Below are 46,804 nucleotides of genomic sequence, written 5' to 3' on the forward strand. Positions count from 1 at the left end.
CTAAAATAAATGCAATGTTTGGCCTAGGGCTTGCGTGTATCAACGGAAGTCCTTTTTCATGTTTTCTCATAATTATAGGATAGTGACAGAAATGTCAAAACGTTTGAGACAAATATAGTCGAACTATCCAGCCTCTTTATTTGGAGAAGTTTCAACACTTATGACTACGAAACCTACTACAACTTAACCTTCCTCTGTTACAATAAAAACCTCGATTGTCATTCTAGCATCCCCCTCATTTAAAACTATCAGTTATCAGACTATACGAGTATCGAAATATTCTTTCTTTTATTAAACAGACAAACAAGAATACATGGTACGATATTCCAGTTTTATACAATCTTTTTAAAATACCTTATTATTCGTGAACACAGCTGTTCCACAAATCCATTTTCAAATAATAAATACAAAAAGACCAGAACTCATTTTTTTAATGAGTGACTGGTCCCGAGTTAGTCTGGCAAGATTACATGTGTAGATTACAACATCATTCTGAACAAACCGTAAAAAACACTTGATCCTTAATGCTATGTACTAAAAGGAAGGTTTAGATCACAAACACCTATTTATTTCCACAACTTATTTTCAAGGTCTACAAATATACTATACATCCTCTTTCTTCTAATTCATCTATCCAACTAGGGATTCTCAATTGATGATTCCATCTTAAATCTAGACGTTCTAAACCATTAATTTCCATTAAAGATTTAGGTAATTCTAAAAGTTGATTACTTCGTAAATCTAGTTCTAATAGATTTTGTAAGCTACCAATATCTTCTGGCAATGTTTTTAATTGATTATGTCTCAAATTCAATCGTCTTAATTTTTGACATTTATATAAAAAATGCGGTATGTCTTCTAATTGATTTTCTTCTAAATCTAAAACTCGTAATAAAGCTAATTCTCCAAATTTCTCTGGAAGAGATGTAATTTGATTATTTTTCAAATGTAATTCTCTTAGATTAGTTAAACTACTTATTCTCTTTGGCAACTCTGTTAATTGATTATTCATTACTCGTAACTCTACTAGTTTGGTTAAATTCCCAATTTCCTCGGGCAATTTTTTTAAACTGTTATCACTTAAATTTAAATATCTCACTTTTGTCAGATGACCGATTTCATGTGGAATTGATTGCAATTTATTGTTATGAAAATACAAATAATCTTCCATTTTCAAAAGGTGACCGATCTCAGGAGGAATACAGTCAAGGTCATTATGCCCTGCATCTAACATTCTAAGCTCTGTTAAGTTCATAATTTTTGAAGGCATTTCGCTAATTTTATTTACAGAGATGTTCAATACCTCCATACTAGTCATCTCAAATATTTCTTCAGGTATTTTTATTAAATCATTATCAAAAAGATTTAATTCCTTTATTTCATTTTTTAGTGCTTCATCTATGTTCGGCAAAGTTTGTAAATTCTTCTTTGATAAGTTTATTTTCATGTTCTTCCTCCAACCTCAATCATTCAAACTAAAAATCTTAACTTGTTATTCTCCTTTAGAATAGAACAAGCGTTTTGGATTTGCAAGTAGTCAATGTGACAAATCAATTTCGCCTTGCCGTAAACGGTCACTGTCTGGGATGCGTCTGTTTTATTTAAAGGCTGTTTTCTCAAAGATTGTTGCTTCTCCTTTGGCTATCTTCTTCAACTTAAGCCTCCGTTTACGATAACCGCAAACTCATAGTAACTGTCCTATTGTTAAATCCCAATTTTTCATACAGTTTAATTGCTTGATTCCCTGCAAATGCACTTAGACGGATCTCTGAGTATCCATCTTGTTTTAGATGGTCAATACCTGCTATCATTAACAGTTTGGAAATCCCATTCCCTCTATATTCTTCAATAACAAATAGTTCGTAAATAAATCCATTCATCATATCAGTAAATTGGTCTTTGCTTGTCCCTATAAGAATCCAGCCCATTAATTTATCGTTTTCTACTGCTATTAAATAATAGCTTCCCTTTTCCAACAGTGGTTTAACAAGTTGTTCAATTTTTTCTTTTGTAGGTTCTACTTCACCTAAAGTGCCATCAAAAACAGCTTTTGGAGAAAGTGATAATACCTTTTTAAGTTCAAAATCGTTAGGTTTTCTAATATCCATTAATTGAATCAGTCCCTTAAATCATTTTCTTCAGTTTAGCATAATATTCCAATGCTCATCTTCTAAATGCTATGATACGAAAACAGCCTATTTAAAAGAGTGACAACAATCGTCTCTCTCGCTAGATTTCTCCATATTGCTCCTATCGTAAAATTCCTTGAACGGGAGGTTGCGTTGTAGTATATATTTAGATGTTCAATTGATTAGAGAAGCTTCAATCTATTCATAATTCACTTCAGTTACCCTTTTATTTTCTTGTAATATTTTTTGGAAATAAAAAAAGGCACCAAGAAACTCTTGATACCTTTACATACTTTTTTATCCACGACCAGCTTGGAATTCAGGATATAAAGTCATACCACCATCCGCAAATAGAGTAGTTCCTGTTACATAGCTAGCCTGTGATGACGCAAGCCATACTGCGACTGCGGCGATTTCTTCTGGCTTTCCGATATACCCCATCGGCACCATGCTTTCTACATCGGCACGTTTTGCTGGATCTGCAAATTTCTCAGCATTTATCGGTGTATTGATCGCTCCTGGTCCAATGTTATTGACACGAATTCCCTTTGGAGCATATTCTAAGGCTAATGTTTCTGTCATTAACTTAATGCCCCCTTTACTAGCGGCGTAATGCACGAATAAAGGCCAAGGAATTTTCTCATGAACACTGGACATATTGATAACAGTACCTTTAATATCGTTCTCCACGAAGTATTTGATCGCTTCTCGACTTCCTAAAAACGCACCTGTTAAATTTGTATTGATGACTCTATTCCAATCGCTTAACGGCATTTCATGAGAAGCTACTGGATTTTCTATACCTGCATTATTAATCATTACATCGAGGGTCCCAAACTCTTTTACAGCAGTTTGAACGAGATTGATGACATCCGCTTCAACTGTAACATCACATTGTACAGCAATGGCCTCCCCACCGGCTTTTTTAACCTCTTCCACTACAGCATTAACATCTGCTTCATTTGAACGATAATTAATAACTACTTTCGCTTTTTCTGCTCCGAAGCGAATGCCCATTGCTTTTCCTAGTCCCGTTGCAGCGCCTGTAATCACAACAACTTTTCCTTCTAAATCTGGATACATACAAGGCCCTCCTTTTTATCTTTTCGCAATCCCTAACATAATTCCAGCAGCAACTATAAAAACAATCCCGATAATAATTGCTATGAATTGCCGTTTTGTTTTTTTCTCACCTAATATAAAAATTCCACCTAAAGTAGCAATGACGATCCCCATTTGTGAAAGAGAAAAACTTGTTGCAACTCCTACACGTGGCTGTGATATAAATAAAAACATATTACCGGCAGCCCAGATTAAACCAGGGATAATATTACGAATCGCATATTTATTAAATGGTTTATGCTTAAATGTTAATAAAACCCCACCTATTACCATCCCGATTGCTTGTGGCAATAAAGCAGACCATCCACTTACATTAAATAAGCGTATTACCACCACATATACTAAATATCCAAAAGTTGAAACAAGTAAAATTAAAATACCTTTTTTCAAATTGCTTCCGTGTTCTTCTTTTTTCTCTTCTGGATTAGGAAGTGATGTGAGAACAATACCAATGATGATACTAATAAGTGCAAGAACACCTAATATAACCGACATTGTTGTCGACCATTCATGAAACACGATTACGCCAAATAAAGTCGTTGATACCAATTGCATCCCTGTTGAAATGGGCATTGTTTTGGAAACCCCGATTAAATCAATGCTTTTCAATTGGTTTACTTGACCTAATGCCCAAAAAAGACCTGATACAATTCCGACTCCAAACACTATAGGAGATAACTCGGGCTTTACAAAAAAGTAAATACCTATAGAGAAAATAAGTGCACCAAATGTTGTTCCAAGTACTTGACTATAAGGTCCACCACCGAGCTTGACGTTAAATAATACAATACTTCCCCAAAAGAGAGCTGGTAATAACGCTAGGATGATATCCATTTTTTAAACTTTTCACCTCTCTAAACGCTTTATTTGATTTAACAAAACATCTATAATACTTTTCTATGTTGCGTCAAGGGAAATTTTTTATACTTTTAATTAAAATCACCTTTTAAATCGCTTTAATTGGTTATGTAAAACTCCCTATTTCATCACACAAAATAGACCAAGACAGCAATTAAGCTATCTTGGTCTTATAGAAATCCCTGTTTGCATGGTGGATTTTTTACAATTAAATTTATTAATTAATTCCTAAGGCAATCCACTATACAAAAGTAGTTATCCTATCATAATAATATAGTAAGCTAATTTTTTAGCTAACACCGCATAGTAAAGCTAATTTTTTAGCTAACACCGCCTTGAATTGTTACTGAGGGTCACTTCCAAATAGTGGCCCTTTTTTTCTCAAAGTATATTTAAGAACATTTAATTTCCAAAATTCTAATTCTAAAGTGTTTTTGTTGGATAAATACCTCCACCACTTTCTATAACGATACATATTATAGATGTAGAAAGGAGGAATGCATCATGGGATGGTTCAGTGGCAATTACAACAACAATTGTTGCTACGGAGGTTATAGCTATGGAGGTGGCAATAACGGTTCAACATTTGTTCTAATTGTTGTTCTGTTCATTCTTTTAATAATTGTCGGCGCTACATTCATGTATTAATCTTTAAAAGTTATTTTGAGCTATTAGAAAATACTAGACAGTGTATGGTTTCAGCCTTACACCACTTCATTCAAGGTCACTTTCGCAGAGTGACCTTTTTCTATTTAAATCAGTATTATCCTTGCTCAATGATCCAATCTTTCTTTACTTCCACAGCTAACATCAAAAATTTTTTATCATTGCCATTAACTAGTGCTAACACTTTTTCTCTCTTTACATTTTATTCATAAGTATTGTCAGCACTAGCTAATCTTATTATTGAATAATGCCTAAAGTTATCCCTATACCTTCATAACGTTAAGGATCACTTTCCTTCAATGACCCTTTCTCTATAAAACTAAACAATAGTATGTGATTTAACTTTTTACACACTCGGTACTCCATTTGTAGCTGGTATAAAACAACTATTTAAATAAATCAGGAATGACGACTCTTCTAAAAATCTTGTCGTTTATTTTCTAGTAATAGCGTGGGTTCGGATAGTGGTGTTGTGGATGGTGGTGATGATGGTGGTGTGGATGGTGCGGATGAGTTGGATGAGTTGGGTAGTAATGCATTGGGTAGAAATGATGGGATGGATAGTGTTGGCTCGGATAAAAATGGGTTGGAGAAACCGGGTAATATGGATGTCTGCCACCTTGTTGTCCCCCATGACCACCATGCCCGTAATCGTATCGCATATTTTTTCCTCCTTTCGATATCGATATAGGTTATGCAATATAAGGATTAACAGTCTACGCAAATGCCTATATGCTCACCCAAATACGGCCTCTTCACCCTACAACCAAAAGAACAATCATTCCCTCCAATTTTTCGATGTTCCATCTAATTCGTATGAATTACACAGGACTATCTTTCAGCGCGTTATTAAATACAAAGGTTGTTTTCTGCGTCATAGATGCGCAGCTCAAATCCTTTAGCATAAGTAGCCGTTTTTGGGTAAAAATCAACCCTCTCCGCTTTTTCCATTTCTCTCCTAAACTGCACTCTATCTATGTTACAATTTCAGTGTAGAAAGAAGCACAATTGAGGAGTGAAATACATGACCAATAAAAATTGTAAGAGATGTGGAAATACCCAATTCACAGAAGCTACAGTCTATATGCCTGTAAAACCAAGTAAAGGGTCATTTAAAGGAGCTAACAAAATATATACATTTTGTTTAGATTGTGGTGAAGTTGACTCAATTCGTATAGAAAATACAACTATTTTTAAAAAGTAAGAATCTATTATCGCCTTTCTAAACCCAAAGTAATAGCCATTTAAGCATTCCTATAGGGCTTGTGTGTACGTAATTCATACATACTAGTCTTTTTATTTATGTTAAGGTAGTGAGGTTACTTCACGTTAATAAGAAAGTAATTGCATGGCTACCTTGCTTCAATATTTGTGAAGTGATGTAGTTCCTCTATTTCTACAATTTCGGATAATTTAACAAGAATGTCTGGTTTCAATTCATTCACTTGTGTTAAAGGGATCCACTTAATTATTTGATTACTAGAGTCTTGTCCGTAGTATTTCGGTTGAATTGGAATTTGAACACGGTATATAAATAAAAACTCGTGAAAATATTCCTTTTCGAGGAAAAAGTTTTCGATTACCGCGAATAATTTCGGGGTATCCAGTTGCATTCCCGTCTCTTCCAATATCTCACGCTCGATTGCCTCAATACTAGTTTCGCGTAACTGTACTCTTCCTCCTGGCAAAGATATTGTACCGTCAGGAAATTGACTTACTAATAGGTTGTCGCCGTGAACAATCCATGCCCCAACGCGAATGTTTAATTTTCCTGCATTCATTTTCACTGTTAAATCTTCAGACATCTGGGACCCTCCAATAACTTTGATTTGCATTTAATATCTCATGTTTACGGCATTTGAGGAAATAAAATCAGCCCGCTTCATTTCGCTCTTATGTATAACTTCAAAAAATCAGGCTTACGAAAAAAGCCGTAATGGTCAAACAATTTTCAAAGCAATGTCACAATGTACATTTTTATATTACTCAACTTTTTCTACAGTAAGGGTAGTAACCGCCATTGGCGCTGTAGGTTGGACTGTTCCATCATAACCGACTTTTACTTTATCACCAACCTTAAATGTTTCATTGGGATTCTTCGCTAGATTTACATAAACAATTCCTCTAACCGCATTATTTTCCGATTCAGTTACATAAACTACTGCTTTCCGATCGTTTATCATCTCTTCAATCACCCCTATAAAAGTAGCTTTTACTTCACTTTTACACATAAACAATAAACTGCAGCATATTAGAAGCGTAACGAACAAACTAATTGTCTTTTTCAAAATAGAATCCTCCTTTCGTTTACCTTTTAGATTAATAATATCTCAACTCAGGTAATTATTTCTACCTACTATTTTTTAACTCATCGCCCTAGCGATTTCCTGAGGACGTCTGAGTAGCTCAGTAGCCCTAAAGGGGTCACCTAGTAGAAAATGCTATAACAAATAGAAAAAGCCACCCATTTCTGAGTGGACTACTGTAATCATATTTAATTAAATTCACGTTTGTTTAATCCTACGTGGAATTCTAAATCCTAAAGCTATAGCTGCACCTATACAGCTAGATAGACATCCTATTATCAAATAGATCGAAAGCGGTGATTCACCAATTAGAACAGAGGCTATACCTCCAATTACCGGAAATAAAGCGACCATGTAACCACTTTTGGCAGCACCTATTCTTTCAACAAGCTTTAAATAAAATAGCCATGCTAGGAAAGATGCTATCAATGTTAAGTACAATAAAGCAGATATGTATGTTATTGATATAGGAATTATGATCTTTTGCCCCTGTAACAAGACAATAATTGACATTAAAATACTTCCTACAGTAAAACCAATCGCATTCGAATAAATAGGGTCAATCTTTACCTTGGCGTTTCTTGCAGAACTTACATCACCAATAGCTGTAAGTACTGTACCTAAAAGAGCAATCAAAATGCCTTTTAGAACAGCAAAGCTAGAAAAACTACTTAAAGAAGGATAAATGAGAACACAAACACCCAACACTCCTAGAACTCCACCAAACAAAACTCGAGGATGTAGTTGCTCTTTTAAGAAAATACGAAGAGCTAGCGGAGTCAATATCACTTTTAATGAAAAAATTAATGTTACAATTGCTGCTGAGCTTAATATGGTTGCGTAGTATAAGCATAAATAACTTAAAGCAAAGTTACATACCCCAAATACAATGATAAATGGTATATCTTTACGCGCCGGCATCCCTTTTGGCTTAAGAAACAATACTAGGACAATAAATAAGAATGCAGTAATAACTAGTCGATAAGTCAAGGATAATTCTAAGCTTACTGGCGTTCCTTGAATTTTCACTGCAATAAAATTAAGTCCCCATACTATTAAACAAAATACATACATTAGATTTGTCACGATATATACTATACCTTCTGTCGTTCTTTAATTAACGAAAAATCGAAAGAGAGTACCCAGTAGTTCTAGGAAGGAATTACCTCCCCTTGAGATTATCGCCTAATATATAGTATCATCGCATATTTTGTTTGTAAAACGGTTTTTCCGTAACCTTCCTTAACTTTGTAGATTTCTGAAAGCAATAGAATTCATTCATTTAACAAATTAAAATATGAATAAAACTTGAGTCGAACCTAGAATATGTCTTACTTGTATTTTATATTGTGCGTCTTTAGTAGAAGGACCCGTACTTTTGTAGCTTGGATTACATTTTGTGTAAGGAGCATTTTTAAGACTACTCTCTAAAATACTAAAAGGATGTGACCTAATGCAAAAAACTCGTTTATCAAAAAAACAAAGAGTATTATTAATACTTTTTTTATATTCAATGGCGAAAATTATGTTTATTCTATTTAAGAAATTAAGAATTGATATTCTAAAATAGTAGCAAATGCTACTTTTTTTTATTTTCTTATTCATTTTCCAAACTCATTTAAAATCTCTTCATTACTACAAACCTTGTTCCCTACTTTGTCGATTGCATACCCTTAACCTGTTCAAATAATGCACCAGAAAGAAAAACACTGACTTCGTTCAAATTATTGAATGGATCAGTGTTTTTTGCGTAATCGACACATCTTCTTTTTTGAAGAAATTCTTAAAGAAATCTGGTATCGAACAAAAACCTATTTACAAAATCAAGCAGTCATTGTACAGTTGGTTACACAAGTATACAACCATACAATCAACATGAGCAAAACTGAGGCAAAGAAAGGAGTGTTCTTGTTGAAACCAATATTAGATGAATCACTACCCATCTTTCAGCAAATTGCACAAATCGTAATAAACGACATTGTTGAAGGACACTTAAAAGAAGGAGAAAAAGTTCCATCTGAAAATGAACTATCAAATTTTTATAACATCAACAGGGCAACTGTAAGAAAAGGACTACAGACTTTGGTCGATGAAGAAATCATATATAAAAAACGTGGAATTGGGATGTTTGTTATGGAAGGAGCTAAAACAAAATTGTTAGACGAAAGGAAAAAACAGTATCGAAATGAATATATATTGCCACTCATAGAAGAAGCAAAGCGATTGGGAATGAGTGTTGAGACAGTGGTGAAATTAATAAAAGAGGAGGAGAAAAATTGATTCGAGTTGAGAATGTTACCTATGGATACGGTGAGGAATCAATACTTAAGGATATTTCTTTCAAAGAAAAGGAAAATGGTATTACCGCAGTATGGGGGCGAAATGGAGCTGGAAAAACGACACTAATGAAACTTCTTGCTGGGCATGACATGCCAAACAATGGAATTGTTGAGATCATGGGAACAGCCCCCTATAATCGCGCAGAGGTTGTTCAATCTGTATGTTATATGCAAGAGGATCATCCATTTAGTTCCATCTGGAATGTAAAGGATTCTTTGCGATTTGGACAGTATTATTATTCTAATTGGGATATGGATATGGCTAATCGACTCTTAAAGATCTTTAGGCTGGATGAAAAGAAGAAAATATCAAAGTTATCAAAAGGGATGAAATCTGCTTTGCAGTTTATCATTGGAATTTCTAGCAATGCGAAAATCACGATTCTGGATGAACCTAGTAATGGATTAGACGCAAATATGCGGAAGAAAATGTATAAAATTATACGAGAAAGTCAGGAACAGCATCCAAGATTGTTTTTAGTGTCTACCCATCATATTGAAGAAATCCAACAGATCTGTGATTCAATTCTTGTTATTCATGATAAAGAAGTGTTCATACATGAACCGATAGATGAAATTAGAGAGTGTGGAATCTGGTTGGTAGGTGACAAAAATAAGATTGAAAAAGTGACGGATGGACAATATGTTTTAGAAGCAAGTGAATTAGGATCTAGGTTAAAAGTGATGGTTGATGTACCTTTTAACGAAAAATGGAAAGAAGTTGCATCTTTACATGGACTATCAATCGAAAAAGTAAAATTACAAGATTATTTGTTAAATAAGACTGAGGAGGCCGAAAAAGGATGAATTCTTTATATGGAACATTTCGTTTAGTCTCAGAGGAGGCCTTATTTTATTTAGGTAAATTAATGTTTCTCTACATTACTATCCCGTTGACGGTGTTGTGGGTCCTTATTGGCTATATATTTGGACTTGGAGATGATGTAGTTGCCTCAATTTCAGGTCCCGCTTATTTCTTCTTTGCATTATTTGGAATAAATGGATATAGATCGATGTATCCAGTTGCGATTGGGATGGGAAGTACGAGGGTACAATTGCTCAAAGTCTATTATGGTGTGGGTATTTTAGCAGTTGTTATAAGCATTATATTGCTGAATGTATTGCAATATATTTTAAAAACTTTATATCTTCATTGGGAAATCGGAGCGAACATTTTACATCCTGGATTATTTTTAATAGATGGATATCATTTCTTTGCTTATTTATGGATTGATCTTATGTTCGGACTTTTTTTGTTCGGGGTGTCTTTTCTACTATATAGTATTAACTTTCGTTTAGGAATGCAGAAAAGTATCATTATTCTCATGTTGTTGTCAGTTATTTTCATGGTTTTATATTATGGTAACTATTTAAGCGTTAGTATGGCATGGTTTTCAGGATTAGATTTAGATGCTTCGGGAATGACATTGATGACTTTATTAGGCTTATGTAGTGTTGGAGCATTATTATTATCATATCCTATTATGCGAAATGCTCCGTTAAAACCAAAGTCTAGAAAGGATTAAACCGGAAATGTTAATTTCAATATTTGCTCACTTAAGAAATGATAAAAACAGCTTGCAAATCACATGATAGATGCACACTATCGATAGACTGCAAAAAGATAAGGCGAGTGACCTTTTCGATGACCTATGAAAATCACTTTGGTCTCTTTTGGTCTCTCGCCTTATTTTACAAAGCCTTGATACCCTTACTCTTGAATTGCTGCTTCTAACGCTACAACGATCATATCATTGAATGTAGTTTGACGTTCTTCTGATGTTGTTACTTCACCAGTTAGAATGTGGTCACTTACTGTTAAGATAGAAAGTGCTTTACGGCCGTGTTTTGCTGCTAATGTGTAAAGTGCTGCTGATTCCATTTCTACAGCAAGTACGCCGTATTGAGCTAATTTTTCGTTTTGATTCTCATCAGAATAGAACATATCCGCTGTAAAGATATTACCTACTTGTAAGTTTAAACCAGCTTCTTTACCTGCATTGTATGCTTTTAACAATAAATCAAAGTCAGAGATTGGTGCGAAGTCGATAGCGCCATTCCAAATGATTTGGTTCATACGTGTATCAGATGTTGCTGCTTGCGCTAAAATAACGTCACGAACTTTAACATCTTTTTGAATTGCACCACAAGTACCTACGCGGATTAATTTTTGAACATCATATTCTTGCATTAATTCTGTAGCGTAAATCGAGATTGAAGGCACACCCATACCAGTTCCTTGTACAGAAATACGTTTACCTTTATACGTACCTGTATAACCAAACATGTTACGAACTTCGTTATAACAAGTAACATCTTCTAAAAACGTCTCAGCAATGTACTTAGCGCGTAATGGATCTCCTGGAAGTAAAATTGTGTCAGCGATTTCGCCTTTTTTTGCATTAATATGAATACTCATACTGCAATCCCTCTTTTCTGTCAGTTATCACTATAAATAATACTGTGTTTCGCGTATTTTCGCAACGCTAGACGTCTAGCAACTTGAAATAAATTTTATTGTTTTAACTTATATCATGCGAGATCTACGTATAATGACCACAACTCATCAAATACTTCTATTTTTAAGTTATCTGTGGCGTAAGATTCAATATATGAAGAAAGCTCATCAAAGTCCATGCTCTGCTTCGGAAAATTATGCTCATTGAACACTTCCTCTGCAAATCGCACCTTCGCATCTGACCAATCCCCACCTCTGAATGTTAATACATACAAATAAAAGCTCTTTTTCATACTTAAATCCCCTTTTTACTCATCTGCTTTCCGCTAGTTTATCAAAAAATACCTTCTTAGTCACAAAAATATCCATTAAGTATTTTCTCCTACTATAACTAGTAGAACAAACTAATAAGATTACCGGACTTTGTTCACAGAAAAATAATATGCACTTTTTGTCTGAAAAATGAAAATTATTAGAAAAAAGGGATAGAAATACCTAGAAAAATAAGGTAAAATTTAAAACGATTATTCAAAAACAGGAAGGTGATGGCGATGAAAAACTCTCATAAATACAGGAATTTCTTAAAGAAACGTCCGTCTCTCTTTAAAAACAGCTTTTCAAAAAAGCAAAAAGATGTTTTAGAAGGCGACAGGTACAATACCCCTCCTACAAAAGAAAAACAACAACGTTTTTACCATTTAATTCGAGGCAAAGTGCTTATTATATTTTCTCTCCTTATTGTTATAAATGGCACAATGGGTTTATTATCTTATATCAATATTCAAAATCTGCAAGGCCAAATGAAGGATTTTACTGAGAAAAACGTTCAGGAACAGTTAACTGTTAACCAACTTGCGTATGAAATTGCGAGGCTCACCAATTTAGAACAAGCCTATTTAATTACCGGAAATGGGAACTTTGCTACTTCTTATAAAATGAAAATTGATTCCATCGATAAAAAAATGAAATCCTTAAAAGAGCAGTTTACAGGAAGAGAACTAGAGTTAGGTCATATACAGGCGATTGATCAATATTATAAAAATTACCTTGAATATTCGAATAAGGTCATGACTATGCGTGATGAACTTGGTCTTGAACAAGCTCGTAAACTTATGATGGACGGTGCTGGAGAATCGATGAAGGTGTATATTGATAAAAATATAGAGTCTATTAACGAGGTTATGGATGATGCAAATAATGCAAAATTAGATACGCTGAACAAGCAAGTTACATTGTCTATTACTTCTTTCTTCTTCATTTCAATACTTGGATTTATTGCCATTATTATTTTTGGTTACATGTTATTCAAATCATTAAGAAACAATACTCAGGCTATTAACCATTCCATTCTCGATATTGCACAGGCTGGTGGCGACTTGACACGACGTGTTAAAGTTCGTAATCATGACGAGTTCTCAACTATTGCCACTTCAACCAATATACTTATTGAATCGATATCTAATTTGATAAAACGTGTCAGTAATCTGGCGGACCACGTTTCCAGCAGTAGCCGAGAGCTAATGTCTTTAGCCGACGAAAATGCCCGTACTATACAGAATATCGCAGATGCTACAACTGATATTGCATGCGATAGCGAGAATACGATTTCAAGTATGACGAGCGCGCAACAAAAAATGAGTGATCTTGAGCATTCTGTGCACCATTTAAATGAGCATGCAAATGCTGTTCAGCGTGCATCATTGGCTATGCAGCAAGCGGCTAATGACGGCAGTCGCTCCGTTCAACAATCTTCTTTAGTCATACAAGCTATAGAAGAAACGATGGCCTCCACGACTACCACAGTTGAAGCGCTTGGCCGAAAATCCGCCGACATAACATCTATTATCGGCACGATTACTGCCATTTCAGAGCAAACAAATTTACTTGCCTTAAATGCTGCGATTGAGGCAGCACGCGCTGGTGAGCACGGACGTGGCTTCGCTGTTGTCGCTGATGAAGTTCGAAAGCTAGCAGTGCAATCTCAAAATGCCGCCAAAGAAGTAACATCCATTGTAACGTCCATTCAAGATGAAGTAACATCCATCATCTCTCAAAACCACGAAGGTGTATCGACCGTTATTCGTGGCGTTGAAGTAACGAATGAAACAAATCAATCATTAGCCAATATTTTGACGCATACTAAAGAAACGACGACAATTATCGCGACTATGGTAGAGAAAATTGCATTAACACTTGATTATAGCAATGCTGTAGCGAATGATTTTGTCCATGTAAATGCCTACGCTGAACAATCAGCTGCCAACACCGTCACTTCTGCCGCTGCAGCCACTCAAGGATCTGCGTCCATGCAGGAAATTAATGCCGCTGCCACAGAACTTGCACAACAAGCTGATAGTCTGCGAAATCTTGTCAGTGAATTTAAAGTTTGAAAGTCCTAGAAAGATGTTCATTATACATGAAACAAATACATGATTTAGCGCCGGAGTTTTTAATAATGGAGATCATACTATGAAAGTAGTGTCTAAAAACAATAGTTTACGATTTGGAGAGGACTATGTTAACTAACTTAAATCATTACTTAAAAGAATTAATGGTGTATATTCCTGAAGGAGAAATCCGCCTACGAGATTTTCGAAACGAGCAAAAATGGATTAGTTCAAACTATAAATTTGGAATGCCTGGTATAAGGAAAAATTTAAAGGAAGTTATTTGGAATGTTGAGATAAAGCCGTTTTATCTTGCCAAATATACTGTGACAGAAGAACTTCATGCGATTATTATGGGGGGGAAATTTTCAACAACAACATTAACAATGGATCAAAAACCCATTGTTAATGTTTCATGGATAGACGCCGTGAACTTTTGTAATTCATTGTCTGATGCCTTAGGTTATGACAAGTATTATGATTGTGATAAGAAAAATAAATCTGTTGTATGCAATCATAGTTCTAATGGTTTTCGATTACCAACAGATGCTGAATGGCAATATGCATGTAAAGCAGAATCAAAAGGATATCGGTATGGTGAAATTGATGTAATTGCTTGGTATAAAGATAATTCTAACGAACATGTACACAATGTTGGTGAAAAAGCGCCTAATGACTGGGGCTTGCACGACATGATAGGAAATGTTTGGGAGTGGTGCTGGGACTTATTCGATGAAGAGATGTTTGGTAATTACCGAATAATTCGAGGAGGAAGTTGGGCTGAAGAAGAACGAGGATGTGGAGCCACTTGTCGTCGTAAGAGTATGCCTGATTTCTTTATAGATGATATCGGATTTAGAATTGCAAGATCAATCAATTAATATTTCTAAACAATTATGACGTTCTATCCGTCGTTTAAATGGCTCTTTCCGTCACTCTCGATACAAAAATCATTTTAAAACCATAAAAAAAACTCCTAGCACGATATATCCCTGCTAGGAGTTGTTGTTATTTAAATAATGAAAGGTATTCTGCATAGCCCTCTTTTTCTAAATCCTCTTTTGGTACAAAGCGGAGTGCTGCTGAGTTAATACAATAGCGTAAGCCTCCAAGCTCACTTGGTCCATCCGGAAAGACATGTCCTAAATGGGAATCAGCTTCTTTGCTTCGAACCTCTACGCGACGCATTCCATGAGTTGTATCGAAATGCTCTGTTACTTCTTCTTTTTCAACCGGCTTTGCAAATGCAGGCCAGCCGCAGCCTGAATCGAATTTATCTAGTGAACTAAATAGTGGCTTCCCTGACACGATATCTACATAAATACCCGCTTCAAAGTGCTTGTCATATTCATTACGGAACGGTGGCTCTGTACCATTTTCCTGTGTCACGTAATATTGTAAGTCCGTTAACTGTTGTAAACGTTGTTCTTTATTCATTTTTCAGCCCCCAGTGTGTCTCTTGAAACGCTTTGCGACCAGACCCGACAGCGTAGCGCTCGTAGTGCATTGGATTTTTCTTATAATAATATTGATGGTAGCCTTCTGCTGGGTAAAACGAACTTGCCGGTAAAATTTTTACTGCAATAGGCTTATCGAATTTACTAGATGCCTGTAAATCTGCTTTTGAACGTTCAGCCAACTCACGTTGCTCATCATTGTGATAAAAAACCGCGGTTGTATAGGACTCTCCACGATCAAAAAATTGGCCTCCAGCGTCTGTTGGATCAATTAATGTCCAAAATGTCGCGAGTAATTGTTCATAAGAATATAGCTCATCATCAAACAGTATTTGCACCGCTTCTACATGCCCTGTCGTTTCGGAGCATACTTGTTCATATGTTGGATTGACAACATGTCCACCCGTATAACCGGAAATTACTAATTCAATGCCAGGTGTTTCGTCAAAGGGCTTGACCATACACCAAAAACAACCACCTGCAAATGTTGCGTATTGCTTTGCCATTTATCTCACTCCTTATTCACCGGGAACAATAATTTCTAGTAAAATTTTATCCTTTGGCAAGTCTAATTCTTTTGCTTTAATACGGGATCCTGAAGCAATGTTAATGCGCGACAAGTCAATATAGATTTCTGCCTTATTTGGATTGACTGAAATCCATGAAGGGAAATCCACCGTGTCTCGCATAATTTTCATAGTTGTCTCAGGCGGAATATTTAACAGCCCAACATTCATTCCTGTCTGTTTTAAAATAATATTCCCTTTCTCATCCACTATCGGATCGAAGTTCATAGAAATCTCGATTTCAGTATAGAAAACCTTTAATGTACTTTTCAATTGAATATCGTCACCAATCGTAAAGTCCAACGGTAATGGTGATCCCGCATCCTTTAAATACTTCTTCGATATAGATTCTAATTCCTTCCTTGTTGTTTGCACAACGAGTACATTTCCTTTTACTTCGCTTTCAGCTTTTGAACTTTCCGCTAAATTTACTCCATCTACTGGTCTAGTTGCTAAAAAAACGACGAGGAGGATTGCAAAAAGCAGTGTGCCCGCTAAAGCAAAAAATGCAATTTTCCACTTATTCATTTTGTCACTCCTCGTAGCCTATTTCCTTGTTAATCTTTTGTTCCATGTTACATTTCTCCATTGCTTTTAAAATTCGCTCATTCATTTTGTCATAGCCCTTTGCATTTGGATGGAAGAAATCCGTATGATAAACGAGCTCTTTATTTGAATCAAACAGGTCTTCCACTGATACATAGCATGCATTACTATCTTTCTTTGCTATGTCCTCAATGACTTTATTCCACTCCGTAATAATCGAATCAAATTCATTCGCTTCATTTGTCACGATCGAGAATGGATTATAAAAACCGATCAGTAATAAAGGCACTGTTGAATTTTTCTCTCGTATGCCTTCAATAATTTTACTATAGCGTTTCTTATATGACCGTAATTCCTTATCAAAAGCATTTCGTTTCAAATTAAACAGATCGTGTTTAACGATCTTCATAACATCGTTTCCACCCATTGTAAGTGAAATGAGCTGTGCTTTTTGCAACTCTTCATCATAATGCCCTTTTTCCACTAATTTTAATAGCTGATCACTACGTCTTCCTCTTTTTCCTCGATTATCAACTTCAACATCAGAAATCGAGGGCCAAGCTATTAATGAATCTGTTAATCTTCCAACATAACCGTCTTTACTATACTCATCACCCACACCGGCTGTTAAAGAATCTCCGAGTGCTAAGTAATGTAGTTGCTTTGCGTTATTATCATCAGTTTTCCGTAAATCCTCTGGTGATGGCTCAAAAAAATGTTCAAAAATTTGCGTCAATACATTCTTTGAGGTTTTTTCCTCATTTTCTGTTTGTTGCTCATCCTGTTTCATATCTTGCTCCGTCCCTGCTTGCTCCCCTTCTGGATCAGCTTGCGGATTCGGTTCATCTATTGATATTGCACAACCACTTAGTACTAAGACGGTCAAACATGACAAAACAATTATTCGCCAAATGTTCATTTGACCACCTTCCATCATTTTCTACTTCTATTATAGAATAGTTCATGCTGCAATGAAAAGTGACTATACCTAAGCATTGAGTAAAAATGTGTATTTACAACGTTTTTTCGTATAAAGAGGCATGCACTTTCCTTTTAAAAAAAGCCACTACAATTAAATATGTAGTAGCTCTTATATATTATTCTGCAAAATAAATTAAACCAATTGCACCTTCGCCAGTATGTGTCGAGATGATTGGTGAAGTAAAGGCAATTTCTACTTCATTAAAACCTGTTCCCTCGATTAATTCTTTTAATGGTCCACCCATCGTTGTTAAACCCTCGGCGTGAGAAATTCCCACTGATTTTACTGTTTTTCCAGCCGTGTCAGCTTGGAATTGTTTAAATAAGTAGTTTACAACCTGTTTATGACTACGTACTTTCGATACAGGATTGTATGCGCCACCTTCTAAGTTTGCAATTACTTTTATGTTTAGTAAAGAACCGATAAAGCCTGTACCTTTTCCAATTCGGCCGCCTTTAATTAAATTTTCAAGCGTGTCGACAATTACATACAAATACGTATTTTCTCGCACTTTCTCAAGACGCTCAATAATCTCCTCGACAGTAGCCCCTGCATCACGCATTTTAATGGCTTCTCGAATTTGAATAGCTAAACCTATGGCAATAAAACGTGAATCAATTACAGTAACATCAGAGTCCGTCATTTGCGCTGCCTGACGAGCTGAATCCACTGTTCCGCTCATACCACCTGTCATATGAATGGAAATAATTCGATCGCCGTCTTTCCCTAGCTCATCGTATAATTCTTTAAACTTCCCCGGTGCAGGCTGCGAGCTTTTCGGTAAATTTTTAGCATTTTTCATTAAACTTAAAAAAGGTTGTGGCTCTAAATCAACACCATCTATATAAGTTTTATCATCAATTTGAATTGTTAAAGGCACAATATGTATACCATGCTGCGCTACTTCTTCTTTTGTTAAATCACAAGTTGAGTCCGTTACTATATGAATTCGTCCCACTTCGACACATCCTTTTACTTCATTAAAATTTATTATATAGACTAATGAATCATTATGTAAACATGACATTTGTCATTAGGTTTTGCTCGTTTTAGTCCATTTTGTATCCGCTACCTTGGATACTATAGCGCTTTGTTGAGCCCATGTCTAACAATGTCCCTCATGCATTACGACATTTATATGACACTTTTGATGTTGAAAACATGACAAATGTAAATACCAGGATGAAAATTATTGGGGTATAGTAAATGCAAGCACGAAAGGAGTGTTCGATATGATAGATTCTTTTGACTACAAAACATGGAAGGAAGAATTGTGGAATGCCATTACTCATGGCATTGGATTTATCGCAAGTATTCCAGCTCTAGTTGTACTTATTTTAGCAGCAGTTCAAACCGGAAGTGCGCTCCAAATTACAACGTTTACTATTTTTGGTGCCTCTGTGATCATTCTATTTTTAATGTCAACATTGCTACATAGCATGCCAGAAAAATACAAGCACTTTTTCGCTATTCTTGACCATTCCTCGATTTATATTTTAATTGCCGGAACGTATACACCTTTCCTTTTAATCGCAATTGGTGGCACGCTTGGTATTACTTTATTATGTATAATTTGGTCACTTGCGATACTAGGTGTTATTTTTAAGTGCTTTTTTATTAATCGATTTGAGAAGCTTTCTTTAATTTTTTACATCGGTATGGGCTGGCTAATTATTTTTGCCGTTAAACCTATCTATCTTTTCTTAGGTTTTCATGGTTTTGCTTTACTATTAGCAGGCGGGCTTTTCTATACGATTGGGGCTCTCTTTTACGCATGGCGTTCACTTCCCTACAATCATACAATTTGGCATCTATTTGTGTTAGCTGGATGTGGCGCGATGTATGCTTGTGTTTATTTTTACTTATAAATATTGACAATAAAAAATCGCTTCCGTAAAAAAGAAGCGATTTTTTTATATGTTATTACCTTTTAATCCTTCGTAAATGCTTTTACAGCAAGCATAACTTCTAGTTCATTTTATTCCTCGCGTGAAGTAGAGATGGTCTAATCGATTATATAGTCAATTGCACAAATTCATTAAAAGCTTCTTCTTCCTCAATAAACGGATTATGATTAGAATGTTCAAAAATCGTTAATTTTGCATTTGGAGTTAAATCGGCAATTTCGATTCCGAATTCAACCGGACATTGAGCATCATATCTACCTGCAAATATGTAGGTAGGAATATGTATTGATTTCAATCGTTCTCGAATGTCAAAGCTGTTTACTAGTACTTTTCTAAAATAATCAAGGTTCTTGCCTACTGTGCGACCACTATTAGGTCGAGTCGTTGCTAATTTTAACTTTTCCTCGGAATGATAAGACATTAAAGCCCATTCATAGCTTAACTTCTGTCGCTCTTCTCGAACGGTATCCGGATTATTCAGTAAATCCATTATTTCTACTATGCGATTGAAATGTTTATTTTCAGCGCAATAGATACTATATGGGTGATTTCCGTACTCTTTACTTGCTGCTGTTGAACCAGCTACGATTTTTATTAAAGATTCTGGTGAATCCACTGCATATTGAAGTGCCAGCATTCCACCCGTTGAATGACCTGCAAAAGCCCATTTTTCATACTTTAACGCTTCTCGAATCGCTTCTAAATCTTTCACGATTTCTTTGAAGCTTAATTGTTCATCATCTTCTATATCTGCTGAATTCCCAGCACCTCTAACATTGATTAAGTACACTTTGTAATGTTCAGCGAACGGATCTGCAAATAAATTCCCTCGTTCATCAAAGCCCATGTATAAATGAGAAATAGCTAATGGTTCCCCTTCTCCACGTACAAAGTATTCAAATCGTCCTCTGTTTGTTTCAATCAAATGTTGTTCCCACATTGACAATTACACCTCTCAAAAATAGAGTCTTAATGTCTTGAATATCCTTTTACCTGTAACCTTAAACGCAAGCGAAGCGGCTCATCGGACGCTCCCGGGATCTATCCGTCGTTCCGGGGGCTCTTTCCGTCGCTTCGAGGGCTCTTTCCGTCGCTTGATTGGTCTTTCGTCGCTTTGATGATTCTTTCCGTCGTTTCAAGGGCTCTTTCCGTCGCTTGATTGGTCTTCCTTCATTTCGATGATTCTTTCCGTCACTTCGACGTTTCTTTCCGTCGTTTCGAGGGCTCTTTCCGTCGCTTGATTGATCTTCCGTCGCTTCGATGATTCTTTCCGTCACTCCGGCGTTTCTTTCCGTCGTTTCAAGGGCTCTTTCCGTCGCTTCGTCGTTTCTTTCCGTCACTGCGATAGGTTATCGAATTTAAAAAACGTAAATCAACCCCACGTTATGCTGATGAGTCTTATAATCATTTATTCTACAATTTTTTCCAAAAACCTTTATTTAGTAACAAAAAAAGCACGGTCATTCATAACCGTGCTTCGTAGTACCTATTTTCTTTAGTTCTTACGCTCAAAAATCTGATATTGGAATGTGTAACCCTCTGGTGCAGTTTCTTGCTCCTCTGAGGATACTTCTACAAAATCCTGCTCATATTTCGGGAAGTATGTATCCCCATTAAATGAATGATTGATTTTTGTAATGTACAAGCGATCTGCGATATCCATGGATAAGCGGAAAATTTGCTCGCCGCCAATAATCATAATTTCTGGAACATCCCCAGCAAGGGCGAGGGCACCCTCTAAGCTTGTCACTACTTCAATTCCGTCCGCATGATAACTTGCGTCACGAGTAATGACAATATTGCGTCGACCCGGAAGCGGTCTACCGATGGATTCAAATGTTTTACGCCCCATAATCATTGGCTTCCCCATCGTTTTATCCTTAAAATATTTTAAATCCCCAGGCAAATGCCATGGCATGCCATTTTCATAACCAATCACATAATTATTATCATGTGCCACAATTAAAGAAATCATCTTGTCCCTCCAAATACTATCGTTCATTATATTATAAACATAATTTTACTTTACAATCAGATTATTTCTTCTTAAAAATTAAATTATTTTCTTTTTCAATATTAAATCCTAGTAATATTATAAGAATAGTTTATAATAAGATTACCAAATGTAATTAAAAGGATTGATGAAGATGACGAAGTTAAGAGATGAAGCGATCCGTTATATTCAAGCAAGTGATTCTTCAAAACAGTACTATGAATTAACACCACAAGAAGCGAGAGCTCTACGAATAGTGCCGAAATGGACTTCACCACAAAGCCCACAGCTTGCTGCAATTGACAATAGAAAAATAGCAGTTCGAGATGGCGGACAAATTAATGTGCGCATTTATAAACCTTTTTCAGACGAAAAACTTCCTGTCATTGTTTACTATCATGGAGGAGGTTGGGTATTTGGAAATATAGACTCTACCGATGCAGGCTGTCAGCTACTCGCAGAAAAAGCACAAGCAATCGTTGTCTCGGTTGATTATCGCCTAGCTCCAGAATACCCATTCCCTACACCGCTCTACGATGCCTATGACGCTTTAGTGTGGGTTAGCGAAAACATCCAAAATTTTGGTGGAGATGCTGCAAAACTTACCGTTGTTGGTGATAGCGCGGGCGGAAACTTAGCAACAGTAGCTGCCTACTTGGCTGCTACATTTAATGGACCAATGATTAAAGCGCAGGCTCTTATTTATCCTGTAGTAAATGTTGATTTTACAACGGCTTCTTACAATGCATACGGCGAACACTTCGGTTTAGACAAACAAGGAATGCAGTGGTTTGCGGGTCATTACACAGATGAACAAAACTATAGGAATCCACTTGTTTCTCCACTTCAAATTGAGGATTTAAGTGTTTTACCAAAAACGATCATTATTGCTGCGGAGGCAGATGTCCTTTACGATGAAGGCCGTGAATACGCCCAAAAACTTACAGATGCCGGAGTGACTGTTGAACATGTCAACATGACTGGTTTAATCCATAGTTACTTTAGTAAAATGAATTTTTTCGAACAAGCGACGATCGAAACAGCTGAAAAAATTGCTAATTTCGTGAAATAAGTTTGTCTATTCACGTAAAATAGTGCGATAATAGAGCAAAACGTTTTTTAAAGGATGACAACATGACACAATCTATTGCTTTACAAATTAACAAACCCTTTTCTGATCAATTAAAAAAAGGCTATCCTCTCATTTCGAAAGATGCAGTTAATGCACGTCGTCTTCCAGAAGAAGAAGGTGCACTACTGAGACTTATGGATAATCATAATCGTTTTATTGGTACAGGATACTATGGCTTACAGAACAAAGGTATTGGTTGGGTGCTGACGACCGATGCTAACGAAGAAATAGACAAAGCCTTTTTTATGAAAAAATTAAAAAAAGCCATCCAAAATCGAGAAGCATTTTTCAACAATCCTCACACAACAGCCTTCCGAATCTTTAATGGCGAAGGTGATGGCATTGGCGGTTTAACTATTGACTTCTTCGATTCTTACTATATGGTAAGCTGGTATAGCGCCGGCATTTATTCATTTAAAGAAGATGTATATGAAGCCCTTGAAGAGACTGTAAACTACAAGGCCATTTATGAGAAAAAACGTTTCGATACGAAAGGCCAGTATCTGGAACAGGACGATTTTGTAATGGGAACGCCTGGCGAATTCCCAATTATCGTATCGGAAAATAATATGAAATACGCTGTCAATTTAAATGATGGCGCCATGACAGGTATTTTCCTCGATCAGCGAGAAGTGAGACTTGCCATTCGTGAACGTTATGCAGAAGGTAAAAATATGCTCAATACGTTCTCCTATACGGGGGCATTTTCTGTCGCAGCGGCACTTGGAGGAGCAGTAAAAACAACAAGTGTAGATGTTGCAAAGCGTAGTTTAGCCAAAACAATTGAGCAATTTAGCGTCAATAGCATTGACTACGAATCACAGGATATTAAAGTCATGGATGTCTTTAACTATTTTAAATATGCTCAGCGCCACAATTTAAAATTTGACCTTGTAGTTTTGGATCCACCAAGCTTTGCACGTACGAAGGAAAGAACGTTCTCAACTGCGAAAGACTACCCTAAATTACTCGTAGATACAATCGCTATTACGGAGAAAAACGGTATCATTGTTGCCTCAACGAACAATGCAAGCTTTGGGATGAAAAAGTTCAAGAGCTTTATTGACCAAGCATTTAAAGAAACTAAAACAGCCTATAAAATTGTTGAAGAATTCAACTTACCAAAGGATTTCCGTGCAACACGTGAATATCCAGAATTCAATTACTTAAAGGTTGTTTTCATTCAAAAACTTAACTAAATGAAATCAGGACAGAATCACTTCAAAATGATTCTGTCTTTTTTTTGGCAGAAATATTAAGATAACCCCTCCTTCAACATTGTTAGAATTCTCAGAATGTTATACAATGTTATTTACAAATTATTGATATATATCCATATCAAGGAGCGATTTCTGTTCCGACTGAACGCCTACGTTTTAACCTATGTCATCCTCAACTTTAGTAGTACGAGCCGTGCAAACAAAGGAAGAAAACTAAAGAAGGAGTGAATTAGATTGGCATTTTTAAAAATGAATTCATTCTTTATGACAATGACTTCATTAACTTTTGGATTGATTTGTACAACTTATTTCATTAGTTCAACATCTAATGTTTTAGCTCTTAATATCATTTCATATTTTTGGCCTTTGTTATTTCTACTAGGATTCGTTTTCGGATTATTTATCTTAAGGAATTATAAAACAAATAGATCATTTGACAACATTATGTCCATCTTTGTTATCTGCTTATGTGTTGCATCTTTCGGTCTCTACGTATTTTTCTTATTCCTTGCTAAGTTATTGGGTTCGTAAAAATGACAAAGAGATTACTGTATATGCTCGTCTACAAATAAACAGAAAAAGGATTTTCAACTGCTTCTACCAAACAAATATCGAAAAACGGAGATGATTGAATGGGATATGTTCATGAAAAATTAATGATTACTACAGAAAGACTCGTTCTTAGATTATTTCAAACAACCGATGCAGAAACTGTTACAAAGCTTTGCAATAACTATAATATTTATAAAAGCACCATGTACCTACCTTATCCATATAGTTTAAATGATGCATTATCATGGATGGAACATCATTACGATAATTTTACTCAGGATATTTCGTACGAATTTGCAGTTACAGATAAGGCAACTGGCGAATTATATGGAGCCATTGCATTATCGAATAATAAACGTTTTAAGCAAGGTGAAATCGCCTATTGGATTGGCGAGGAGTATTGGGGAAAAGGCTATGCAACGGAGGCTGCGCAGTCGATTGTACAATTCGCTTTTGAAGAAAAGAAACTGCATAAAGTATTTGCTCGATATTTTTCAACGAACCCCGCTTCAGGAAAAGTAATGGACAAGATTGGCATGAAACAAGAAGGAGTTTTAAAAGATCACGTCATCAAAGACGATCAATACGAGGATTTAGTGTTTTATGGGATTATTAATGAAGAGCTAAAAAGTATTTCGAACATATAATTCCTTCCTCAAGTTGAATCCGATACGAAATATCGTAACGTCTACAATCATTTTAATGTTAATCGAATAAAATATTTTTAAAAAGGTGGCCTAAGAAGATTTTAACTTCTTAAGCCACCTATATTTCTCTTATAGATAGTCCACAAACCAATCTCTAATATATTCTAGTCTATTAATTCGTAACGTTGGTTTTCCGCTCCTTGAAAGTTCGTGATTGGCTTCAGGGAAGCGCACAAATTTTGTTTCTTTTTTACGGTGTTTTAAGGCGATAAACAATTGCTCTGCTTGCTCAATCGGGCAGCGATAGTCTTTTTCACTGTGTAAAATTAACAATGGCGTCTCCACATTGTCCACATACTTAAGTGGTGAATGTTGCCATAGCTTCTCTATATCGTTTAGTCCCGCCTGGATTTGCCAGTCTGTAAAGTAATAGCCGATATCACTTACGCCATAAAAGCTTATCCAGTTAGAAATGCAACGTTGCGTAACTGCTGCTTTAAAGCGTTTTGTCTGTCCGACAATCCAGTTTGTCATGAAGCCCCCATAGCTTCCACCTGTAACACCGAGACGGTTTTGGTCAATGAAATCATATTGCTCCAAGGCATAATCAACAGCAGCCATTAGGTCATTATAATCATTGCCGCCGTAATCGCCACGGACTGCATCCACAAATTTTTGACCATATCCATGACTTCCACGAGGATTCGTATAGAGAACCGCAAAGCCTTGAGCAGCAAGAATTTGGAATTCGTTAAAATAGGAATTGGCATACATTGCGTGCGGCCCGCCATGGATTTCAAGAATAAGTGGATATTTTTCCCCTTCCTCATATCCGATTGGCTTCATCATCCAGCCGCTTACTTTCCAGCCATCTGCCCCTTCATATTCAATTGCTTCTGGAACAGATAATGCTCTAGTCTTTAAAAATTCTTCATTAACTGTAGTAAGCTGTTCCTTTTCACCGGTATTTAAATTTACGTAAAATAGATCACCAGGGTTTGTCGTCGTGCTAATTGCAACTACCGCTCTATCATTTTTATGATCAAGCGAAAAACCATAAACATATTGATCGTCATGAATAGCTGGATATAATTCTCCCGATAGATTGCCAAAATAAATAGCTGTATTGCCGTGATCTGTCACTTGGAAATAAAAGCTTTTATTATCCTCCAACCACTGGACACACGGAGCAACAACACCTTGAAGGAAATCGCCGACAACAAAATCACCGACAGGCGCGTCAAATTCACTCGTTACACATGTTTTATTGTTATTGTCCAAATCATAAATCCATAACTTTGCATGTGTTGCATTTTCAAATTCTCTTTCACTTCCAACATAAGCTATGAAGCGGCTGTTCGGAGACCATGAAGTTTGATAGAACACCCCTTCCCCTTCTGTTAGCTTGCGACCATGTTTCGTTTCTAAATCTAATAAGTAAATATCACTTATGAAGGAAAAGTCTAGGTCCTCCGTTAAGTCCGCAATGTACGAAAGATATTTACCGTTCGGAGACCATGTACCAAGCTGTAAATTATGTTTCCCTTCCGTCACTAGCTCTAATTCTCCTGATTCAAGATGAACGATCGCAATTTGATAAAATTGCTCCATATCTATAAATCCAGCTGCATCTGATTTATGTTTCATCTTCTCTATTTCAAGTGGTTTTAGCTCTTTGTCTTCTTTTTGATTCTTTTCAGCTTTATCATCAATGTTTTCATCTTTACCAAGCTTGATAGAGAAGGCGATTTTCTCTCCACAAGGAGACCACGTAGGCGATGTCGCACCGTTTTTACAATTAGTAACTTGTTTCGCTTCCCCACCTGCTTTAGAAAGAACAAAAATTTGTGGCATGCCATTTCTCGTTGACACAAACGCGATTTTACTGCCATCCGGAGACCAAACTGGTGAATTCGTTTTATCTTCACCAAATGTCCATTGTTGCTGTTTTTTATCATTTAAGTTTATGTAAAATAAATTAGACACATAGTCCTTTTTCTTCTCATCAATATGAGTCTCTACATACACCACTTCTGTTCCATCAGGTGATACTTGTGGATCTGCCACTGATTTTAATTCATATAGATCTTCTGGTTTCATCCCTTGTTTCAATGTCATAATTCCCCTATCCCCTTTGTGTGAAAATTTCGTTACTTAGTACAATATTTCGACACCCTAAGTATTATTCCTCTTTTTTAGGAGAAATTGATTTTTAATCTAAAGAGGATTTCGAATACCAACTAATGACTTGCTGTTTAGAAGTATAAAAACATCAAAAAAAACGTAGCTGCTTCGTAATAACTACGAAGAGCTACGGCTATCATTTATTTCAAAAGTGAATCCGGGATTAATGGTTGTGCACCCATTTGAGTAACGACATAAGCAGAAACTTTCGTAGCAAAATCGATTGAACTTCGAAGCGAATCCCCCCGGCACAGTCCTACTGCCAAAGCGCCATTAAAAGCATCTCCTGCACCAGTTGTATCTATTGTGTCAACGCTCAACGCTGGAATCCAGCCACTTTCTCCATGATTCATATAAAAAGAGCCTTTGGATCCAAGTGTAACGACTACTGTTCCAACCCCTTTTTCTAGCAATAAACGACATGCGGAGCGAATATTTTCTTCCGTTGTCGTTTCAATACCCGTTAATTGAGCAAGTTCTGTTTCATTCGGTGTTAAAAATGTAATTTTCTCCAATAATGAATCTGGTAATTGATGAGTTGGTGCTGGATTTAGGATAACGATTTTTCTATGTTGAGATGCGATTTCCACGGCCCTTTCAACTGTATCAAGCGGTATTTCAAGCTGAAGAAGGAGTACCTTACTTGAAGAAATGATATGTGTTTCTTGTTCAATTTGTTTAGGAGTAACTAAAAAGTTTGCACCGGAAAATAAAACAATCGCATTATCACCGGTATCTGTCACTTGAATAATCGCTTGCCCAGTTGCTCCTTCCTTTTGAACGGAATCAACATAAACGCCTTTATTTTTTAAATTGTCTATAGCCTGTTCCCCGAAATCATCTTTGCCTACTTTTCCAATGAAATGAACGTTTGCTCCTAGCTGGCTTGCAGTTCCAGCTTGGTTTGCACCCTTTCCACCGAAATGAACACTATAAGACTTACTGTGAAGCGTTTCACCATTATTAACGATATAAGGAACACGATAAACAAGATCTATGTTAATGCTCCCAACTAATGAAATATCCATACCAGTTATCGTCCTCTCATAAAATCTCTTTCCTTTAATACGGATAATAATTGGTCTTTTGTCAAAATACCTTTCTCCAAGCCCATTAAGTTGGCCATTTTAGCAACTGCAGGCGGTTTCAGCATACTTTCTTCTAATATCGCAGGATTATAAAAAATGTGTTCTGAATCATCATCTGCAATAATCTTTCGATTTGCCATTACAACAATTCGAGAGAAATAATCCGTGACAAATTCCATATCATGCGTAATCGCAATAACAGTTTTTCCCTTTCCCTCTAATTCGTCTAAAAGCTTACTTAATAAATCTAATCCGACCCGATCCTGCCCAGCTGTCGGCTCATCTAAAATAATCACATCGGAATCCATTGCCAAAACGGACGCAATGGTAACAAATTTACGGACCGAATAGGGAAGATTATAAGGATTTTCGTGAGAAACATCATAAATTCCACATAATTTCATCGCCCAATCTGTTAGAAGTGATACACGATCTGGATCAAAACCCATATTTTTAGGACCAAACTGGACTTCTAATGCCACATTATTATGGAAAATTTGATCGTCCGGATTTTGAAATACATAACCAACCTTTCGAGATACTTGAGCAGTCGTATAATCTTTTGTATGCCAATCTCCAACAGTTACCTCGCCTTCAGTTGGTTTTAATAGACCGTTCATTAATTTTACTGCTGTTGTCTTTCCGGCCCCATTTTGTCCAATAATGGCTAAGCGTTGGCCAGTAGGAACAGTAAGTGTCAAATTTTCTAATGCTTTTGTTCCATCGGGATAAGCGAAACTGACATTTTTCAATTGAAGTTCAGTCATAAGCACTCTCCCCTACGCTTGCCCAACTTATGCTTTCAGGTAATTCCTCGTCACGAATCGGGACATATTTTAATGTAACACCGTTTTTCTGTAAATTAAGAGCGACCTCGGTTACATGAGGATATTGAATGTTAAATTCTCCAAATCGTGGATCGGCAAAAACATCTCGGGTCGGACCTTGTAAAATAATTTCTCCCTCGTGAAGGACAATTAAATTGTCTGCATATTCAGCAATTAAGTCCATTTTATGTTCTACTAGAATAATTGTTTTTCCCTTATCTTTCATAAGACGAATGATATTAAATACATGCTCCGTTCCAATTGGATCTAACTGAGATGTTGGCTCGTCAATGACAAGGATATCGGGATTCATTACGATGATTGAAGCAAGTGCAACACGTTGGCGTTGACCACCCGAAAGTTCCATTGGATGTTTTTCTCGTAAATGCTCGATTTTAATTAGCTTTAATATTGCATTTACTCTCTCTATAATTTCATTTTCTTCTACACCTAAATTTTCGAGCCCATATGCTACTTCGTCAAAGACAGTATCTTTTACTCCTGATACTTGGATGAAAGGATTTTGAAAGACATAGCCAATCTTTTCTCCTAATTGACCTAATTGGTATTCTACTATTCTTTTATCATCGACAATAACGTCCCCTTCAAGGTCGCCTTTATAAAAGTGTGGAATGAATCCACGTATGATATTACAAAGAGTCGTTTTCCCCGAACCATTGTTGCCAATAATGGCTATGAATTTCCCCTTTTCAATTGTAAAAGACACATTTTTTATATTCCAATCATCACTAACTGGATATCGATATGAGACATTTTTCATTTCAATTATAGTATTCATGTAAGTATCCTCCATAACACCAATCCTACTAAAATGAGAATATAGACGAATGGTAAAATTCGATCAGCTGTACTTTTTGTTAGCTTATGCAAACTAGTCTTCTTTGTTGGAGCTGAAAATGCTCTCGATTCTAAAGTAATTGCTCGTTCCTCAGTACTTGATATAGATGATAATATGAGAGGAGTTAAAGTTGGGATAAATGCTTTAGCTCTTATGAACATTGACCCTTCCGTTTCTACTCCACGTGTTTTTTGCGCATCCATAATTGTGTTAGCATGGCGTCGCATTTCAGGAATAATTTGTAATGTGGATAAAACAACATACGCTCCCATTGGAGGTAGGCCAGCATCTTCTAGCGATTTTACAAAGTCACGAACCTCTGTCAAACGGAAAAATAATATGAAGGCCGAACCCATTGCAAGAATACGAGAAGTAAGCGTTAATCCATAATTCAAGCCTTCCTCAGTCCATTTGAATATTCCCCATTGTCCTATCAGATGATCACCTGGATAGAAAAAGAGCTGCATGAAGAAAACGATAATTAGTAAAAATAACAAAGCCTTCACAACAGTTCCAAAAAATTCTTTCAAAACGCTTGCAGCGGCAGCGATAAGAAGTAAAATTGGAAAAACTAGAAATGAAAATTTAAACCCGGGAATTATAAGAACGGCAGCTGATACAAGTAATGCAAAGAAAAATTTAGTCAATGGATGCAGCTGCTGAATGAAATTTTTCTGCACTGTGAACCCTCCTCAGAAAAAGTAGATCTTTCCGCTCATGCAGAACGGAAAGACTTCATGAAAGTACTATCGGTCTTCACGTTTCATGTATAGAGTCCCGTAATTCATTTTTGATAAATAGCGATCAGACATTTTTCTTACAATAAAGTAAACGATTAGAGCAGATACTACTTTGTCCGCAATTTCAAAGATAAAGGATGAGGCAAACACGGCACTCCAAATTTTTTGTCCTGAAGCAAGGAATGTAGCTGTAAGGAGAGATCCTGTACTTCCTGTTGCTCCTCCAAAAACTAACACTGTAATCGGAGCAGAAACTATAACAGCAATAAATGTAATCACAATACCGGAAATAATCGTTTTAGGAATATTTTTAAACATTCCTCCTTTAGACAAGTATCCTACTCCTAACCCAATCGCCACCGATGTAATGGCATATGGAAAATACGTAGGATTGAAAATACCATTTATAAGGTTTGTAATTAATCCAGCAAGTAATGCAACCCAAGGACCAGCAACGACCCCGATTAAAATGGTTCCAATCGTATCAAGAAAAATAGGGAGCCTTAAAACGTTAGCAATTTGAAAACCGACAATGTTAACTGCTACACCAATAGGAATAAGAAGCATAGACATCATATTAAAATCATCTTTAAAACTACGTTTCATCTTGGATTCCCACCTTTTTTATTATTGATTGATTTGACGGCCCATTTTTGCAACCGCTTCCATAAATTGATTGACAAAAGCTTCACGATTTACCGAATGCAAAACTTTTACATTATGAGGTTTGCCAGAGCGGTGCATGTAATCTACAACCGTCGCACCAGCAGTATGGCGCCCTTCTGTTTCAACCGCTACAAAGCAATCTTTCCCTTCAAAAAGTTCCGGAGTGACAACATAGGACACAGCACAAAGATCATGCAAACGAAAACTATTTTCAAAATCTGTTTCTTGAAAATCATTATTTTTAGCATTTTGAATATAGAAGCGAAGCATTGCCCCAATCTTTTGAGATAAATCTGTACCCAAGCTTTCAATTTGATTCAATTCTTCCATATTGATATACGCTTTATGTGTAACATCAAGTCCGCTCATAATAATAGGAATTCCAGAACGAAAAACGATATTAGCTGCATGTGGATCAACATATACATTAAATTCTGCAAAAGGACTCATATTGCCGGATACAGCTGCACCACCCATATACGAAATATAGCTGATTTTTTCTTTTACGTCTGGATGGGCAAGCAGTAATGCTCCGATATTCGTAAGTGGGCCAGTTGCGATTAAAACGATAGGTTCCTCACTTTCAGTTAAAACAGCAATTAAAGCATTTAAGGCTGTTCTACCACTTTCAAGTAAATCCGGCTCCGGAAAAATGACTTCTCCTAACCCACTCTCTCCGTGAACATCATCCGCAACCTCAAGTTCACGGAAGAAAGGATCCTTCAAGCCTCTTGCGATTTCAATATTTTGTTTCATGTAACTAGTAAAAGCTCTAGCATTGTAGATCGTTTTATCTTGAGTTTGATTTCCTGGTTCCGTTGTAATTAACTTTATGTCCAGATCATCTCGAGAAAAAGCTAATAATAGCGCCATTACATCGTCAATTCCCGGGTCACAATCAATAATTACTGGTATTTTTCCCATCAAGTTCACTCCTATAGTTAATCTATAATTTTTACTGTTTTATGATGATAAGTTACAGTAATAAAAGTGATGTACTACTTTCTCGTACTACTAGAGTCGGATTAAACATAATAGATTGCGTTTCATTATTCTCAAGTTTTTGTATTAAAAGCTTCACAGCCTCCCGTCCCATTAGATAAGTATCTTGACGAATGGTAGTAAGCATTGGTATTAATGCAGATACTAACGGAATATCATCAAAGCCTACGATGGATAAATCCCTCGGTATATGAATACCAAGCTCGTGAGCCATACGGTAAACACCGAATGCCATCACATCATTAAAGGCAAATATAGCCGTTATTTCTTTTTTCATAAGGAGGTCTTTGGACTTTTGGTACGCCATTTCCATCTGAAAGTCCCCTTCAATAATATGCGATGGCGAAAGTTCAACGCCTGATTCAGCCAATGCTCTTTTGAAACCCTCTAAACGTTCATTAGTCAAAGAAATAGACTTTGGTCCAATAATGCACGCTATCTTTCTATGTCCCAGTTCTGTTAAATGCTTTCCTGCTAAATATCCACCTTTATCATTATCTAAAAAGACACTGGAATGTTTTTTTTCATTTTTTCCCCTATCGACGAGAACGAAAGGAATTTTTGCACGTGATAAATGCTCTTCATCCGAAGACTCCAAAGAATCTTTTGCAGAAAAAATGATTCCATCTACCTGTTGTTCTTCTAATAGTCGCAAATATCGTTTCTCTTTATCAGATTGATCATCAGAATTACAGATGATTAAACTATATTCTCTTTCATTCGCTTCATCTTCCACCCCCCGACATAATTCAGGAAAATAAGGATTAGAAATGTTCGGAATAATTAACCCAAATATTTTCGATTGCTTCGTAACAAGACCACGAGCAAATTGGTTAGGCTGGAAATCTACCTCCTCCATTACTTTTAATACCTTTTCACGTGTCTTTGGAGACATTCCCTCTTCTTTTTCATTCAATACTCGGGAAACAGTTGTAATGGAAACACCCGCTTGTTTAGCAATATCTTTTATGGTCCATCGTTTCATCATCTTCACCTACTATTAAGATCACTCTTTAGGAAAACGTTTTACGAAAACGTTTTCTCAATTACCATATCATGACATAGTTAAATTGTCATTATTTTTTCAGAATAATCAGAAAATGATAGATGCATAATTTGTACATTTACACATCTGTTAAAGATGATTATCGATGGAAAAGATTAAATGGCCCTTGTTCATATTAGCCGAGGTTTATCTGCTTTACGCCTTCTCATGGTGTGGCTACAATGTCATTGCGAATAGACTCCCAGAAATCAGAAATATATTAATATTATTGTTCATTATCACTAACAAATTTTATTCGAAATATTTTTCAACCCAATCTGTTACAATGTTGTTAATGGATGAATAGAAACGAGGATCTTTTATGCATGTAACAATTGGAGTACTTGCTCACGTCGATGCCGGTAAAACAACATTTTCTGAGCAGTTACTATTTCACACAAACAGTATTCAAGCCCGTGGGCGAGTGGATCACCAGGACACATTTCTAGATAATCATGAACTGGAGCGTCAGCGAGGCATTACGATTTTTGCGGAGCAAGGTCGCATGACGCTTGGAGATGATACATATACATTGATCGATACACCTGGGCACGTCGATTTCTCCCCAGAGATGGAGCGCGCCATTCGGGTTATGGATTATGCCATTATTATTGTAAGTGCCGTCGAAGGAATACAAGGCCATACTGAAACAGTGTGGCAACTTTTACGCCAATATCACGTCCCAACCTTCTTTTTTATCAACAAAATTGATCGTGAAGGAGCAGATGTTGAAGCCGTTATGGCGCAGCTTCAAAAGGATTGCTCTGTGGATGTTCTATTCGTAGACGAACCGCTCCGAGCTGACTTTGTTTCAAATGATATGATGGAGTGGCTTGCTGAACATGATGAGCAGCTTCTCGATGCTTTTCTTAATGAGACATTGGATAGCTCAAGCTGCATAACTCATATACAATCGTTGATTAAACAGGAAAAGGCCTTTTTGTGCTTTACTGGCTCTGCCTTAAAAGATATTGGGATAAAGGAATTCCTAGCACAGCTCCCCCTCCTTACAGAAACACATTTTAATTACAATGCTCCGTTTCAAGGTGAGGTGTTTAAAATTCGTCATGATGGACATCAACGCTTAACTTTTATCAAGGCTTTACAAGGAACGTTACATGTCCGTGATGAACTTTCATTTGGAGACGTTACTGAAAAAGTAACTGAGATTCGACAATACAATGGCAGCCGTTTTGAAACATCTCAACAGGTTAAGGCTGGGGAGATTTTCGCAGTTAAAGGGATTAGTCAAGCAAACATTGGCGATATCATCGGTTATTCAAGTAATCCTCAGCCCTATGAGCTAGTACCGACTTTACAGGCAAAAGTACACTATGAAGGTGATCAGCATATAAAGGAAGTTTTAAAAGTTTTCCGCACACTTGAAGCAGAAGAACCATCATTACGTGTGCTATGGCATGAAAAATTTCAAGAAATTCATGTACATATTATGGGTGTCATCCAACTCGAGGTGCTTATCGAAGTGCTTCATACGCGCTTCTCGCTAGACATTTCATTTAGCGAACCACAGATTTTGTATATGGAAACGATCGCCACAACTGTGACAGGCTATGGTCATTTTGAGCCATTAAAACATTACGCAGAAGTCCATTTATTGATGGAGCCAAATACACGCGGTACCGGCAATACATTTGTCAACGCATGCCACGCGGATGATTTATCAGTTGGACATCAACGACTCATTGAAAAACATTTATTCGAGCGCGATCATCATGGGCTGTTAACCGGTTTCCCCGTGACAGATATTCGCTTCACGCTCTTAACGGGTCGCGCACATATTAAACATACTGAAGGGGGCGACTTCCGTGAAGCAACATTCCGTGCATTGCGGCAAGGGCTGGAACAAGCAGAAAATGTATTACTAGAGCCATATTACCGCTTTAAGCTTAAGGCCTCTAGTGATTTTATAGGTCGCATGATGACCGACATTCAGCAAGCTGCCGGTACATTTGACGCGCCCATCATAACTGAACATGATGCGATTGTAACCGGTCGCGCCCCTGTCTCAACATTTATGAACTACAGTACAACCTTTGCCGCCTACACCAATGGAAAGGGCGTACTCTCACTACAATTTGATGGCTACGATGCGTGTCACAATACAGAAGACATTATTGAGCAAATTGGCTACGATAAGAACGCCGATCCTGAATATTCATCCTCTAGTATTTTTTGCGCAAAAGGCAAGGGCTACTCCGTTCCATGGCACGAGGCACAAGCAGCGATGCATTGTATTGACTAAATTTTTAAAAACAGGACATGATTTGTTAGATCAATGTCCTGTTTTTCATGTTTCGTGGGTATTATCTTGTCTCGCGCGGGTATTTACCTTTCTTCCGCGGGTATTCTTGCCTTCCGCGGGTATTTGCTTTCCTTCCGCGGGTATTTCCTCTGCTATCGCGGGTATTTGCCTTTCTTCCGCGGGTATTCTTGTCTCGCGCGGGTATTTGCTTTCCTTCCGCGGGTATTTCCTCTGCTATCGCGGGTATTTGCCTGCCTTCCGCGGGTATTCTTGCCTCGCGCGGGTATTGCTTTCATTCCGTGGGTATTTCCTCTGCTATCGTGGGTATTTACCTTTCTTCCGCGGGTATCTTTGCCTCGCGCGGGTATTTGCTTTCCTTCCGCGGGTATTCTTGCCTTCCGCGGGTATTTGCTTTCATTCCGCGGGTATTTCCTCTGCTATCGCGGGTATTTGCCTGCCTTCCGCGGATATTTCCCCTGCTATCGCGGGTATTCATCTTCACTCCGCGCATATTTAATTCACAAAGCTTGTATCATTTTCCGTGCCTGTTTGAAAATGCGGTATGAAGGTTCCACAACAACGTAGCTATGGGAATGAGAGAAATCCATTAAAACCTTGCCAGGTCTACTTTTCAAAAGTTGTAAATTATCAATCAGTTCGAGCAATAGTTCATGACCGTTACCACGTGGGTGCCAGTTTAAATGATAATCATTTAGTTCCTTCACCGCTTTTAAAAATTGATGATACTCTCGCTCTACAAAATTAATCAGTTGTTTATTTTTATGAGCTACTCGTGATAAATCGTCTAAATATACTTCATAAAAACGCATCACTATCGAGCACAATAAATCATTCACCCGAGCAGCACTTAGTATTGGCTTAGGAGCATGGGAAAGTCGCTCTATATTTGGTTTTGCACGAGTCGAATCAATGCGTGTAATTAAATGATACTGCTCTCCATTCACCTCGTACACAATTGGATTTGTCGGCATATACATCATAAAATCATTTGTTTTTGTTTTTAGTTGATCTGTAATAGTCGCCTTTGCAAAAAGGTGGCCATTAAAACTTTCATTTTGAATCCAAATAATATCTTTGTTATATAAAATTTTATCAAACAATCGTTCATTACTAATAAGATTGCTAGCTATTAATTGATCGACAAGTGATTCTACAACCATTCTTGTGGTAGCTTTCTTGGCAACCTCAGTGCGTGGCTGCTTACAAATTTTCATTTCTACATATTGCGATTCCTGTGCTGTACATTCATGAATATTCGTCATAATTCCATCCTCTTTTCGTACATATTTTCCAAAACGGAAGTCTTCTTTCGCATAAAAAAAGGATCTCCTACAATTAGAGGAAATCCTTCATTCTATCTTTTTCATTCATCACATAATGTCAAATTATACCCAAGAATAAAAGAACTGCCTTGAAAGCGATTACCTTCTTTTATTTTGGGCGTTTGACGTACAGTGACGAACAGAGCATTCTGTTTTGTCAACATGCCACCTCCTATTCCTCGTAGGGTTATGGTGTGTACTCATAATAGGCAGGTATCCTGACTCATGATCATCGCTACCTTTCCCCTTCCCGTCGTTAAACAGTGGTATATGAAAAGTCGCTCACATTTACAGTTGCGGGACAGTGTTGGATTTGCACCAACTTCCCTTTTAAGTAAATTGCACGCAATTTACACCTATTACTCCACGCTATTCAGTTGTTAAGAAACTGGAAAATACCAATTCCCTTACTATTAATTGTAAAGTACTGTATTTTCAAAGTCAATTGAGTCTGGGATCTTATGACAACTCAGGAGCTTTTCGTAAATTACTTGCTTGTTCATATGAAAATGCAAGTTTTATTAAAACATCTTCACTAAATGCAGTCCCTGCGAAAGTTATGCCAAACGGTCTGCCATTTTTCATATACCCTGCTGGGACGGCAATAGACGGATATCCAGCTTTCGCGCTAATTGTCGAGCCTATATATGATGGAAACATAATCGCATCTAAGTCATATTTTTTTAATGTATAATCGATTCCTTGTTCTTGAGAAAAATACAAATCCTCTAATTTGGCATTTAAGTATTCAGAATCTCTTAACGTGTTCGGTAATTTCTCTCTCGATTCCAATTTATCCTGCCCATATTTTAACGACTTTTCTTCCGATAGTTTATTAAATTGAATTAACTCAGAAATAGAATGTACAGGAATGTGAGAAGGTAGATTTACAAGGAAATTATTTAAACTATGCTTAAATTCATATTGCGGTACTGCCCATTTCCAGTCCCTATGGAAAGAAGGAATATCGATGTCTTCAAAAATAATGGCTCCTTGCTCTCTTAAAACCTGAATTGCCTTATTAAAAAGGGTTTCGTCATATTCCTCTGACTCATAATAAGTTTTGGAGGCATTCGTATAAACACCGATTCTAGCACCCTTTAATCCTGTAGCTTCTAAAAAGATTGAGTAATCTTGATGTATCCTTCCTTCGCTTTTATATGTAGCAACGTCGTCTTGATCTACATCCGTTAATACGCCCAATAAAATAGCTGCATCTGTAACCGTTCTTGCCATTGGCCCTGCTGTGTCTTGAGAGTATGTAAACGGAATAATGCCCTGTCGACTAATGAGCCCAACAGTCGGTTTTATGCCGACTACTGAATTTGTAATAGCAGGACTTAAAATCGAGGCATCTGTCTCCGTTCCAATTGATAGAACAGCAAAATTCGATGCCACTGCTACCGCCGACCCCGAGCTGGATCCTCCAACATAAAGTTCTGGATCTCCATAAGGATTAAGTGTTTGCCCACCTCGAGAACTATACCCCGCCCACATCGTACTCGACATACCGTTCGCTAATTCAGTCATATTTGCTTTCCCTAAAATAACAGCCCCCGCTTCACGGAGTTTTTTTACTAGATATGCATCCTGCTCAGCTAAATAGTTTTCTAACGCTATTACGCCTGCACTAGTATGCATAAAATCTTTCGTTTCGATATTGTCTTTTAAAACAACCGGAATTCCGTGTAGAGGTCCTCTAACCCCTTTTGTCACTCTTTCCTCATCTAATGCTTCAGCAATAAATATCGCTTCAGGATTAATTTCAAGCATAGAATTAATTCTCTGACCATCTTGATCATACTTAGCAATTCTGTGTAAATAATACATAGTTAATTCTTTTGATGTGATCTCACCATGTTCCTTAGCTACCTGAATATCAATTACTGACAATTCTTCTCTAAGAAAGCTATTAAAATTTATCCCCATTTAGTTTCCCACCCTTCTTTACTCATCACAAAACGGCATTCAAATTTTTAGCGAGGTTCTATAAATATATTAACATAAATTCTAAAATAACCCAGACTTTAACAGATCGGTTATAATGTATGTAAAACGGTTTAGACCTTATCGTATCGGTAATTGTATAATCAATCTCTTCTGTTATACATTTACCATCTAATAATCAACTCAAAGCAGCTTATTGTATAAACATAAAGTTACTTCCCACTTTTCTCATCCCAATATTTGTAAATATGTTATAATTCTATAAAGCGACTAATTATTCTGTCATTTAATTAGCTTTTTGTGAGGTGAAGGTTTTGAAAAATTATATGTTTGCAAGAGCTATACTGGTAACCTTCTTTTTAACAGGGTGTGTAAATGAAAAAATAGAAAATGCAGAACCTTCAAAACTTTCGACTGATGAAAATAATAAGTTATCAGATATTAAAGCAACTCCTCTCCAATTAACTCCAGAGCAAAAAGAAAAGTATTACAAGGAATATATTTCTCTTGTAGAAAAAGTAAATGAAAAATATAATGTAAACTTTGTAATAGAGCCAATATCAAAGTTTACAGATGAATACTGGGTTGAAGTTAAGGATTTTGAAAAGATGTTAAAAGAAAGAGTAGATGCTTCAATTATCGTGTCAAAAATTAACGATGCTTATTCCCCAACTTTTGTGCCAAAAACAGTGGAAATACATATAGGTTCAAAATTAGAGATTATTAGTTTTGAAGGCTCTTTTGAAACGCAGTTAAATTTTAATAAACCTTATGGTAGACAGTTGTTCTCAGCTATGAACTCTATATCTTCGAAAATTGAAAATGGTAGCGGTAATTGGATACAAACAGGATACAACTATTCAATTGTCGATGGAGGTCGCTCTTATCTTATTACTGTGGCTGGAAAATACTCCAATCGCGGTATTTCTTCTCCTCATATCATAGAAGTAGAATATTATTGCAATAAAAATGGTGGTATTACTTGATGATAGAAGACAAATGTCATATTAAACGTCTTTAAAAAATACCCCTAACATTCAATCTAAGGACATGTGTTTGAATGTAACTCATAGACATTACGCATTCCAATCTCGCTCTTACAAGCATGCATTTCTCATATCACTACCAAGTAATACTCTTCGATGCTACATTCTCTTTACAGATAGAATTTTCAGTTAGGATAAAAATGCCCGGTTTGAGAGGTGAATGACATTGAATACTATTATTATCGAACTAAGAACATTAATGCTTTTTCTAATTGTGCTACTAGTAATAATTAGTCTTTTTGGATTTGCCATAAGGAAGTTACTAGGTGCCGAGAGAAAGAAATGGTTTTCTTATAATTATCTGAACGAAAGACATAGAAAACTAGATCTGTCGGTACGAATATTTTTTACGACTCTATTTTTAATTAGTACGTATTATACAATTTACAATGATATGGTTGAAATTGCTTGGTATTTTGAAACATGGTTTATCATAATTATCTCTTTAATAGCCTCTGAAATAATACGAGCATTTATGGAATGGAAATACGCAAAAAATAGAAAAGACTTTGTTGCTACTATTGTAGAAATGATGTTTGTGATTACCATAGTATTTTTTACGATAAAAACTAATTTTTTCGGCTTATTTAATAGTTAATTCGGAAGCTATTAACCGCAGGTAATTAAGTAGACCTCACTTTAAATAGAAAAGGCTATTTCGCAGAAAATCCCTCTGCAAAATAGCCTTTTTTGATGGATAATGTTACACATTAATGTCCACTAAATCTCTGTGTAAGCTTTTGTAAATTTTCAGCTTGTTTACATAGGTCTTGTGACACTACCATGTTGACCGCTTGCATAGAGGCACTTTGTTCATCAACTGACTGTAGAACGACCTCTGTGGAATTCGTTAAACTATCCATCCCATTTGCGATTGTCGAAACTAATTTTGTAACCTCATTCGCACTACTTGTAAGCTCTTCAGCTGTTGCGGAAATATCCTCTAGCTGGTTCGTCATTTTGCTAACATGCTGAGAGATCGTACCAAATGACTTTGTAGCCTCATCAATGACATAGACGCCCTGCTGAACGTTTTTCAAGTCTTCTTCGACAGAGGTAGCTACTTGTTTTGTATCGCTTTCAATGCCAACTACTAGCTCGACAATTTGAATAGCCGAATTCTTAGATTGCTCCGCTAATTTTCGAACTTCTTCCGCTACTACTGCAAAGCCTTTACCATGCTCTCCTGCACGCGCCGCTTCAATCGCTGCATTTAATGCAAGTAAATTCGTTTGATCTGTAATGGCCGTAATCATGTCTGTCATAGATTTTATATCTGTCATTTTGCCTGATAATTGCTGCATTAATTGACTTGTTTTTTCTGTAGAATCCGAAATGAATTCCATTTGATTTTTAGCTACGTGTAAAATTTCCGCACCATTACCTGCAATGTCATTTGCTTCTTTAGCATGATCAAATACATCTTGCGTAGCCACGGTAATACGTTCAATACCATCAGCAGTTTCCTGCATAGCTATAGCACTTTCATTTGCAGACTGCGCTGCTTTCTTAAGACCCTCAGTCGTATTCTCCATTTGTGAATCAACTTCGTTTACAGCATCTGTAATTTCATTTGTACTTGCTGATAGCTCCTCTATGCTCGCTGATAAATCTGTAGAACTACTAGCAATTTTTTGTGTCATCGTATGTAATCGTTCCTTCATCTCAATAAACGCTTTAGCTAACTCTGCAACCTCATCATTGGAATTTATCTCGATAGGAGAAGTGTCCATATTCCCCTCAGCTATAGCTTGGGCGGAAACTGCTAATTGTTTAATTGGCTTGATAATTTTATATTTCACATAGAAAATACAGGAAATGGTCATCGTCATTCCTATTACTGTTAATAAAGTGGATAGCCATTCTAATGAGGTTAAATTTGTCAGGTCTATAATCAAAATAACACCCATGAGAACATTTAAAATAGAAAAGCCAATTATACTTTTTTTCCGTAAACTCATACTAAATTCCCCCAACTATAATATTATTCATAGAAATAATTATAGTTTAAATATCCTAAAATTCATAGAAAAAAGTTCAACTTTTGTAAGAATAAAGAATCACAAAAGGAAAAGTGTTTTCATATTGTTCAAAACTATTTTGTATAAGATGTGATATAAAAGTTTGACTCTTCCTTAAGGCTGATTTCCGTAAAGACAAGGGGGGGTGTTGGGCCAACAAATGTTTTCTGCGCGAAAGCGGAGCGCCAGCGGCAAATGTTTTCTGCGCGAAGGCGAAGCGTTAACAAACATTCGCCCATAGGAATGTAACCGAAACGGAAAACATCCCTATTAAGCAGCTCCACATTCACCAAGATTCCCTTGACCATTTTAATTTCAACAACAAAAAAGCACTTTGCTCTAGACAAAGTGCTTTCATCATAAATTATTTTAATTTCATAATACTTGATCCAGCAATACCTGGATGAGTCATCTCATATGGATCTAAAATTAAATCTAATTGTTCTTTCGTTAGTACACCCTCTTCAAGGCAAAGTTCACGAATTGAACGACCAGATAAGATTGCTTCACGTGCAATTCGTGCAGCTACTTCATAGCCAATATGCGGGTTCACTGCTGTTAGTACACCAACGCTTTTTTCCACATATTCTTTCATACGTTCTTCGTTTGCTTCAATATCCTTCAAGCAATTTTGTGTAAATGCTCGGAACACGTTATTCATAATACTAATAGATTGAATTAAGTTAAAGACCAGTACTGGCTCCATTACGTTTAATTCTAATTGCCCTGCTTCAGATGCTAAAGAAATCGTATGGTCATTACCAATTACTTGGAAGGCCACTTGGTTCAGTACCTCTGGCATAACAGGATTTACTTTCCCTGGCATAATAGACGATCCAGGTTGACGCGCTGGTAAAATGATTTCCCCTAATCCAGCACGTGGACCAGATGCCATTAAACGAAGGTCATTAGCAATTTTCGACATATTAATCATACAGATTTTTAATGCGCCTGATACTTCTGTATAAGCATCCGTATTTTGTGTTGCATCTACTAAGTGTGTAGCGCCTTTAAGCGGTAATCCTGAAATTTCTGCTAGATGAATATCAACTGATTGAATATAGTCAGGGAATGCATTTAATCCTGTTCCAACAGCTGTTGCTCCCATATTTACATCATATAAATTTGGGCGAGTTTGGCGAATACGCGCAATATCGCGAGTGATTACACGGCAATATGCTTCAAATTCTTGCCCTAATCGAATCGGTACAGCGTCTTGTAAATGCGTACGACCCATTTTAATAACATGCGCAAATTGCTCCGCTTTTTGGTGGAACACAGCTTGCATGTTTTCCATTGTAAGAAGTAATTCATCTATCAAATTCAACACAGCAATATGAATAGCTGTTGGGAAAGCATCGTTTGTTGATTGTGACATATTTACATGGCTGTTTGGGCTAATCGTATGATAGTCCCCTTTTTCTTTGCCTAAAATCTCTAAGGAACGGTTAGCAATAACTTCGTTGGCATTCATATTAATCGATGTGCCTGCGCCACCTTGGATAGGGTCAACGATAAATTCAGCATCCCACTCGCCATCAATAACTTCTTGTGCAGCTTCGACAATTGCATCTCCGATTTCTTTTGAAAGTAGGTGTACCTCCATATTACTTAAAGCAGCTGCTTTTTTAACAATACCCATTGCTTTAATAAGTGCCGAATGAATTGTATACCCTGTAATCGGGAAATTTTCAGTTGCACGAAGCGTTTGGATTCCGTAATAAGCATTGCTTGGTAAGGCACGTTCACCTAAAAAGTCTTTTTCTATACGTTGTGTGGACATAATTGTCGTCTCCTTTTATGTAATACTCACACTTGATAGTAGCTAATAACTGACGTATTGTAAACAGGCAATTGTCTGTAAAATGAAAAATACTTAATTTCACCTTGTCTAATTGTTGCTGTCGCACATAAAACACCTGTTGCTGTCGCTTCGCTTTCGCACAAAAAGACCTGTTGCTATTGTTCTCTTTCTCTACAAAAACAATTCCAAAATGAAGATAAAAACCGAGCGCAGTTGAACGCTCGGTTTCATCATTATTTATTAGAAGTCACTGTAAAACGGCTGTTTACATGCTTTGGATTTTCAACTTCATCTAACACTGCAACGGCATAATCTGCATAGCTAACATAACTTTCCCCAGCAGTATTTACTATTAAATGATCTTCTCCAGCAGTATAGCTACCTGTACGTGGACCTTCAGGATCAAAGAAAGCAGATGGGCTTAAAAATGTCCAGGTAATAGAAGATTGTTGTAAGTCATGTAGATTTTCACCTTGATTTTTAGCTGTCGCGTAAAACATTTCTGGAAAATCCGGTGTATCCATTACGCGTACAGTTTTCTCTGGGTCTACAAACAGACTACCCGCTCCACCGACAACAAATAATTTTGTATCAATACCCGTGAAAATATCAATTAAATGACGGCCAGCTTTCACATGTAATTCCTCCTGACCAGCAGGAGCACCAAACGCATTTACGACTACGTCAAAACTTTTCACATCTTCTTGAGATAATGCAAAAACATCCTTTTCAATTACCGGAGTATTTCCTGTTACTTTTGAAGCTGAACGTACAATCGCAGCTACATCATGACCACGTTGTAGTGCCTCCTCTACAATCTTTTGTCCTGCTTTCCCTGTTGCACCAATTACTGCAATTTTCATCATTATAATTCCTCCTATTTTTCAATTGTAACCATTTTAGTTACAGGTTAGATACAAAAGATCGACTTCGTTGATTTAACGAAGTTGATCTAGCACATCCTGTAAAGTTTGTGCTTGTAATTGTTCTTCCATTGCATGCCAAACAGATGTATAAACACCTTCCAATGTCCGTTGGATTTTTTGACCAACTGTACATGCTGGATTTGGCTCATCGTGAATCGCAAATAGCTGCTCTGGCCCATCAATCGCATGGTAAATAGCTAAAAGCGTTAAATCTTTTGGCTCTACTAAAAGGTCATAGCCTGCAATACCTGATTGCGAGGTAAGCAAACCCGCTTTTTTTAGCACACCAATCATACGTCGCACAACAACTGGATTTGTATTCACACTTCCAGCGATGTACTCAGACGTCAACTGACTTTTATCAGATGTTGTAGCAATAAGCGAAAGAATATGGATCGCTACCGAAAACCGACTGTTCACCATATGTATCACCACCCGTTGTAACTATTATAGTTACAGGTATGAATAAAAGCAAACAAATTGCTCTATTTGCACCTGCGTTTATTGTTTTCATTTTACGGAGTATTATACTTTCTTTACGTAAATGACTAATTCCTGTCGTATTTCTCCGTCTTCCTCATAAAAATCTAAGTTATGGAATTCATACTTAAAATGGCCAACTGGAAACGTCACACTTTCCCCTTGCGCCGCAGCTAAAACCCCCGCCACATCATGTGACACCATATGCAAAAGCTCAGTACCTAAAACCGTATCTACAAATACCACGTTCATAATAAAACACCTCCTCAGCTATTATAGCTTAGAAGGCGCTTACATTTACAGTCTTTCTTTATAGCGTTTCAGGCGAATTTCCTCAATGACTTGCATCATTATATGTATTTGCTCCAATGTTAATTTTGTAGAGATGTGTGGTAGCTCAGATCCCACTTTTGATTGAGGAATATTCGTAAGCAATTTCGTCCTTAAACGCTGCTCTCGCTCTCTTCCGTCTAATTGAAAAATCAATGATCTCCTCACATCACTCACCTCTAAATTTTTATTTGAAACTTCGAGAATCAATTATGCCTTGGCATAATTGCGTGCTGGTATTTGGATACCTGCTGAAAGAAGTTAAAACTTATATCGGAAAAAAATTCATGAATTTAAACATCCTTTATATTTTTATTAGAAAGTTTGGCTCTATTATGAGTAATAATGGGTTCTCTTTTGGTGTTTTATTCGTCGCTTTGGCGTTCTATCCACGAATTTGGCCACTCTATCCACGACTTTGACCTTTCTATCCACGAATTTGGCCACTCTATCCACGACTTTGACCTTTCTATCCATCACTCTGCATTCTATCCATCACTTTGACGGTTCTTTCCGTCACTTTGACTCTTCTATCCGTCGCTTTGCTGGTTCTATCCGTCGCTTCGTCTCTTCCATCCGTCGCTCTGACTTCTTTCCGTCACTTTGACGGTTCTATCCGTCGCTCTGATTTCCATCCGTCGCTTTGCCGGTTCTTTCCGTCACTTCGCCTTTTCCATCCGTCGCTTTGCCTCTTTCATCCGTCGCTTCGCCTGTACTATCCGTCACTTCGCCGGTTCTTTCCGTCACTTCGCCTTTTCCACCCGTCGCTCTGACTTCTTTCCGTCGCTTTGACGGCTCTATCCATCTCTTTGGCCACTCTATCCACGAATTTGACGGTTCTATCTATCACTCTGCTTTCTATCCATCACTTTGAATTTTCTTTCCGTCGCTTTGACTCTTCTATCCGTCGCTTTGCATCTTCTTTCCGTCACTTCGCCTTTTCTATCCGTCGCTCTGATTTCTTTC

At 36.8% G+C, this 46,804-nt stretch carries 49 protein-coding genes and 1 riboswitch; of the genes, 15 read left to right on the plus strand and 34 right to left on the minus strand.

Going from position 1 to position 46,804, the window contains the following annotated elements; genetic code table 11:
• Positions 1 to 592: 592 nt before the first annotated feature.
• The 4 genes from ACQKN2_RS09635 to ACQKN2_RS09650 form a co-directional block, all read right to left on the minus strand.
• Complete coding sequence (locus ACQKN2_RS09635; protein ID WP_427414781.1) at positions 593 to 1,447, minus strand: leucine-rich repeat domain-containing protein; 855 nt, start codon at positions 1,445 to 1,447, stop codon at positions 593 to 595.
• A gap of 220 nt (positions 1,448 to 1,667) precedes the next feature.
• On the minus strand, positions 1,668 to 2,108 hold the full coding sequence (locus ACQKN2_RS09640; RefSeq protein WP_427414782.1) for an N-acetyltransferase family protein: 441 nt from the start codon (positions 2,106 to 2,108) through the stop codon (positions 1,668 to 1,670).
• Positions 2,109 to 2,426: 318 nt separating this feature from the next.
• Positions 2,427 to 3,212, minus strand: coding sequence for a glucose 1-dehydrogenase (gene gdh / locus ACQKN2_RS09645; protein ID WP_323650035.1), 786 nt, complete (start codon positions 3,210 to 3,212; stop codon positions 2,427 to 2,429).
• Positions 3,213 to 3,227: 15 nt separating this feature from the next.
• Entirely contained in the window at positions 3,228 to 4,085 is an 858-nt protein-coding gene (locus ACQKN2_RS09650) for a RhaT/GlcU family sugar-proton symporter (protein ID WP_427414783.1), read from the minus strand.
• A 528-nt stretch (positions 4,086 to 4,613) separates the two neighbouring features.
• On the opposite strand from ACQKN2_RS09650, the gene ACQKN2_RS09655 reads away from it, so the two are divergent.
• The 3 genes from ACQKN2_RS09655 (at position 4,614) to ACQKN2_RS09665 (ending at position 5,979) form a co-directional block, all read left to right on the plus strand.
• Positions 4,614 to 4,757 carry a YjcZ family sporulation protein gene (locus ACQKN2_RS09655; protein WP_323650038.1) on the plus strand — a complete coding sequence of 48 codons (144 nt, stop codon included), beginning with the start codon at positions 4,614 to 4,616 and terminating at the stop codon, positions 4,755 to 4,757.
• Between the two features lie 490 nt (positions 4,758 to 5,247).
• Positions 5,248 to 5,466 carry a hypothetical protein gene (locus tag ACQKN2_RS09660; protein WP_427414784.1) on the plus strand — a complete coding sequence of 73 codons (219 nt, stop codon included), beginning with the start codon at positions 5,248 to 5,250 and terminating at the stop codon, positions 5,464 to 5,466.
• 333 nt (positions 5,467 to 5,799) lie between these two features.
• A complete protein-coding gene (locus tag ACQKN2_RS09665) occupies positions 5,800 to 5,979 on the plus strand; it encodes a hypothetical protein (RefSeq protein WP_427414785.1) in 180 nt (59 codons plus the stop codon).
• A gap of 148 nt (positions 5,980 to 6,127) precedes the next feature.
• Here the strand turns inward: ACQKN2_RS09665 and ACQKN2_RS09670 are convergent, their stop codons facing one another.
• The 3 genes from ACQKN2_RS09670 to ACQKN2_RS09680 all read right to left on the minus strand — a co-directional run bounded on the left by ACQKN2_RS09670 (position 6,128) and on the right by ACQKN2_RS09680 (position 8,167).
• Positions 6,128 to 6,580 carry an NUDIX hydrolase gene (locus ACQKN2_RS09670; RefSeq protein WP_427414786.1) on the minus strand — a complete coding sequence of 151 codons (453 nt, stop codon included), beginning with the start codon at positions 6,578 to 6,580 and terminating at the stop codon, positions 6,128 to 6,130.
• 177 nt (positions 6,581 to 6,757) lie between these two features.
• The gene (locus tag ACQKN2_RS09675) at positions 6,758 to 7,063 is read right to left on the minus strand and encodes a hypothetical protein (RefSeq protein ID WP_323650044.1); all 306 of its coding nucleotides are present in this window, start codon (positions 7,061 to 7,063) and stop codon (positions 6,758 to 6,760) included.
• Between the two features lie 216 nt (positions 7,064 to 7,279).
• Positions 7,280 to 8,167, minus strand: a complete 888-nt coding sequence (locus ACQKN2_RS09680; protein ID WP_427414787.1) for a DMT family transporter — start codon at positions 8,165 to 8,167, stop codon at positions 7,280 to 7,282.
• 825 nt (positions 8,168 to 8,992) lie between these two features.
• On the opposite strand from ACQKN2_RS09680, the gene ACQKN2_RS09685 reads away from it, so the two are divergent.
• From ACQKN2_RS09685 to ACQKN2_RS09695, 3 genes are read left to right on the plus strand one after another with little or no spacing between them, the layout of a single operon-like run.
• On the plus strand, positions 8,993 to 9,361 hold the full coding sequence (locus tag ACQKN2_RS09685) for a GntR family transcriptional regulator (protein WP_427414788.1): 369 nt from the start codon (positions 8,993 to 8,995) through the stop codon (positions 9,359 to 9,361).
• Positions 9,358 to 10,227, plus strand: coding sequence for an ATP-binding cassette domain-containing protein (locus ACQKN2_RS09690; protein WP_427414789.1), 870 nt, complete (start codon positions 9,358 to 9,360; stop codon positions 10,225 to 10,227). Before ACQKN2_RS09685 ends, ACQKN2_RS09690 begins: the two co-directional genes overlap by 4 nt.
• Positions 10,224 to 10,946, plus strand: coding sequence for a hypothetical protein (locus tag ACQKN2_RS09695; protein WP_427414790.1), 723 nt, complete (start codon positions 10,224 to 10,226; stop codon positions 10,944 to 10,946). The genes ACQKN2_RS09690 and ACQKN2_RS09695 overlap by 4 nt, the downstream gene beginning before the upstream one ends.
• Positions 10,947 to 11,131: 185 nt before the next feature.
• Here the strand turns inward: ACQKN2_RS09695 and deoD are convergent, their stop codons facing one another.
• Complete coding sequence (gene deoD / locus ACQKN2_RS09700) at positions 11,132 to 11,839, minus strand: purine-nucleoside phosphorylase (protein WP_370078833.1); 708 nt, start codon at positions 11,837 to 11,839, stop codon at positions 11,132 to 11,134.
• Between the two features lie 113 nt (positions 11,840 to 11,952).
• Positions 11,953 to 12,171 carry a YozE family protein gene (locus tag ACQKN2_RS09705; protein ID WP_323650052.1) on the minus strand — a complete coding sequence of 73 codons (219 nt, stop codon included), beginning with the start codon at positions 12,169 to 12,171 and terminating at the stop codon, positions 11,953 to 11,955.
• 258 nt (positions 12,172 to 12,429) lie between these two features.
• Here ACQKN2_RS09705 and ACQKN2_RS09710 point away from each other — a divergent pair, with 258 nt between their 5' ends.
• Complete coding sequence (locus ACQKN2_RS09710; protein WP_427414791.1) at positions 12,430 to 14,268, plus strand: methyl-accepting chemotaxis protein; 1,839 nt, start codon at positions 12,430 to 12,432, stop codon at positions 14,266 to 14,268.
• A 125-nt stretch (positions 14,269 to 14,393) separates the two neighbouring features.
• A complete protein-coding gene (locus tag ACQKN2_RS09715; protein WP_427414792.1) occupies positions 14,394 to 15,146 on the plus strand; it encodes a formylglycine-generating enzyme family protein in 753 nt (250 codons plus the stop codon).
• Between the two features lie 127 nt (positions 15,147 to 15,273).
• On the opposite strand, the gene msrB is transcribed toward ACQKN2_RS09715, so the two are convergent.
• The 5 genes from msrB to ACQKN2_RS09740 all read right to left on the minus strand — a co-directional run bounded on the left by msrB (position 15,274) and on the right by ACQKN2_RS09740 (position 18,774).
• Entirely contained in the window at positions 15,274 to 15,702 is a 429-nt protein-coding gene (msrB, locus tag ACQKN2_RS09720; RefSeq protein ID WP_323650059.1) for a peptide-methionine (R)-S-oxide reductase MsrB, read from the minus strand.
• A complete protein-coding gene (msrA, locus tag ACQKN2_RS09725; RefSeq protein WP_427414793.1) occupies positions 15,695 to 16,228 on the minus strand; it encodes a peptide-methionine (S)-S-oxide reductase MsrA in 534 nt (177 codons plus the stop codon). The genes msrB and msrA overlap by 8 nt, the downstream gene beginning before the upstream one ends.
• A gap of 12 nt (positions 16,229 to 16,240) precedes the next feature.
• The gene (locus ACQKN2_RS09730; protein WP_427414794.1) at positions 16,241 to 16,816 is read right to left on the minus strand and encodes a YpmS family protein; all 576 of its coding nucleotides are present in this window, start codon (positions 16,814 to 16,816) and stop codon (positions 16,241 to 16,243) included.
• Between the two features lie 4 nt (positions 16,817 to 16,820).
• Positions 16,821 to 17,753, minus strand: a complete 933-nt coding sequence (locus ACQKN2_RS09735; RefSeq protein WP_427414795.1) for a GDSL-type esterase/lipase family protein — start codon at positions 17,751 to 17,753, stop codon at positions 16,821 to 16,823.
• Positions 17,754 to 17,931: 178 nt separating this feature from the next.
• A complete protein-coding gene (locus ACQKN2_RS09740) occupies positions 17,932 to 18,774 on the minus strand; it encodes a DegV family protein (RefSeq protein ID WP_427414796.1) in 843 nt (280 codons plus the stop codon).
• Between the two features lie 274 nt (positions 18,775 to 19,048).
• Between ACQKN2_RS09740 and trhA the strand changes: the two genes are divergently transcribed.
• Positions 19,049 to 19,684: a PAQR family membrane homeostasis protein TrhA gene (trhA, locus tag ACQKN2_RS09745; protein WP_323650068.1), complete on the plus strand. Its 636-nt coding sequence runs from the start codon at positions 19,049 to 19,051 to the stop codon at positions 19,682 to 19,684.
• A gap of 145 nt (positions 19,685 to 19,829) precedes the next feature.
• Here trhA and ACQKN2_RS09750 read toward each other — a convergent pair whose 3' ends face one another.
• Positions 19,830 to 20,663 (minus strand): alpha/beta fold hydrolase, encoded by an 834-nt coding sequence (locus tag ACQKN2_RS09750; RefSeq protein WP_427414797.1) that lies wholly within the window; start codon positions 20,661 to 20,663, stop codon positions 19,830 to 19,832.
• Positions 20,664 to 21,218: 555 nt separating this feature from the next.
• Positions 21,219 to 21,698 carry a dihydrofolate reductase gene (locus tag ACQKN2_RS09755; protein ID WP_427414798.1) on the minus strand — a complete coding sequence of 160 codons (480 nt, stop codon included), beginning with the start codon at positions 21,696 to 21,698 and terminating at the stop codon, positions 21,219 to 21,221.
• A 172-nt stretch (positions 21,699 to 21,870) separates the two neighbouring features.
• On the opposite strand from ACQKN2_RS09755, the gene ACQKN2_RS09760 reads away from it, so the two are divergent.
• The 3 genes from ACQKN2_RS09760 to ACQKN2_RS09770 all read left to right on the plus strand — a co-directional run bounded on the left by ACQKN2_RS09760 (position 21,871) and on the right by ACQKN2_RS09770 (position 25,267).
• Complete coding sequence (locus ACQKN2_RS09760) at positions 21,871 to 22,788, plus strand: alpha/beta hydrolase (RefSeq protein WP_427414799.1); 918 nt, start codon at positions 21,871 to 21,873, stop codon at positions 22,786 to 22,788.
• 62 nt (positions 22,789 to 22,850) lie between these two features.
• Positions 22,851 to 24,047: a class I SAM-dependent rRNA methyltransferase gene (locus tag ACQKN2_RS09765; protein ID WP_427414800.1), complete on the plus strand. Its 1,197-nt coding sequence runs from the start codon at positions 22,851 to 22,853 to the stop codon at positions 24,045 to 24,047.
• A gap of 653 nt (positions 24,048 to 24,700) precedes the next feature.
• On the plus strand, positions 24,701 to 25,267 hold the full coding sequence (locus tag ACQKN2_RS09770) for a GNAT family N-acetyltransferase (RefSeq protein ID WP_427414801.1): 567 nt from the start codon (positions 24,701 to 24,703) through the stop codon (positions 25,265 to 25,267).
• A gap of 129 nt (positions 25,268 to 25,396) precedes the next feature.
• Here ACQKN2_RS09770 and ACQKN2_RS09775 read toward each other — a convergent pair whose 3' ends face one another.
• The 8 genes from ACQKN2_RS09775 to ACQKN2_RS09810 all read right to left on the minus strand — a co-directional run bounded on the left by ACQKN2_RS09775 (position 25,397) and on the right by ACQKN2_RS09810 (position 33,621).
• A complete protein-coding gene (locus ACQKN2_RS09775; protein ID WP_427414802.1) occupies positions 25,397 to 27,385 on the minus strand; it encodes a S9 family peptidase in 1,989 nt (662 codons plus the stop codon).
• 206 nt (positions 27,386 to 27,591) lie between these two features.
• Positions 27,592 to 28,479, minus strand: a complete 888-nt coding sequence (gene rbsK, locus ACQKN2_RS09780) for a ribokinase (protein WP_427414803.1) — start codon at positions 28,477 to 28,479, stop codon at positions 27,592 to 27,594.
• Between the two features lie 5 nt (positions 28,480 to 28,484).
• Positions 28,485 to 29,306, minus strand: a complete 822-nt coding sequence (locus ACQKN2_RS09785; RefSeq protein WP_427414804.1) for an energy-coupling factor ABC transporter ATP-binding protein — start codon at positions 29,304 to 29,306, stop codon at positions 28,485 to 28,487.
• Positions 29,299 to 30,165, minus strand: coding sequence for an energy-coupling factor ABC transporter ATP-binding protein (locus tag ACQKN2_RS09790; protein ID WP_427414805.1), 867 nt, complete (start codon positions 30,163 to 30,165; stop codon positions 29,299 to 29,301). The genes ACQKN2_RS09785 and ACQKN2_RS09790 overlap by 8 nt, the downstream gene beginning before the upstream one ends.
• The gene (locus ACQKN2_RS09795; RefSeq protein ID WP_427414806.1) at positions 30,162 to 30,905 is read right to left on the minus strand and encodes an energy-coupling factor transporter transmembrane component T family protein; all 744 of its coding nucleotides are present in this window, start codon (positions 30,903 to 30,905) and stop codon (positions 30,162 to 30,164) included. Before ACQKN2_RS09795 ends, ACQKN2_RS09790 begins: the two co-directional genes overlap by 4 nt.
• Positions 30,906 to 30,971: 66 nt before the next feature.
• Positions 30,972 to 31,571 (minus strand): ECF transporter S component, encoded by a 600-nt coding sequence (locus ACQKN2_RS09800; RefSeq protein WP_427414807.1) that lies wholly within the window; start codon positions 31,569 to 31,571, stop codon positions 30,972 to 30,974.
• Positions 31,572 to 31,592: 21 nt separating this feature from the next.
• Positions 31,593 to 32,555 carry a nucleoside hydrolase gene (locus ACQKN2_RS09805; protein WP_427414808.1) on the minus strand — a complete coding sequence of 321 codons (963 nt, stop codon included), beginning with the start codon at positions 32,553 to 32,555 and terminating at the stop codon, positions 31,593 to 31,595.
• 52 nt (positions 32,556 to 32,607) lie between these two features.
• Positions 32,608 to 33,621 (minus strand): LacI family DNA-binding transcriptional regulator, encoded by a 1,014-nt coding sequence (locus ACQKN2_RS09810; RefSeq protein WP_427414809.1) that lies wholly within the window; start codon positions 33,619 to 33,621, stop codon positions 32,608 to 32,610.
• 379 nt (positions 33,622 to 34,000) lie between these two features.
• Between ACQKN2_RS09810 and ACQKN2_RS09815 the strand changes: the two genes are divergently transcribed.
• Positions 34,001 to 35,941 carry a GTP-binding protein gene (locus tag ACQKN2_RS09815; protein ID WP_427414810.1) on the plus strand — a complete coding sequence of 647 codons (1,941 nt, stop codon included), beginning with the start codon at positions 34,001 to 34,003 and terminating at the stop codon, positions 35,939 to 35,941.
• A 518-nt stretch (positions 35,942 to 36,459) separates the two neighbouring features.
• Here ACQKN2_RS09815 and ACQKN2_RS09820 read toward each other — a convergent pair.
• Complete coding sequence (locus ACQKN2_RS09820) at positions 36,460 to 37,224, minus strand: hypothetical protein (RefSeq protein WP_427414811.1); 765 nt, start codon at positions 37,222 to 37,224, stop codon at positions 36,460 to 36,462.
• A 251-nt stretch (positions 37,225 to 37,475) separates the two neighbouring features.
• Positions 37,476 to 37,659, minus strand: a riboswitch (cobalamin riboswitch).
• Between the two features lie 84 nt (positions 37,660 to 37,743).
• Entirely contained in the window at positions 37,744 to 39,213 is a 1,470-nt protein-coding gene (locus tag ACQKN2_RS09825) for an amidase family protein (protein WP_427414812.1), read from the minus strand.
• 323 nt (positions 39,214 to 39,536) lie between these two features.
• Between ACQKN2_RS09825 and ACQKN2_RS09830 the strand changes: the two genes are divergently transcribed.
• On the plus strand, positions 39,537 to 40,217 hold the full coding sequence (locus tag ACQKN2_RS09830) for a hypothetical protein (protein ID WP_427414813.1): 681 nt from the start codon (positions 39,537 to 39,539) through the stop codon (positions 40,215 to 40,217).
• 220 nt (positions 40,218 to 40,437) lie between these two features.
• On the plus strand, positions 40,438 to 40,875 hold the full coding sequence (locus ACQKN2_RS09835; protein WP_427414814.1) for a DUF4181 domain-containing protein: 438 nt from the start codon (positions 40,438 to 40,440) through the stop codon (positions 40,873 to 40,875).
• A 112-nt stretch (positions 40,876 to 40,987) separates the two neighbouring features.
• On the opposite strand, the gene ACQKN2_RS09840 is transcribed toward ACQKN2_RS09835, so the two are convergent.
• From ACQKN2_RS09840 to ACQKN2_RS09875, 8 genes are all read right to left on the minus strand, one after another.
• The gene (locus ACQKN2_RS09840; protein WP_427414815.1) at positions 40,988 to 42,238 is read right to left on the minus strand and encodes a methyl-accepting chemotaxis protein; all 1,251 of its coding nucleotides are present in this window, start codon (positions 42,236 to 42,238) and stop codon (positions 40,988 to 40,990) included.
• Positions 42,239 to 42,662: 424 nt separating this feature from the next.
• Positions 42,663 to 44,081 (minus strand): aspartate ammonia-lyase, encoded by a 1,419-nt coding sequence (gene aspA, locus ACQKN2_RS09845; RefSeq protein ID WP_427414816.1) that lies wholly within the window; start codon positions 44,079 to 44,081, stop codon positions 42,663 to 42,665.
• A gap of 254 nt (positions 44,082 to 44,335) precedes the next feature.
• Positions 44,336 to 44,965 (minus strand): NAD(P)-dependent oxidoreductase, encoded by a 630-nt coding sequence (locus ACQKN2_RS09850; RefSeq protein WP_427414866.1) that lies wholly within the window; start codon positions 44,963 to 44,965, stop codon positions 44,336 to 44,338.
• 75 nt (positions 44,966 to 45,040) lie between these two features.
• Positions 45,041 to 45,451, minus strand: a complete 411-nt coding sequence (locus ACQKN2_RS09855; RefSeq protein WP_323650102.1) for an Rrf2 family transcriptional regulator — start codon at positions 45,449 to 45,451, stop codon at positions 45,041 to 45,043.
• Positions 45,452 to 45,553: 102 nt separating this feature from the next.
• Entirely contained in the window at positions 45,554 to 45,760 is a 207-nt protein-coding gene (locus tag ACQKN2_RS09860) for a thymidylate synthase (protein ID WP_323650105.1), read from the minus strand.
• 45 nt (positions 45,761 to 45,805) lie between these two features.
• Positions 45,806 to 45,994 (minus strand): hypothetical protein, encoded by a 189-nt coding sequence (locus tag ACQKN2_RS09865; RefSeq protein ID WP_427414817.1) that lies wholly within the window; start codon positions 45,992 to 45,994, stop codon positions 45,806 to 45,808.
• A gap of 177 nt (positions 45,995 to 46,171) precedes the next feature.
• Positions 46,172 to 46,315, minus strand: a complete 144-nt coding sequence (locus tag ACQKN2_RS09870; RefSeq protein WP_427414818.1) for a hypothetical protein — start codon at positions 46,313 to 46,315, stop codon at positions 46,172 to 46,174.
• A gap of 135 nt (positions 46,316 to 46,450) precedes the next feature.
• Positions 46,451 to 46,585, minus strand: a complete 135-nt coding sequence (locus ACQKN2_RS09875) for a hypothetical protein (RefSeq protein WP_427414819.1) — start codon at positions 46,583 to 46,585, stop codon at positions 46,451 to 46,453.
• Positions 46,586 to 46,804: the final 219 nt, after the last annotated feature.

The sequence above is a fragment of the Lysinibacillus sp. NPDC093688 genome (genome assembly GCF_050280145.1).
Lineage (GTDB): Bacteria > Bacillota > Bacilli > Bacillales_A > Planococcaceae > Lysinibacillus > Lysinibacillus xylanilyticus_B.

What these genes read in the sequence shown, in the direction of transcription:
- ACQKN2_RS09760 (WP_427414799.1), top strand. Translation starts at nt 21,871, where the DNA reads ATGACGAAGTTAAGAGATGAAGCGATCCGTTATATTCAAGCAAGTGAT.
- ACQKN2_RS09695 (WP_427414790.1), top strand. Translation starts at nt 10,224, where the DNA reads ATGAATTCTTTATATGGAACATTTCGTTTAGTCTCAGAGGAGGCCTTA.
- gdh (WP_323650035.1), bottom strand. Translation starts at nt 3,212, where the DNA reads ATGTATCCAGATTTAGAAGGAAAAGTTGTTGTGATTACAGGCGCTGCA.
- ACQKN2_RS09705 (WP_323650052.1), bottom strand. Translation starts at nt 12,171, where the DNA reads ATGAAAAAGAGCTTTTATTTGTATGTATTAACATTCAGAGGTGGGGAT.
- ACQKN2_RS09835 (WP_427414814.1), top strand. Translation starts at nt 40,438, where the DNA reads ATGACATTGAATACTATTATTATCGAACTAAGAACATTAATGCTTTTT.
- ACQKN2_RS09855 (WP_323650102.1), bottom strand. Translation starts at nt 45,451, where the DNA reads ATGGTGAACAGTCGGTTTTCGGTAGCGATCCATATTCTTTCGCTTATT.
- ACQKN2_RS09775 (WP_427414802.1), bottom strand. Translation starts at nt 27,385, where the DNA reads ATGACATTGAAACAAGGGATGAAACCAGAAGATCTATATGAATTAAAA.
- ACQKN2_RS09715 (WP_427414792.1), top strand. Translation starts at nt 14,394, where the DNA reads ATGTTAACTAACTTAAATCATTACTTAAAAGAATTAATGGTGTATATT.
- ACQKN2_RS09655 (WP_323650038.1), top strand. Translation starts at nt 4,614, where the DNA reads ATGGGATGGTTCAGTGGCAATTACAACAACAATTGTTGCTACGGAGGT.
- ACQKN2_RS09735 (WP_427414795.1), bottom strand. Translation starts at nt 17,753, where the DNA reads ATGAACATTTGGCGAATAATTGTTTTGTCATGTTTGACCGTCTTAGTA.
- ACQKN2_RS09785 (WP_427414804.1), bottom strand. Translation starts at nt 29,306, where the DNA reads ATGACTGAACTTCAATTGAAAAATGTCAGTTTCGCTTATCCCGATGGA.
- ACQKN2_RS09770 (WP_427414801.1), top strand. Translation starts at nt 24,701, where the DNA reads ATGGGATATGTTCATGAAAAATTAATGATTACTACAGAAAGACTCGTT.
- rbsK (WP_427414803.1), bottom strand. Translation starts at nt 28,479, where the DNA reads ATGGATATTTCATTAGTTGGGAGCATTAACATAGATCTTGTTTATCGT.
- ACQKN2_RS09825 (WP_427414812.1), bottom strand. Translation starts at nt 39,213, where the DNA reads ATGGGGATAAATTTTAATAGCTTTCTTAGAGAAGAATTGTCAGTAATT.
- ACQKN2_RS09840 (WP_427414815.1), bottom strand. Translation starts at nt 42,238, where the DNA reads ATGAGTTTACGGAAAAAAAGTATAATTGGCTTTTCTATTTTAAATGTT.
- ACQKN2_RS09730 (WP_427414794.1), bottom strand. Translation starts at nt 16,816, where the DNA reads ATGAATAAGTGGAAAATTGCATTTTTTGCTTTAGCGGGCACACTGCTT.
- ACQKN2_RS09820 (WP_427414811.1), bottom strand. Translation starts at nt 37,224, where the DNA reads ATGACGAATATTCATGAATGTACAGCACAGGAATCGCAATATGTAGAA.
- msrA (WP_427414793.1), bottom strand. Translation starts at nt 16,228, where the DNA reads ATGGCAAAGCAATACGCAACATTTGCAGGTGGTTGTTTTTGGTGTATG.
- ACQKN2_RS09805 (WP_427414808.1), bottom strand. Translation starts at nt 32,555, where the DNA reads ATGGGAAAAATACCAGTAATTATTGATTGTGACCCGGGAATTGACGAT.
- ACQKN2_RS09710 (WP_427414791.1), top strand. Translation starts at nt 12,430, where the DNA reads ATGAAAAACTCTCATAAATACAGGAATTTCTTAAAGAAACGTCCGTCT.
- ACQKN2_RS09755 (WP_427414798.1), bottom strand. Translation starts at nt 21,698, where the DNA reads ATGATTTCTTTAATTGTGGCACATGATAATAATTATGTGATTGGTTAT.
- ACQKN2_RS09790 (WP_427414805.1), bottom strand. Translation starts at nt 30,165, where the DNA reads ATGAATACTATAATTGAAATGAAAAATGTCTCATATCGATATCCAGTT.
- ACQKN2_RS09815 (WP_427414810.1), top strand. Translation starts at nt 34,001, where the DNA reads ATGCATGTAACAATTGGAGTACTTGCTCACGTCGATGCCGGTAAAACA.
- deoD (WP_370078833.1), bottom strand. Translation starts at nt 11,839, where the DNA reads ATGAGTATTCATATTAATGCAAAAAAAGGCGAAATCGCTGACACAATT.
- trhA (WP_323650068.1), top strand. Translation starts at nt 19,049, where the DNA reads ATGATAGATTCTTTTGACTACAAAACATGGAAGGAAGAATTGTGGAAT.
- ACQKN2_RS09640 (WP_427414782.1), bottom strand. Translation starts at nt 2,108, where the DNA reads ATGGATATTAGAAAACCTAACGATTTTGAACTTAAAAAGGTATTATCA.
- ACQKN2_RS09765 (WP_427414800.1), top strand. Translation starts at nt 22,851, where the DNA reads ATGACACAATCTATTGCTTTACAAATTAACAAACCCTTTTCTGATCAA.
- msrB (WP_323650059.1), bottom strand. Translation starts at nt 15,702, where the DNA reads ATGAATAAAGAACAACGTTTACAACAGTTAACGGACTTACAATATTAC.
- ACQKN2_RS09850 (WP_427414866.1), bottom strand. Translation starts at nt 44,965, where the DNA reads ATGAAAATTGCAGTAATTGGTGCAACAGGGAAAGCAGGACAAAAGATT.
- ACQKN2_RS09635 (WP_427414781.1), bottom strand. Translation starts at nt 1,447, where the DNA reads ATGAAAATAAACTTATCAAAGAAGAATTTACAAACTTTGCCGAACATA.
- ACQKN2_RS09670 (WP_427414786.1), bottom strand. Translation starts at nt 6,580, where the DNA reads ATGTCTGAAGATTTAACAGTGAAAATGAATGCAGGAAAATTAAACATT.
- ACQKN2_RS09665 (WP_427414785.1), top strand. Translation starts at nt 5,800, where the DNA reads ATGACCAATAAAAATTGTAAGAGATGTGGAAATACCCAATTCACAGAA.
- ACQKN2_RS09860 (WP_323650105.1), bottom strand. Translation starts at nt 45,760, where the DNA reads ATGAACGTGGTATTTGTAGATACGGTTTTAGGTACTGAGCTTTTGCAT.
- ACQKN2_RS09650 (WP_427414783.1), bottom strand. Translation starts at nt 4,085, where the DNA reads ATGGATATCATCCTAGCGTTATTACCAGCTCTCTTTTGGGGAAGTATT.
- ACQKN2_RS09810 (WP_427414809.1), bottom strand. Translation starts at nt 33,621, where the DNA reads ATGATGAAACGATGGACCATAAAAGATATTGCTAAACAAGCGGGTGTT.
- ACQKN2_RS09870 (WP_427414818.1), bottom strand. Translation starts at nt 46,315, where the DNA reads ATGGATAGAAAGGTCAAAGTCGTGGATAGAGTGGCCAAATTCGTGGAT.
- aspA (WP_427414816.1), bottom strand. Translation starts at nt 44,081, where the DNA reads ATGTCCACACAACGTATAGAAAAAGACTTTTTAGGTGAACGTGCCTTA.
- ACQKN2_RS09750 (WP_427414797.1), bottom strand. Translation starts at nt 20,663, where the DNA reads ATGTGGGAACAACATTTGATTGAAACAAACAGAGGACGATTTGAATAC.
- ACQKN2_RS09800 (WP_427414807.1), bottom strand. Translation starts at nt 31,571, where the DNA reads ATGAAACGTAGTTTTAAAGATGATTTTAATATGATGTCTATGCTTCTT.